This window comes from [Clostridium] symbiosum ATCC 14940, assembly GCF_000466485.1.
In the GTDB taxonomy this organism is placed as follows: domain Bacteria; phylum Bacillota; class Clostridia; order Lachnospirales; family Lachnospiraceae; genus Otoolea; species Otoolea symbiosa.
Genome location: NZ_KE992864.1, coordinates 1 through 43735, shown reverse-complemented (window position 1 = coordinate 43735; position 43735 = coordinate 1). Strand labels below are relative to the sequence as shown.

The window sequence follows — 43735 nt, the reverse complement described above, 5'->3', positions numbered from 1 at the left end:
GGACGCGTCCTCCAACCTCAGTTAAATCTCCAATCAGATCTCAGCAGTCCCCTGTCTGAATTACAAATAAAGTTAAAATTATATTAAATTTTTATAAGTCTCTTGACAAGGTGACAGGCTGTCACTATAATAATGACAGCCTGTCACCTTTTTGCGATATTTTTACACTTGTACACAGTAGAATATCGGAGGGGCCTTGGCAGCCATACTAAAGATAAGAGTAAATAACAGGGGGGGAGGAAGACGTATGCCTACAGAACGGTTTTACAGACTTCCGGAAGAGAAGAAACGGAGCATCTGCAGCGCCGCCGTGAAGGAATTTGCGCGGGTGCCTCTCGATAAGGTATCAATTAACCAGATTATTAAAGAGGCGGATATATCCAGAGGGAGTTTTTATACATATTTTGAGGATAAATGGGATCTGCTGGCGTGCATTTTCGAGGACAGCCAGAACAGACTGAGAGATTTTTGCAGGGAGGCCCTGATCACGTCTGGAGGAAATATCTGGGTTATGCTGGAAGCGCTGCTGGACAGGACGATTGAATTTTGTTCCGGTAAAGGCCAGTTTAAATTCATTAAAAATGTGATGTATCATACGGGTTCAGAGGAGATCTTAAAGGGCTTTTCAAAAAGGATGAATGATACATACGGCCACAAGAATGAAGAGATAGAGAGGTGGATTTTTGAAAACACGGACAAGAAAGTGATGATGGTGGAAGATTATGAGGTGTTCCACTGTTTTTTCCAGCTTGCCATGTTAAGTATTGCGATGGAAATCAAAGACTATTTTGACGAAGTGCCTGTGGATACAATCAAATCCCGTTTTGCCAAAAAGCTGGAAATCCTGAAGAATGGGATATGCAGGAACGGTTCAGAAGGACGGGCCGGAAATTCATGAAAGACGGATAGAATAAAAAGGCTGCAATATATTTAATCATAGAAAAATAATCATAGAATTTTGAAGCGAAGAAAGCAGACGAAACAGGAGGACAACATGAAGAAGAAAAAAGTAATCATTACAGCGGTAGTGATTGTGGCGGCAGCAGCAATTATCTTGCCCAGATTTTTGAAACCGAAGGAGGAAGTTGCAGCGGCTTCTGTTCCGGTGGTCTCTATACAGAAGCCGGAGATTGGAAATATTGAATTGTATACAGGCCTGACCGGCACGGTCGAGCCATCAGATATTGTCTACATCATTCCGAAGGCGGCAGGCGAGGTGACCGACGTCTATGTGAAGGCGGGAGATTATGTGGAGGAAGGGCAGGAGCTGCTCCATATTGATACAAAACAGGTGGACGGAGCTAAAATCAACCTGGATACGGCTGCCGTTTCCCTTCAGGATGCCAATACAAACCTGCAGAGGATGAGCGTTCTGCTTCAGAGCGGCGACATCTCACAGCAGCAGTTTGAGCAGGTGCAGAGCAGCGCAAAGATGGCAAAGCTCCAGTATGATGCGGCAAAGCTGGCTTATGATAACCAGATTGAGTTCAGCACCATTACGGCGCCAATCAGCGGCCTTGTGGAAAGCTTTAACGTAGAAGTACACGATAATGTGGCCCAGTCTAACGTACTCTGTGTTATTTCAGGGGAAGGGACAAAGGCGGTGTCGTTTAATGTGACGGAACGGGTTGTAGACGGACTCAGCACCGGTGATGTGATCCGGATTGAGAAAAACGGCAGTGATTATCACGGTGTGATTACTGAAATCAGTTCCATGGTAGATGCGTCCACAGGCCTTTTCAAAATTAAAGCATCCCTTGAAGATGCGGATTCCCTGGCAACCGGGGCGCAGGTTAAGCTTTATGTTACATCCAGCAAAGCTGAAAACGTTATGATGATTCCGACAGATGCTATTTATTATCAGGGCGGAAAAGCAATGGTTTATACATATAAGGATAACGCAGTACATGAAGTGCCTGTGGAAGTAGGCATTTACGATGCGGAGAAGACAGAGATTACGGGAGGACTCAGCACGGAGGATGATGTAATTGTCACCTGGAGTTCCGAGCTGTTTGAAGGCTCGCAGGTAGAAATCCTCGGCGCATCCGGAACTGCCGGAGAAAGCACAACAGACGGCGCATCATCCGGTACGGCGGAAAACACGACAGAAGCAGAAGCGGAATAAGGAGGCACTCACATGGGATTAACAAGAAGCGTCCTGAAACGTCCGGTTACGACGGTTCTGGCAGTTCTCTGCCTGATCGTATTTGGTATTTCATCCATATTTTCATCGAAACTGGAGCTGACTCCCGAGATGGAAATGCCGATGGTAGTCGTATTTACCGTTTATCCGGGAGCTAACCCGGAGGACGTCGATGAACTGGTTACCAAGCCGATTGAAGATGAGATCGGCACTTTGAACGGAATTAAATCCGTAAACAGCTATTCAAATGAAAACATGTCCATGGTGCTGCTGCAGTATGAATACGGCACGGATATGGATAAGGCATATTCCGATTTAAAGAAAAAGACGGATGCCATGCAGAGCAGCCTGCCGGATGATGTGCAGACTCCGACTATCATGGAGTTCAACATTAATGACCAGGCGACGATGTATCTGGCGGTAAACAATGATAAAGCAGATAATCTTTATAACTATGTAGATGAGAAGATCGTCCCGGAGCTGGAGAAGATATCCTCCGTGGCCAGCGTTGACATCAGCGGCGGACGTGAGGAGTATATCCGGGTTGAAGTGATCCCGGAGAAGCTTAAGCAGTATCATCTCAGCATGAATTCCCTGGTTACGGCAGTCGCCTCCGCCAATCTGGCTTATCCGGCCGGAAGCACCGAGGTGGGGAGCCAGAGTCTTTCCGTTACAACAGGCGTTGAATTTGATGATATGGAGAGCCTGAAACGGATCCCGATTACGGTCGGAAACGGCAATACAATTTATCTTGAGGATGTGGCAAATGTCTACTCCACGTTAAAGGATGCCGCCGGTATCGGCCGGTACAACGGCCAGGATACGGTTGCGCTGGGCATAAAGAAACAGCAGAAAAGCTCGGCCATGGATGTGTCCAAAGCAGTTAACAGAACAATTTCACGATTAACTGAAGTAAATCCGGACCTTCAAATCGTTGTAGTAAATGACAACAGCGATCAGATTAACGGCTCATTAATCAGTGTATTGCAGACGATGATTGCGGCAATTATCGTATCAATGGTGGTTATTTTCCTGTTCTTCGGAGATTTAAAGGCGTCCCTGATTGTCGGAACGTCCATACCGGTGTCTATCCTGGCGGCCCTGGTTATGATGAGGGTCATGGGATTCTCGCTCAATGTTATCACTTTGGGAAGCCTGGTGCTGGGTGTCGGTATGATGGTTGACAACTCGATTGTAGTACTGGAGAGCTGTTTCCGTTCCACAAAAGGAAAAGGCTTTAACGAATTCCATAAAGCGGCCCTGGAAGGCAGCAGCATCGTAATCCAGTCGATTATCGGCTCAACGGCTACCACCTGCGTCGTATTCCTCCCGCTGGCGTTCCTGTCGGGTATGACGGGACAGATGTTTAAACCCCTTGGCTTCACGATTGTGTTCTGTATGGTTGCGTCACTCATTTCGGCTATGACGATCGTTCCGTTATGCTACATGATGTACCGGCCGAAGGAACGAACTACGGCTCCGCTTTCCGGTCTTGTGACAAAGATGCAGAACGGATACAGGGGTATCATGAAGTCACTTCTTCCTAAGAAGAAAACGGTTATGTTTACAACAGTAGCTCTGCTGGTTATTTCCCTTTTCCTGGCGACCCAGCTCAAGACGGAGCTGATGCCGGCAAATGACCAGGGTACCATATCAATCACCGTCGGCTTAAGGCCGGGTCTGGGAATTGAGAAAGCCAACGAGATTTTATCAGAGATTGAAGACTATGTGGCAAATGACGAGGATGTGGAATCCTACATGCTTTCCTACGGAAGCAGCGGACTCAGTATCTCGGGAGGCTCTTCCGCCTCGCTGACAGCATACCTGAAGGACGACAGAAAACGTTCCACAAAGAAAGTGGTTGATGAATGGAGGCCGGTGCTGACCTCGATTCCTGATACGAATATCACATTGTCTTCCCAGAGTGCCATGAGTATGATGGGAGGCGGAAACGAAGGCGTTGAGTATATCCTCCAGAGTACCCAGTACGATGAGCTGAAGGCGGCGTCCGATAAGATTGTCCAGGCGCTTAAGAACCGTCCTGAGGTAACAAGGATTCATTCTTCCCTGGAAAACTCGGCTCCGGTTATAAAGATTGAAGTGGACCCGCTGAAGGCAGCGGCAGAAGGCCTGACTCCCGCGCAGGTGGGAGGTACGGTCAACCTGATGCTCAGCGGCAAGGAAGCTACGACTCTCGATGTAAACGGCGGCGAAATCAGCGTCATGGTCGAGTATCCGGACGGCGAATATGATACGATTGACCAGGTGAAGGGAATCGTACTCGATACCGCGACCGGCGGTTCCGTGGCACTTACCGATATTGCCGACATTTATTTTAAAGACAGTCCTCAGAATATCGTCAGGGCTGACAAAGAATATCAGGTTACGATTACCGGTGATTTCGTGAAGGGCATTGCAAAGGACGATCAGGATGCAATAGAGACAACAATTTACAAAGAAGCAGTGCTTCCCAACATGTCTGAGAGCATTACCAGGGCTCAGAACAGTATGGATGAAGCGATGGCTGAAGAGTTCGGCGCACTTGCGGGAGCAATCGGCCTTGCCGTCTTCCTGATCTTCGTAGTTATGGCTGCCCAGTTTGAATCACCGAAGTTCTCTATCATGGTTATGACGACGATTCCGTTCAGCTTGATTGGTTCCTTCGGACTGATGTTCCTGGCTGACGCTACCATCAGTATGCCGTCCCTTTTGGGATTTTTGATGCTGGTCGGTACGGTTGTAAACAACGGTATTCTTTATGTTGATACGGCAAACCAGTACAGGAGCGATATGGACCGCGACACGGCCCTGATCGAAGCGGGAGCCACAAGGCTCCGTCCTATCCTGATGACAACGCTGACAACGATAGTAGCCATGATTCCGATGGCGCTTGGAATCGGCGACAGCGGCGAGATGATGCAGGGTATGGCGCTTGTAAACGTGGGCGGCCTGCTGGCTTCGACATCATTGTCCCTGCTGATGCTCCCGATTTATTACACACTGATGAACAGAGGGCACAGGGAAGAATTGGATGTGGATTAATGGCAGAAGTGTGGTAAAATGGTTTTGTAACAAAATATAGGAAGTATGCGGCTGTACCCGGCAGGGACAGCCGCATACGGATAGAAACCGTGGTCAGTTAAACGTTATTGTTCACACCCCGCCAAAAAACAGCGTGCTGCGAACAATAACACGCTTCGCGATGCACAGAAACGGCAAAAAGCGCCGTTTCGCGCCGTGCAACTCGGGATTTTTGTGCAAAATGCGCACGAAAACACCTCGCGGAATACAACCTGTGAACAGTAGCAGTTAAACTGCGGAGGTGAGAAAATAGAATGAAAAAAAGACGGAAACAGATAACTGCGGCCGCCCTGGCTGCCCTGGCAGCGATATCTCTGACAGTTCCCGCTTATGCGGCCGCAGGGCCTTCAGGAAAGACGACTTACATAAACGGGGCGGGAGCCGGTGCCGAGGATACGGTTCTGGATTACAACCACATTGACCAGAGGATTGAAAACTACAACACGAATTACAAGCAGCTCAATTCGACTCTGGTGAACAGCACCCAGTCGCTGGACGCGGCAAGAGAATTGAGAGAAGGTGCGTCGGATTTGATGGATGAAGCTTATGAGCTTCGTTCTGACGGCCTTAATGAGACCACGAGGGAGCTTTATGACAGCTACAAGGAGACGGCGAAGGAGCTGCGCAAACAGGCCCAGAAGCTGACAAACGAGGAGCTGGGAAGCTCTTACAAGAAGACACTCAGACAGACGAAAAGCAAACTGGTTGCTTCCACCCAGCAGCTGATGATCCAGTACAGTGAGACGATTGCAAAGCAGGAGCTGATGAACAAGCAGATAGAATTGGCCCAGGCCAATCTGGATGCGGCAAACAGGATGGCGGCCATGGGAATGAAATCGGTCCAGGATATCCAGACGGCCCAGGAAACCTTAAAACAGGCGGAAAGCGGCGCTGCCCAGCTTAAATACGGTATTGACAATATGAGGCAGAATCTGCTCATACTGACGGGATGGAACCATGACTCCGCTCCGGAAATACGGCCGGTACCGGCCTCCGATTTGTCGCGGATCGACCAGATGAATCCGGAGAACGATCTCCGGTCGGCCATAGGAGCCAACTACGATCTCCAGTCGCTTAAAGGAGCTTCCGCCTCCGGTTCCTCTGCGAGAAACGTGAAGAAGAGGAATGTGGCACAGTCGGAACAGGATGTGGCGTCCACGCTTCAGGCCCTTTATAATACTGTCATTTCCAAACGGCAGTCCTACGAGGCGGCTCTCTCCGAATATGCGGCTGCGGAGCAGAAAATGCAGGCGGCCGACCGGAAATATTCTCTGGGAATGATGGGAAAACTTGAGTACCTGAGCGCCCAGGCAGAATTTCTTACATCGAAGTCAAATAAAGAAGTTGCAGACATAGAACTATTTTCAGCCATGGAAAAGTATGACTGGGCGGTAAAAGGCCTGATCATGTCCTAATAGTAATGCAGAAGGAGAGTAAAGATGAAACACGATAAGAAGGTCTTAGTTCTTTCGATTTTGACAGCGGCAGCCATGACTGTCACGTCACCTCTGCAGGTAATGGCAGAGAACCCGGAATTTGCCCATGACGAGGCGACCTGGGCCCGGCTGCGGGACAATGTGATGGAATATGATGAGCTTCAGATGCTGGTGGAGGAATACAATCCCACCTACATGAATAATCAGGTTTCCTATAAAGATTCCAGGACAAAGGACGATGCGGAAACCGTAAGACAGGATTTGAAAGACGCTGCCGACGATATGACCAGTCAGGCGGAAGACATGAGGGACACGGCTGATTCCCTTCTGGATTTAGCCAATTCCCTGCAGAACATGTCCAAAGAACAGGCGGACGCAGTGCTTAAGCAGGCAGGCATTAACAGTGTAAACAGCTTAATGTCCTCCTACAATGCCATGTATCTTGGCGCGGCGATGATGGATAACAGTGCAATGAAGCAGAATATTTCCGCCGACAGCCAGTACGACGACGACGAGTCCAGAAAACTCAAATATCAGAAAACGCAGAACGGTCTGATTATGTCGGTGCAAACCATGTTCGCCTCTTATAACCAGATGAAAAGCAGTCTGGACGTAATTCAGAAAAATATAGAGATTATGGAAGCAGTCCAGCGCTCTACCGAGACGCGTGCCTCTCTTGGGATGGCGACACAGATGGATATACTGACGGCCAAGAAAAACGTGCAGTCCATTCAATCCACCTATACCCAGACCCGTACCTCTTTGGATTCCGTAAAACACAGTCTCTGTCTGGCCACAGGCTGGCAGTTCAACGCAGACCCTGATATCAGGGAAGTGCCCGGGGCAGATATGAACAGGATTGCGGCAATGAATCCGGATGTGGATAAGCAGACTGCTCTTCAGAACAATTACGATTTAAATTATAATAAAAAGATTCTTAAGAATATGACCGAAGGCTCTACCGATAAAAAGAATATGGAGCGCACGATCAAAAATCTGGAGGAGACGGTTGCCGCCTCCATGGTGAATTTATATAATGATATTCTCCAGAAAAAAACGGCGTTTGAGCTGGCAGAAGCCGCACTGGCTACCGAGACAACGGCGATGAATGCCATGGAAAGAAAGTACCAGCTTGGCATGGCAAGCCAGCTGGACTACCTGCAGGAGCAGGCGGCCTTCCTGGGCAAACAGATCGACCGCCAGACAGCGGAGATATCCCTGTTCCAGGCGATGGAGACGTATGACTGGGCTCTGAAGGGCATGCTTTCCACCGGGAACTAGAGCCTGTTTGGTTCGTCCGGTCAGCGCGGTACCTGGACAGACGGGGAGCCGGCACAGATATATATTTTAAATTTAGTCTCGCGATAGTAATTCTGCAAGGCGGAAACGGACGCGGACGGTAACTTTTTCGGAAGTTTCCGTCTGCGTTTTTTGTTTGGTATCATTAAAAACAACCCGTCTGCTCTTCATCAGATCGCGGTAATCATTGTCTGTAAGAAGGTTTTTCAGTTCCTGCTTTGAGGAGTCGGGAACCTCGCAGACAGAAGACTGGGAAAAACACAACGGCGGATAAAGGACGCACCACCAGTTGTTTCCTTGTCCGCTTCCCAAAAGAACCCGGACCGCATCGTAGTCCCCGCAGGGGAACGTGACGTCACCGTAGACTTTGGTCGGAAAATAGCAGCGTTCAATCCGGATATCGGCCGGATAGGCATAGCCTTCGGAACGCATAAATGATTCAGCGGTATGTTCCAGCTCTTCTTTGTGTTCTGTTACGTAGGAAATCAACTCATCCTTAGACAGCTCCCGGCCGTCTAAATTTTCGTACATGGTGTCAATAAGAAGCTGTTTTACTTCCAGCTTCAGGTCCTGGTCTTCCTTACTGTTGCTGTTAGCCAGAACATGGAAGCGCAGAATCTGGGGAGCCAGTCCGCTTGACAGGCTCTCCTCAGCCTTTCTGGCCTGGTTCAGGACCAGCGGTACTGAAACAAGCAGAGTGAGGGAGAGGGTGGCGCTTATAAGTAGAGCCGCCTTTCTTGAAGTCCCTTTTGATAATTTATTCATATAATATGTAATGTGTGGATGTGACATTGGTAAACCTCCATGGCTGATATATTTCAGAGCTGCTTTATTCCAGTTACTGCTTTATTTCTTACAATTTATTTCATATTTTTATCTTACTTACCCCAAGTATTGACAGCTGTGTTATAATCTAAACAGTTTAAAATTATATCCGATAGAAAGGCAGATTAAATCATGATAAAAAAGAGAATTCTCGTTATTTTCGGCGGACAGTCATCAGAGCATATTGTCTCCTGCATGTCGGCAGTAAATGTGATTAATAATATAGACAGAGATACATATGATGTCCTTATCGTGGGAATTACGGAAGAGGGACACTGGCTGCTGGTAGATTCGGTGGAGGCGATTCAGGATGAAAGCTGGAGAGATGGTACGGTTCAGGCCGTTCTCTCGCCGGATGCAACGGAAAAAAGTGTCATTGTCATAGACGGGGCCGGAATAAAGAAAATCAAGGTAGATGGTGCATTTCCCGTGCTGCATGGTCTTTATGGGGAAGATGGTACAATCCAGGGACTTTTTGAGCTGGCGAAGCTCCCATATGTCGGCTGCGGAGTTCTGGCTTCCGCCGTATCGATGGATAAGTTTTTTACAAAGATTATTGCCGACAGGGTAGGAGTGCGGCAGGCAGCCTACGAGCCGGTGATGAAAGAGGAGATTGCAGGTACAGAGGGAATGGCCGAAGCGGTGAAACGGGTGGAAGCACGGTTTGCTTATCCTGTATTTATTAAACCGTCTAACGCAGGCTCCTCCAGGGGCGTATCCAAGGCTGAAAACAGGGAACAGCTCACAGAGGGTCTTACCGAGGCTGCACGCCATGACAGAAAGATTCTGGTAGAGGAGACGATTGTCGGCCATGAGATTGAATGCGCCGTATTCGGGAACGGAAAAGAGCCGGTGATTGCATCCGGCGTCGGTGAGGTCCTGGCCGCCGCACAATTCTATGATTTTGAGGCGAAATATTTTAATGCAGAGTCCAGGACGGTTGTAAATCCGGAGCTTCCGGGTGACAGCGCCGAGAGAGTGCGCCGTGCCGCCGTGGAGATATTTAAAGCGGTAGACGGCTATGGGCTTGCACGGGTCGATTTCTTTGTCACGAAGGACGGCGACGTCGTATTTAATGAAATAAACACAATGCCCGGATTTACGGCGATCAGCATGTACCCGATGTTGTTTGAGGCGGCCGGAATCAGCAAGACAGAGCTGGTTGGGAAGCTGATCGAGCATGGAATGAAGCGGTATTAATCGGCGTGCGAGTTAAGGCATTGAGTTAAGCGCCGTGTGTAAGCATACGGTACAGGTGCAGAATACATGGGTGATACAAGTATAGGAATCAGATGGAGGAATCAGATGGACAGAAATGCGCCGATTGGTGTCTTCGATTCAGGGGTTGGCGGTCTTACCGTAATGCGGGAGATTATGCGTCAGATGCCTGACGAGAGAATTGTATACTTTGGAGATACGGCCAGGGTGCCTTATGGGAATAAATCAAAGGAGACAGTGATTCGTTATTCGCAGCAGATCATCCGTTTCCTGCAGACAAAAGAGGTGAAGGCGATTGTAATCGCCTGCAATACGGCATCAGCCTGCGCCCTTGAGGCGGTGGAGAAGAGCCTGGATATTCCGATTATCGGCGTGATTTCGGCCGGTTCCAGGGCGGCCGTGGAGGCCACCAGGAATGGAAAGATTGGAATCATCGGGACCGAGGCCACGATCCGCAGCGGAGTATATTCGGAGGAGATGAAACAACTTAGAGGGGATATCGAAGTGACAGGTAAACCTTGCCCGCTTTTCGTCCCGCTGGTGGAAGAGGGACTGCTTCACGATTCGGTGACGGATGAGATTGCATCCCGTTACCTTGCGTGCCTGAAAGGGAAATATATTGATACGCTTGTAATGGGATGTACCCATTATCCGCTTCTGCGCTCCACATTTAAGCGCCTGATGGGCGATGATGTAACGCTGGTGAATCCGGCTTATGAGACGGCAGTGGAGCTGAAGGGGCTGCTTAAGGAGAAGGGGATGACCCGCGGCGCAAAGTCAGAAGGCGTGGAAGATACCAGAGAGCAGTACCAGTTCTTTGTAAGCGATTTGGCTGAGAAGTTTACTAATTTTGCAACGTCGATTCTTCCACGAGAAGTCAGGGAGACAAAGAAGATTAATATTGAGGAGTACTGATATGACGAAAGATGTACTTGTGAGTATCAGCGGAGCGCATATGGTTGACGGGGACAGCGATGATGTATCCGTAATAACGGCCGGGAGTTATTTCTGTAAAAACGGTAAACATTACGTAATCTACGATGAACTGATTGACGGCGTGGAAGGTGCAATCCGTAACACGATTAAGATCAGGGAGGATATCGTAGAGATAATCAAGAGCGGAAGCGCCCGTTCCCATATGATATTCGAGAAAGAGAAAACAAATGTCTGCTGTTACGCCATGCCCTTCGGGCAGATTATGGTTGGGGTGAATACAGATAATATTTTATTGGAAGAAAAACCGGATCAGCTCCGCGTGGAAATTGATTATTCTCTGGACGTGAACTATGAGATGGTTTCCCAGTGCCACATTGTGATAGATGTGCGGTCCAAGGCGTTGGCGGATTTCCGGCTAGGGGAATAGCCGGGTCTTGTAGGGAAAGAAGCGGTAAATACTGGGATTTAAGAAAAAATAAGAAAATATTAGGAATAACTTACTGTTAGAATGGGAGGGGGAATATTGACCTCCCATAAAATTGGTGTTATAATTTACGAAACTCAGAAGATTGTATAATATCGTATCGAAAGATGTCGCTTAATATATCTGTTAAGCGACATACGTTTGAACAGCATTTGAAATTGAAATGCAGGATGCAGTTTCAGCATGGATGTTCAGCACGAATGCCGTTATATTAATGAAGATACATCTTTTGAGAATACAGGATTATAGGCAGATGACGTGAAGCATTGGCACACAGATTCCGGGCTATATGGTAATAGGGGATAACAACGGCAGCTGCACGCGCAATTTGTATTTTGCATTGCGTGCAGATGGCGGAGCTTACCCTATTTTACCTGAAATGAAACAACAGCTCTGGACGCTTCCGCTTGTGCGGGAAGGAAAAACGACAGATATGTGGTATGTAATACAAGTCCAGGGGGGACAGGAGGAGAAGACGGCGGAGCTGATCAAAAAGCAGTTGACGCTCTGTGATGACAGCTTGAGGGAATGCTTTATACCGAAGAAAGAACGGATGAAAAAATTTAAGGGGCGCTGGCAACAGGTGGAAGAACTTTTATTTCCAGGGTATGTATTTGCCGATTCAGGGAATGCGGAGGAACTGTACAGGCGGCTGAAGCAGGTTGGCAGATTGACGAAAGTTCTGCAGGACGGGAACTTTCTTTTTTTGTCCCTTTCAGAGGATGAAGAGCAGAGAATTAAAGCAATTGGGGACTGCCGCCATGTGACCAGGGTGTCCAAAGTCCAGGTTGTAGGGGGAGAGTATAGCGGTAAGGTTGATGGAATTGACAGAGGAAAGAATGTAGTTGTCCGGGATGGGCCTCTGAAGGGGCTGGAAGGGCATGTGATAAAAGTGAACCTGCATAAGCGTGAGGTTACGGTTCAAATGCCATTTGCGGGGAGAATGGTGGATGTGAAGCTTGGGATTGAACTGGTGGATATGAAGCCCGCACGAGAAGAAATAACGAATCAAATATATTAAAATAAATGGATACGAAAGGCTGACCGGCATGCAATATGCAGGGGGCCTTTTTTCTATGAATGAAATAATAAAAATAGATTCATAAAACGAATGCGATGGTATTAAGGAAGAGAGGGTGAAGGATGGAAAAGCAAAAAAGAATATTTTTGTCCAGTCCGACAATGAATGGGCATGAAATGGAGTATATCCAGGAGGCCTTTGATACAAACTGGGTGGCGCCCCTTGGAAAAAATGTTGATGAATTTGAAAATGAACTTGCTGCATATGTTGGTTCAAAGCATGCAGCAGCATTAAGCGCCGGGACGGCGGCACTGCATCTTGCAGTCAAGCTGGCAGGAATAGGGCCAGGGGATGTGGTACTTTCATCTTCTCTTACATTTGCCGCAACCTGTAACCCTGTTACCTATGAAGGAGGAAAGCTGGTTTTTATCGACGCGGAAAAGGATACGTGGAATATGTCGCCCGAAGCGCTGGAAGAAGGCTTCCGGAAATATCCTGAAACAAAAGCCGTATTGCTTGCCCATCTTTACGGTACACCTGCTAAGATGGATGAGATTATGGGTATCTGTGAGAAACATGGCGTGCCGTTGATTGAAGATGCAGCGGAAGCACTCGGCAGTACATATAAAGGAAGAGGATGCGGTACTTTCGGAAAGTACGGCATTTTTTCATTTAACGGAAATAAGATAATCACGACCTCCGGCGGCGGAATGCTGGTGTCGGATAGTGAAACGGACATAATAAAGGCCAGATTCTGGGCAACACAGGCCAGAGAAGCAGCAAGGCATTATGAACATAAAGAGATAGGATACAATTACCGGATGAGTAATATCGTCGCCGGAATTGGCCGCGGGCAGCTGCTGACCTTAGATAAATATAAGGAGAAAAAGCGGCATATTTACCAAAGATATCAGGAGGCTTTTGCGGATATACCAGAGATTCGGATGAATCCATTGAATCCCGACGGTGAGGCTAATAACTGGCTGTCATGTATTACCCTGGAGCCCGAATGTATACAGAGAGGAAGCTCTCCGCTTGAAATTATGGAGGCGCTGGAAAAGGAAAATATTGAGAGCAGGCCGATTTGGAAACCGATGGATTTACAGCCGGTTTATCAGGAAAATGATTTTATACAGGTGGAGAGTTTCAATGGGAAGTCAATTGGCCGGGATATTTTTGACAGAGGGGTATGTTTGCCCAGTGATGTGAAAAATACGGATGAGGATATGGAACGGGTCACTCAGATAGTAAAATCGTTGTTTAGATAGGAAGATAGGGAATTTAGCTTACTTAAGCAGAGACTCTGCTTTAGAAAATAGGAGATGCAGGGATGTATCGGAAATATATAAAGAGGCTGTTGGACATTATTATGGCAGCGGCTGGAATTATTGTGCTGTCACCGGTGATGCTGGTGACAGCTTTTCTTGTGCGTGTAAAGCTAGGAAGCCCGGTGATTTTTAAACAAAAAAGGCCGGGTAAAAATGAAAGAATTTTTGAGATGTATAAGTTCCGCAGTATGACGGATGAGCGTGATCAAGATGGAAATTTGCTGCCTGACGAAGTGAGACTGACGGAGTTTGGAAAAAAATTACGGGCAACCAGCTTAGATGAACTGCCGGAATTGTTTAATATTCTTAAAGGGGATATGAGTGTGGTGGGGCCGCGGCCACAGTTGGTGAGAGATATGGTTTTTATGACGTCAAAACAGAGGAAACGCCATGAGGTACTTCCAGGATTGACGGGATTAGCCTAGGTGAATGGGAGAAATAAGATTTCTTGGGAAGAAAAGTTTTATTGGGATCTTCAATATCTTCACCATATAGGACTCCGAACAGACATGGCAATTGTAGTAAAAACCATGGATAAGGTTTTGAGGAAAAGGGATATTACGTCGGAAGGATTGGAGACAGCAGAGGACTTAGGAGATTATTTATTGAGGACAGGCAGAATTTCTGCGGAGGAATACAGGATAAAGAAGGATATGGGTCAACGGCTCATAAAAGGTAGATGAATAATGAGCGAGCAATTAAAATTTTCTGTTGCAATGAGCGTTTACATAAATGATAAAGGCTCCTATTTTAATCAAGCAATTACTAGCATTATAGAGCAGACAGTATCACCGTCTGAAATAGTGGTTGTGTTGGATGGTCCTGTAAATGAGGATATTATCTACATTCTTGAAAGTAAAAAGAAAGAAGTCAAGGGAAGAATCGAGATTAAAATAATAGAACTGAAAAAAAACGTAGGTCTAGGAAAAGCATTGAATATTGCGATTCTAAATTGCTCTTATGAATACATTGCGAGAATGGATAGTGATGATATTAGTGTAAAAGACAGATTCGAAAAACAGTTGCTTTGTTTCGAAAAAATGAAGGGTATAAGCCTTGTGGGAGGCTATATTTATGAATTTTTAGATGTTCCTAAACAGATTGTCGGAATTAGAACTGTCCCGGAAAAGGATGAGCAGATAAAAGAATATTCTAGGAAAAGAGCACCAGTCAATCATGTAACGGTCATGTTTAAGAAAGCAGATGTAATAGCTGCTGGAAACTATAGGGATTGGTATTGTAATGAGGACTATTTTTTATGGCTCAGAATGATTGAAAAAGAACAGAAATTTTATAATATCCCAGAAAATCTAGTCTACGTCCGTGTAGGAAAAGATATGTATAACAGGCGAGGTGGGAAAAGATATTTTATCAGTGAGATAAAACTTCAGAGATATATGCTTAATAAAAAAATGATTACACGAACAAGATACATAAAAAATATTTTTCTTAGGTTGGTTTTGCAGATTTTATTACCATCGAACATAAGAGGAATTGTATTTCAAAAATTTGCGAGAAGAAAATTGGTGTAGAGTATGAATTTGTATTTATTAAGACGGTTAAAAAAGCTAACAGTAACAGATATTATAAGTTATAGTGCTTTTTTTTTAATGTATCCCATTGGTATACTTTATAAACAGTATCTTAAAATAAGAAGAAAATCATTTTGGTTGATTTGTGAGGATGAATACGGAGCAAATGATAACGGATATCATTTTTTTGGGTATATGTGTAGGTATCAGAAGCAAAAACCAGTATTCTATGTCCTGAATCGAAAGTCAAGGTATTATGAAGAGGTAAATAAAATAGGTAATGTTATAAGATGGGGATCGTTAAGGCATTGGTTATATTATTTAAGTGCTCAATCAATAATATCGACACAGCTTGGTTCTTCTCCATCCCTGAAAACTTTTTTCCCGCTTGAAATAATAGGGGTTTTACAAAATAAAAGAGTATTTCTTCAGCATGGTGTACTCTTAAATTACTATGAGTCTCTTAATTACACAAATAATAAACTTTCATGTATTATTTGCGGAGCAAAACCGGAATACGAATATATCAAATCGAGTTTTGGATTTTCAGAAAAGGCAGTGGTATATACTGGATTAGCCAGATTTGATGAATTGCATGATTATAAAAAACAGGAAAATCTTATAATAATCATGCCTACGTGGAGGAGTTGGCTAACTCAAAATGGGGTTGCCTGTGAAGAAAAAATCAAATTTACCGATAGCCAGTATTATAAGGAATTTAACGGGTTATTAAATAATGCACAATTTATTGAATTTGTAGAAAAGAATAATTTACAGGTATTATTTTACCTACATAGGGCTATGCAGCAATACGTTTCATCTTTTAAATCCAGGAGTTCCAATATCACTATTGTCAAGCGATTTGATAAAGATATACAGAACTTATTAAAGGAAGCTTCTTTTATGATCACTGACTATTCAAGCGTTTCAGTTGACTTCGCATATATGAAGAAACCTTTAATATATTTTCAATTTGATCAAGAAAAGTTCAAGAAATATCATGGTAGAAAAGGCTATTTTTCTTATCAGGATAATGGTTTCGGACCGACTGCTGAGAATGTAGAAAGTGTAATTGAGTTTTTAAAAAAGAGTTATAAGAATAACTTTAGATTAGAGAAGTTGTATGAGGAAAGAGCAGAAGAGTTTTTTCCACTTTGGGATTGTAAAAACTGTGAAAGAATTTTTAAGGCGGTTGATAAAATGCTGGAAGGTAGGTATTAAGAGAAAATATATGAGATATAGGATAAAAGTAAAAGATATTGTGGAGGTTTTAAAATGCAATGCAATATGTGCAACGCTTTTTTTTACCACATTAAATACATTTGTCTTTTCCATGCTTTCTTTAATTGGGATAAATGCAGAGTATTCAACGGAAGTTGTGGCACTATTTTCCTATGGCATTTTATTTTTAATGGGATTATATTCAGTTTTTTACTTAAAACCATATATGCTGATAATTCCTCTGTTCATGTTAATCATGTATTTTTCAAGCTTTATTTTTTTCACCCAAAACCGTCCATTTTTACTTGGAAATGAAATCCTTTTAGGTTTTTTAGGTTTAGGATTGCCTGCTTTTTTATCTTCGGTTACATTGGACAATATAGATAAGCTTGAAAAGTATTTGCATAAATACTGTATTACAGTCGTTTTTATACAAACCTTTTTATCCATTGCATCTCATTTGTCAATGCCGTGGTGTGACAGAAGTAATTATATGGAAATATCATATCAGCTTTTAGTGCCAATTATCTATTTTCTTTTGTTGGAAAAAGGGACTGTAATTGACAAATTTTGTTTGATTGCAGGAATAATAATTGTCATTATTGATGGTGCCAGAGGACCTCTTGTGGGGATTATTCTATGTATTGGATATAGAATAATTTCACGTTTTTCTAAAGAGAAAATAGCATTATCTATGTTTTTAGGAATGCTTGGAATAATTATTCTAATTGCAAATTATCAGACAATATTTACATGGATATTGAATACGGCAAATCATTTTGGATTTAAGGGGAATTTAATACGTCATATCGAATGGGGAGATGTCTTTTCTCCATCTGGAAGAGATGAATTATTTAGTTTAGCAGTGACAGTAATTAACAAATTTATGTTTACAGGCAGTGGTATGGCAGGTGACCGCTATTGGTTAAATGCGCTGGGATACGGTAAAACGGGAGCTTACACTCATAATATATTCGGAGAACTACTTATTGATTATGGAATTATTTTGGGGACGATTTTAATATTGTTTTTATGCATAATGATCTATTTGTGTTTTATCAAAAGAGAGAGTATGTATTTAAAGATATTCAAAATCCTCTTTTTTTCATTGGGTTTTTCGAGACTTTTATTATCATCCAGCTATATCATAGAGGTTGGCTTTTACGTGATGATGGCAATGATGATAAGAGGAATAAAATTTAGATATATTGGAGAAAAGAATGAAGAACATATTAATAATTACACATTGGTTTTATCCGATAAATAACCCACGTTCATTTCGTGCGCGAGCTTTGTCAGATGAATTAATTAAATCGGGTTATAATGTTGATGTTTTAAACGGGGAGAGAAGGCGTCTGATAGCGATGAAGGATCTACAATCTTATTATGACGAATGCAATATTGCTCAATCCCAAGAAGTAACAGAAGATATTTGTATATTAAAAAAACAACTTAAGAAATGTATGAATTATCTTATTGGTGAAAAATTTTTTGTCACACAGATAAAACCATTAGCAAAACGAATTAATCATTCATATGATGTCATTATTTCGATTGGTAATCCATTCTATTCGCATTTATTGTCGATATATCTGTCAAAGCGTATGAGAAAATCGCCTGTATTGATAGGAGATTGTGGGGACCCGTTTTATCTGGGACCAGGAAAGCATTCAATTTTAGTAGATCTGATACAAAGATACACATTTGATAAATTAAATTATGTAACAATACCGATTGAGAATGCGAAGTTATATTACCAAAATTATTTATCGGAGAATAAAATAAAAATTATACCTCAAGGTTTTAGTACAGAAAATATAAAGATAGCGGAGTATAAAAAGGATTTAGATTGTATTCATTTTGCATTTGCGGGAACTCTTTATTATGATATTAGAAATCCGGAAAAATTGCTAGAATATTTACGTGGACGAAAGGAAAACTTTGAATTTACTTTATATACTTCTTTAAATAATGATGTATACCATAAAGTACTATTAAAGTATAAAAAAGTGTTGGGAGATAAATTGCAGATATTTCCATATTTAAAACGTGAAGATTGCATCTATCAATTAAGTAAACAGGATTTTTTGATAAATATTGAAAATACTACAAGCATACAAGCACCATCAAAATTAATTGATTACTCATTAGCGGGACGCCCTATTTATTCGTGTCGCCCTGATAGTAGCTCATTTGATGTTCTTGATGAATTTTTAGTGGGAGATTATAGTCACAAGGTTGATTTTAATATATCGAAATATAAAATTGAAACCGTTTGCTTGCAGTTTGAAGAGCTGTTTCAATAATAGTGAGGGGAAATATGTTGCATTTATGTCTTACATTTGATTATGAACTTTTTTTTGCACATACAGATTTTTCTGAGCAAGATGTTTTATTTAAGCCTACAGAAAGAATTTTGGATTTGCTGGATGAATATGATATTAAAGCTACTTTCTACGCTGATACAGCTTCATGTATAAGATATGCAGAATTTGGACTAAATGATTTTCCAAAATCATTTAATGCTCAGATTACTTCAATGAGAAAAAGAAAACATGACATTCAGCTTCATATACATCCGATTTGGTATAATGCAAAGTTAGAAAAGGGCAAGTGGCAATTTGATAACAGATACTATCGTCTACATGCTTTCGATAAAATTCATTCAGAAGTCGATATGAGACAAATATTTTTAGAGACTAAAAATTATTTGGAATCAGTTTTAAAGGAAGTGGACAATAATTATAAATGCGTATCGTTTCGGGCAGGGGGATTTTGTATTCAACCAGAGCAGGAGATTTTTAAATTGATGGAAGAAAATAGAATTATTATAGACTCTTCCGTTTGCAAGGGATTATACAGTAATACTGGAACGCATTATTACAATTTTACAAAAACACCCGAAAAAGAAAATTGGTGGATGTCATCGGAAAGTGGGCTTTGTCGAGAGGACTGCAATGGTAAAATTTTTGAGATACCGATAGGTTCTATTTGCAAAAAGCCTGAAAAATGGCTGATTGTACATAAAAATCCCAGATTAAGGCGAGAGGAGTTAAAGGGAAAAACATCTGATGCTATAGAAATGTCGGCTTTCTCTTGTAAGAAACTTTTACAAAAAATTAATGATTTTTGGAATCATTCTGTCATGATGAGCCTTGATAGCGCCCATTATAAAGCGCTTATCGAAATGGTTTACTATTATTTAAAAACTTATGATTGTGTTAATCAAGAGATATATATATGTCTTATTGGGCATCCTAAATTATTTGGCATTACTAATTTGGAAAATTTGAAAAATTTTATTGAGCAAATTAATAATCAGTTTTCTGATGCAGTAATATTTAATACTATTGAACAAGCTTATCAAGAAAACAGAAAGTAAAAAAATGTTGAAAAAATTGAGAGAGTTTTTAAAAAGTTGTGGTATTAAGGCAATGCTGACATTAACAGCTGGAGTTTTTATAGCGCAAATAATTTCTTATGTAGCTCAGCCACTTTTAACAAGATTATATTCTCCGGAATCCTTTGGAATAAATGCGTTAATTGTCTCGGTTGTTTCAATGTTTACACCTGTCTTAACGCTTCAATATGATCAGTTTATTGTAATCAGTGATTCAGATGATGACGGAAAAAAGTTAACAACGTTATCTTTATACCTTTCATTTATTGTAACATTAGCAGTATGCATAGGATTATTTATATATAACAATATTCTTAAAAGAAACACGTTTTTTGTAGCTGGAAACTGGATATATTTATCTATCCCCCTTATGTTACTGACAGGGGTTATTAATGTCTTAACAGCATATAATAATAGATTAGGTTGCTATAATATTATAGCTCAAGTTAATATTTTTAGAACATTATCTCAGAGTGTATTTAAAGTACTTTTTGGGATGTGGGATAAAAGTTTCATTGGATTAACAATAGGAACTATTATCGGTTGCGTAACAGGACTTGGAAAGCAAACCAAATGTTTAGGGTGGAAATTAAGTGAATTCTTTTCATACAGCATAGGGGAGTTATGGACTGTTGCTAAAACATACAAAGAACAGCCATTGTTTTCAACACCAGGTTTTTTTGTTTCTAATTTATCATATTCTATATTACCAGTCATGCTGTCCAGTTTGTATAATACGGAAGAAGTTGGTTATTTTTCTCTATCAATGACTATGCTGGGAATACCTTTAAGCTTAATCAGTGACAGTGTTGGAAAGGTGTTTTTAAAAAAAGCAAGTCAAGAAAAAGCAGATAATGGTGGATTTTATGTTTCCTATAGAAATACGTCAGTATTGTTATTAGCCATAGCTCTACCTGCCTTTACTTTATTATATTTTATTGCGGAGCCGGCTTTCTTTTTTGTATTCGGAGCTTCTTGGATTCGGAGCGGAACATTTGTGAAAATACTAATTCCACTATATATTGTACGATTTGTAGTAAGTGTTATGGTACAGGGATTGATCATATCGGGAAAACAACTAATGAAATTGATAATTCAAATGTTTTTTATTGTTGAGGCAGTGGTTGCTTTTAGTTTGAGTAAATCTTTTAATCTATCAATTGAGTTATTTTTAAGTATAACGGGAACATTATATGCCTGCAATTATATTGTAATATGGATTGCTGGATATCACGCAAGCAGAAGTGAGAAGGGAATTTATGATTAGAGTGGGGATTTTGACATTTCATAAAAGTATAAATTATGGTGCATTTATGCAATCTTATTCTTTAGCAAAAAGATTGGAAAAGGATTTTGCAAATTGTCAAATTGAGATTATTGATTATATGACAAGAAGAATGCATGATAACTATTCAAAAAATAAATGGATTTATTCATTCAGTTATATGAAGACAATTAAGAAAAATGGATGGCTCAAAGTCATTAAGGTTTCACTTTCGAGAGTGTATAATTCATTTTTTAAGAAAAATTTTTGGATAAAAAGAATTAGTCTTATAAATGCTTTTGAACGAGACTGGGGGGAATTACCCCTAACGCAAAAGACAATTATCAGTGATGATTACAATAAAGTTTTTTGTGAATTAAAAGATAAGTATGATATTCTAATTACCGGAAGTGATTGTGTTTGGGAATTTTTAAATTATCCATTTCCTAATGTATATTTTTTAAATGATGATATAGCTAGTTATCACGTTTCTTATGCTGCAACATCTGATAGAATGAATGTTAATGAGGTATCAGAAAAAGAGGCTAATTATATCAGAGAAGCGTTAGAACGTTATTCATATATAGGGATCAGGGATACGGCTACGCAGAATTTTTTATCAGGACTTAATTGTAGGAAGCAATTATATCATAATTGCGATCCTACAATTTTTTTACAAATGAACTTATTGAGTGATTATAGAACAAAAGCCAAAAAAAAATTGGCATTGCATGGTATTTCATTCAGTAAAAAGATAATTTTTATAATGGGAACAGAAGAGATCGGCCAGATGGTAAGAGACATATTTGGTACTGTCTATCAGTTGGTTAGTGTATATTCTGCAAATAGATATACTGATGTTTTTCTGGATGATTTAACACCTCTTGAATGGAGCCAGGTTTTCTCCTTTGGGGAATTAACCTATTCTAATTATTTTCATGGGACAATCTTATCTTTAAAAAATCTGACCCCATGTCTGTTTTTTGATTATGCAATTAGTTTTGACGAAGGTGACAAGACAAAGGGAAAAGATTTGCTGGATCGGCTAGGGTTGAATTTTTTATATCATAAAAGAACAGATATAAAAAACTGTCGCAAACAGATATCTGAGTTAAGTAATAGCCTGCTAGAAAATCCCATTAAAGATAAAATTTCTGAAGGATTAGTAAGAGAAAGTTTATCTTACAATAGCTTTAAAGAATACATGAGTAGCGCAATTCAAAACTTAACGGGTGAAAGTATAATTGAAAATAATTGAATTATGTGTAAGAAAGGGGGACAAGTTTGGTTTACAAAGAACTAAAGTAAAGGCACCCCATAAACTTATAAAAATAAAGAGAGGTTAAGAGAGATGAATAAAATAAATGTGGTAGGTCTGGGGTATATTGGTTTACCGACAGCTTTAATGTTAGCTGCACACGATATAGAGGTGATAGGTACAGATTATAATGAAAAGCTTGTACAGACGTTAAAAGAGGGGCATACAACTTTTACAGAGGATGGTCTGGAAGAACTATTTCAAAAGGCCTTAATGAAGGGCATAACATTTTCTACGGAATACGCCTGTACAGATATATATATAGTAGCAGTGCCTACACCATACAATAAAAAAAATAAAAAAATCGATGCACATTATATTATTGGGGCAATCGATGCAATATTATCTGTTTGTAAAAAGGGGGCAACAATTGTTATTGAGTCTACAATTTCACCTGGAACGATTGACAAAGCGGTAAGGCCTTTTGTCGAGGCAAAACAGTTTGTAATAGGGAGGGATATTCATCTCGTCCATGCGCCGGAACGCATTATTCCTGGCAACATGATTTGCGAATTAAAATATAATTCAAGAACTATTGGTGCAGATGACATGGATAAGGGAGAGGAGATTAAAGAGATTTACTCTTCCTTTTGTCAAGGAGAAATTGTGGTTACTGATATTAGGACTGCTGAGATGACAAAAGTTGTTGAAAATACATATCGTGATATAAATATTGCTTTTGCAAATGAATTAGCTAAAATTTGTCAATCTGATGGCATGAATGTATATGAAATAATTAAAATTGCAAATAAGCACCCTAGAGTTAATATCCTGGCTCCCGGTCCGGGAGTAGGGGGGCATTGCATTTCCGTAGATCCATGGTTTTTAGTGGGAGATTATCCTGGTCTTGCCAATATTATATTAGCAGCTAGAAAAATTAACGATAGCATGCCGGAATATGTACTTAGCCGTATTGCTGAAATAATGGAAGAAAATAAAATTACGAATTTATCCAGAGTGGGTTTTTATGGTCTTACGTATAAAGAAGATGTGGACGATGTAAGAGAAAGTCCAACTTTGCAAATACTCGCAAGCATGAAATCACATTTATCAAATGGGTTTGTTCAAGTCTATGATCCATACATTGAAGAAAACATTGTTTCTAATCAAAAGCACGAATTCACAGAATTCATAGATAATATTGATTTGATTGTTATTTTAGTAGCCCATTCTGAGATTCGACAGCGTATGAAAGAGTTAAAAGGGAAAGTGATCTTTGATACCAGAAAGATTTGTACACTGCCTGGTACATATTACTTATGACATTACAAAAGTGGAGATGAATATGAATCGTTCTATACAAATTTACACCTATGAGGAAATTCCAGATCTAATAAGAATAAAACCAGAAGCTCTCAATGCTTATTATACTAGAGAATATTTTGATTATGTTAAAATGCAAAAAGAAGAACCATTATATTTTTGCAGTGAAGAATATTGTCTACTGGTGATTCTGAAAACAAAGTTTTTGTTTAATATTGCAAAAATACCAGCAGAATACATAAAGCTTAATGAGGATATAGGGAACGCGGAAGAATTTATGACAAGTGTTATAGAGATTTTAAAGAAAAAATATAACGTTCTGTGGGTAGGACCAAGTGCCCCCTGTGCCTTATTTGAGGAAACACCTTTGAATGCAATGAAAATACCTTTTGGAAGTTATATTATTAACTTGGAAAAGTCAGAGGAGGAAATTTGGGCCGGAATACATAGTAAGCATCGGAATGTTATAAGGAAAGCAGAAAAAGAGAATGTGGTTATAAAAAGGGGCGGTAAAGAATTAATTGAAGAATATATGCCTATAGAGAAGACAACTTGGGATAGAAGTGGTCGGACGGGTAATACGCCAGATTTTTATCAACAGATGTTTGATTGTATGCCTTCTCAAATGAAAATATATCTTGCATATAAAGATGAACAAGTGCAAGGTGGGGCTATTTTTTTATTTCATTCCTCACAGTGCTATTACCTTTATGGCGCCAGTATTGACAAACCTTCTTCAGGAGCAATGAATTTATTGCACTGGATTGCGATGAAGGACATGAAAGAATGGGGGGTTAAACAGTACAATTTTGTAGGATGCAGAATAGGCGTGCAGTCTGGAAGCAAATTGGATGGAATCCAAAGATTTAAAGAGCGCTTTGGTGGAGAACTTGTTCAAGGATATATGTTTAAAGTGATTTGCAAACCTCTGTTGTATTGGGTATATAAGGAAATACTTTATATAAAGAAAAATAGGGGACGAAAATACCCAATTGATATTATTGAAGAAGAATATTCTAAATGGAATTAATATTTTTAAGAGTAAAGCCCATTTTAGTGATAAGGATTTGAATGATCTATTAAAATAATAAAGGAAAGCGAATGTTATGAAAACAATTTTGTTAGTCTTTGGGACCCGTCCTGAAGCCATAAAAATGTGTCCCTTGGTTAATGAACTCCAAGCCAGAGATTGCATACGAACCATCGTCTGTGTCACCGGACAGCACCGCCAAATGCTGGATCAGGTTTTAAACGCTTTCAATGTAGTCCCTGATTACGACTTATCTATCATGAAAGAACGCCAGACGCTTTTTCATGTAACAACAAATATCCTAAATAAAGTAAAAGAAGTATTAGAAAAAGAGAAGCCAGATGTAGTGCTTGTCCATGGAGATACCTCCACGACCTTTGCCACTGCATTGGCTTGTTTTTATTTACAGATACCGGTTGGACATGTGGAGGCTGGTCTTCGCACTTACAATCTTTACTCACCTTATCCGGAGGAGTTTAACCGCCAGGTAGTCAGTATCATAGCAGCTTATAATTTTGCCCCGACAAAATTGTCGAGGCAAAATTTGATCAGGGAGGGAAAAGATCCCCAAACGATTTATGTAACTGGCAATACCGCAATTGACGCTTTAAAGACCACGGTCCACTCAAATTATTATCATGAGCAGCTCGAATGGGCGAAGGGAAGCCGATTGATTATGATTACAGCACATCGCCGCGAAAATCTTGGGGAACCGATGAAGCATATGTTTCGCGCCATCCGTCGTGTCTGTGATGAACATTCCGATGTGAAAGCAATCTATCCTATCCACATGAACCCAATTGTCAGAGAGACTGCTAATGAGATTTTGGGTGGAGATGAGCGCATACGCATTATTGAGCCATTGGATGTGGTGGATTTTCACAATTTCCTTTCGCAGTCATATTTGATTCTCACAGACTCCGGTGGTATCCAGGAAGAGGCTCCGTCTCTTGGAAAGCCGGTTTTAGTTATGCGTGATACAACAGAAAGGCCTGAGGGAATAGATGCGGGGACATTAAAGTTGGTGGGTACAGATGAAGAAACTATTTACAATGCATTTCATTTGCTGTTAGAGGACTCCGCAGAGTATTCTAAAATGAGTCAGGCTAGTAATCCCTATGGGGACGGCTTTGCATCAAAACGAATTGCTGATATTTTAGAATATGGCAGAGAACTATCATAAAATGTTTTTCACTATACTTTTTCTTTATAAATATTGTAATGACATATCTTATATCAGTTTTTGGTCTTTACATAAACTTTGAAACAGTCTCGTGCGGTATTTGATATTACTAACTCCTGGTATTAAATTCTTATACATTTGGTATAGCATGTAATATCTGACTAGTTTAGTGACGCCTCTTTCTATGCAGCAACCTTTTTTTCCGTGATAAAATAAACCTCCAAACTGAGTAAGGTATTCTTACCTCAGTTTGAAGGTTCGCTATCTTTGCGATAATCCACGTCATGTTGACATAATTTTTCCAAACGATACAGAACAGCATCTTTTTACAGTCACTCAATCCAGTCATAATAAATTTTTAAAGTTCCCAGTGCAGCCCACATCCCCTTACAGCACCCTCTCCACCCCCTCAACCCGATACTCCACACCATATTCCTTCGCCTCTGCCCAGTCAGCAGCAGCGCATACTTTTCCTTCATCAGCGAATAAGCAATAGCTGCTATTACGGCAACAGCGAGGATAACGGCCGGTATGATGCCAAATGCCAGCTTAAGGTTAGCTATTGTATCCGCGGCCTGTTCGGCAGCTTCGGCGTTGAAGCCGATTGCACTGAGCACAATGCCGGTAATCCACATTCCGATTGCGTTTCCGGCCTTCATGAAAAAGCCGATCATCGAAGTATAGAGGCCGTCCGGAGAATTGCCGAATTTGTTTGCAAACACACCGGTTAAAACGGTTGTAAGCAGCAGAAATTATACACGAAAACGATTATCACTGCAAACAGTACTCCGGTCGCCGTCCATCCGAGACTTTCGCTGCCAAATATTTTTGCAAAAAATTGTACAATCATGAGTGAGCCGCTGAGTGCGATAAGCATGCCGATATTCATCAGGAAATTGGCGCAGGTGCGCAGCGTAGTTCTTTCCTCAAAGTCATCCGTCAGTTCGGAACCCAATGCTATATGGGGAATTACAGCCGAAGTCAGGAATGTCCAGTAGGCAGCATTGATTAGGATATAATACACTGCCTTTGCACCGGCAGTCCGGGCAACAGGATGAGCTTTATCGACTTTCCAGTAATTGAAATACTGGTTACAGGTCAGCTCATTTCTCGTCCCATATTTGGAACATACCTGTTTGAATATCGCGTGGATTTCGTCAATTGCCTGCTGCATATCCTCAACGCCTTTTATGGAGCCCACATTCAGGCTGGGATTGACCGGAAATCCGAGAAGCGCACCTTTTTCCTTCAGCCTGTCATTCAAGTTTGTACAGTTCAGTTGCAAATTCGGCAGGGAGCTGTACCGGGATCTTCCGTCGGCTACGCTCAGCCTGTTCGAGCGCTCTTATCACTGGCTGGGGTTTCATGAAAAGGGAGATAAACTGCATCTGCTGGCGTATGAAGCGGTGAAGGAAAAGCGAAATTTGAGCATATCGTGAACTATCGGAAAAAGTACGCCAAAGTGATAAAGCTTACAGCTGCCTAATATACCGTAGTTAATGAAAAATACAGTAACAGATACAAAAAAACTGCCGTTAACAGTTCACCTGTCCCGGCAGTTTTTTTCCTATACCTAAATTCAATTATCACTCTAATTACTTTTTCCCACTCTTATCTTTCTTAAACCGTGCAAAGAATCCCTTCTTCTTAGGAAGCGGCGGTATGCCACCGCGGACGCTCTTAACATCCGTTATGTAGAGCCCGCTGATTACAACCTTGGCTTCTGTCTTAACCGGGAGCTGTAAAAACGCCTTGTCATCTGCAATAAGAGTTAAAACCTTCGGGCCGACCTTTGCCTTCACGATAGGAAGCTTGGCCCTTCTCATATACCATGGAGTCTGATCAATAACCATCTTAGGGAGACCCGACTCTTTGACTTTCAGTTTCTTCTTATCAATAACGAGAATTGAAACCGTCTGTTTTGCAGCTTCCATCATGGACTGCTGCTCAGCCTGACGCTTCTCCATCTTCCTTCCGAAATAATAAAGTACTGCCAGTGCAATGAGTGCAATAACCAGGATGATGAGCACTACGTTCAGAAATGTCTGCATATAAATACCTCCGTAAATGATAGCGGCGGATATGGCGTTAACTATAAAAATGACAGGAAAACAGCCCCTTTCCCTTGCAATTTACCACTGTCCATCAGCACCACAAAAAAATAACCGCACTTGTCGCTATTATAGCATCAGATAGATAAAAAGGCAAGGAAAAGCGTAAAAACCGGGGACCGGAAAAGAACAGAATGTAACAGTTCATGCTGTCTGAACTGTTACAACGGAATGTCATGTTCACACGGAATAAAGAGGGCATCCCGCAGGCCGTAAATTCCATCGGGCGCCCTCTCCATCCTTGTCTTGTACGTATGAAGTCAGCAGTATGAGTATGTATCTTAAAGGTTGATAGCTCCTGTTTCTTCTTCGATGAGCTGAATCAGGGTACCATCCTTGACAAGCGTGTAAATATATTCAATATCGGGATAAAAGAAACGGTCCTGGTCGGCAAAAGCTACTTTTTCCCGGATGAAATCATGGAGCTTTGCCGTCGCTTTTCCCTGCCTCAATGGCTTTAACATATCGATTGCCTGAAGGGAGACCATGATGTCGATTGCAATAATATACTGCAGCTTTCTCACTGCTTCCCCGGCGCGCCGCTGCTGCGGTAATGTGACGCAGGCAGCCAAAAAACTTGGGCTGCAGCGCCAGAGCCTCCAGTATAGGATAAGGAAATATGGGATTTATATTTAAAACAGGTTATCGTTATCGGCGGTGATTGGTATTTGGTGAGAGTTGAAATTGAAAATAAATTATCAAAAATAATAGAAAATGAAAAATATTTTACATTTCTATTGACTTTCACAATGGAGATTTCTATAATGAAGCTATGGAGGTTTTACATGGATAATAACGTACTTAGCATCATCAATGAAAATTATTCGGCATTGACAAAGACGCAGAAAAAACTGGCGGATTTTATCAAAGATAATGTGCATATGATCCCATTTCTATCGATTGCGGAGCTTGGGGAAAAGACGCAGGTGAGTCTGGCCAGTATCACCCGCTTTACGAGGGAGCTGGGGTTTAACGGTTACTCACAATTCCAGAAAAGCGCAGCGGATTTGATTCGCAAGGACGTGGTACCGATGCGTGAATTAAAGCATTCGATTACAGAGGAGGGGGAGGAAGATATATTAAGCCGGATGATACGTCTGAATATTAACTCACTGGAGACACTGAACAGTGAAGACCTGAAAAGAAATTTTCAGCAATCCGTTGATTTGATAACGGGCTGCCGTAAACTCTATATAACTGCCGCCCGCTCGTCTTTCAGTGTTGCATATTATCTGTATTTCATGCTGAAGGAATTTATGGAGCATGTTGAACTGCTGACAGAAGGAACCGGAGATATTTCGAATAAACTGCAGTACATTGAGAAAGAAGACTGTCTCATTGCAATCAGCTATGAACGATATACCAGGGCTACATATAATATTGTCTCCTATTTAAATAAAAAAGGATGCCCGGTCATAGCGGTTACGGACAGCCATTCTTCACCAATTGCATTGAAGGCTACAACGGTTCTTCTGGCAAAGCATGCGGTGGATACCTATTCTTTTGTCAACTCAATGACGGTGGCAAACGCCCTGATTACTGCGGTAGGAAGGAGGGATAAAGACAATACATTGAAGAAGCTGGAGCGCCAGGATGAGATTGCGCTTGAATACGGCTTATATTTGTAATGAATCAGATATAACATTTTTCAGAATAGATTCTAAACAAAAAGGAAGGAACTTTTAAAGCGCTGCATGTTGGCCCATTCAGACATTCTTTAAGGAGCTCCCCCCTTCCTTTAGTATACGCTAAAATCCTGCAGATTGCAAGAAGCCGGGCGGTACTGTCTTAGAATTTCTTAGTGATAATCGTTACTGTTCACACCCCGCCAGGAAGCGGAGCGCGAACAGTAATTGGTAATAATCCCTGAAAAAGTTATAAATAAAACTGAATATGAACCAGCTTTACCACGGTAATACTGTGGAAAAAGAGTTACTATTCACGGCCCATTCCGCGAGGTGTTTTCGTACGTATTTTGCACAAAAATCCCGAGTTTCACGGCGCGAAACTGCGTTTTTTGCAGTTTCTGTGCATCGCGGAGTGTGTTACGGTTCACGGAACTGCGTTTTTCAGCAGGGCCGTGAATAGTAACGAAAAAGAGGCGGGGTAGTGAAAGGAGATGTTGTAATGATTTTGGGTTTACCGCCCATCTTGGGCTTTTTGCCTCTTGTTCTCTACATTATCTTAATGATGAAGGGAAAAGACATGAACCTGTCCGTCCTGATTTGCGTGATTTTAGGCGCTGTCATGACGGGAGAGAGTGTAAGCGGTTTTGGTACCGTTCTACAGAATTCTCTCAGTTCTTTCTTGTCGCTGATCGGCTTTATCATCGTTCTTGGCTCCGGTCTGGGAGAAGTCCTGACCAGGACGAAAGTCGCTCATAACATTGTGCATCTGGTAATAGGAAAAGCAAAGCTTAAATCAAAGAAACAGGCAATTTTTATTGCCATGTGCACATCGACCCTGCTGGTCTCCATGCTTGGAACACTGTCGGGTTCGAATGCAATTATTGCGCCGATTCTGATTCCGATTATGGCGAGTCTTGGGATTACGCCCAGCACACTGGGGGTAATCCTGCATGGCGCGGGGGCGGCCGGGCTTCAGATTGGTCCGTTTGTGCCTCCTGTAGCAACCGTCATGGGACTGACCGGGCTGAATTACAGCCAGTATATGAAAACGGCAGGACTGCCGTTAGGTCTTATCATATGGGTATGTACATTTTTTGTTGCCTGCCGGACACAGAAGCTTACGGAAGGAAAGGTGTCTTACAGCGGGGACGAAGCAGTTTCGGAAGATTTCCAGGTGACGCCGGAGATCAAACGGGCTACCTGGGCATTCGGAATCACGATGCTTGTCATGCTGGTTTACGGAGTAGCGGTTAAGGCCGGGGCATCTTATGCAATTGTGGTAATGCTGACGGCTTCCCTGGTCACGGCGTTTGCATCGGGGATGGGAATTGCAGAGGGGCTGACAACCCTCGTGCAGGGAGCTTCTAAAATGTTTTGGATGTTCTTTATGTTTATCCTGTTCGACCCGTTTCTCAACTATGTGGCGGCATCGGGAGCCTTTGATGCGATCGCCGGATATATGCAGCCTCTCATCGATGCGGGTGGCGTGGTGGCATTCCTGATGCTCAGCACCGCAATCGGCGTATTTGGAATATCGGGAGCCGGCGTTGCGCAGGCAAAAATGATCCACGATCTGTTTTTACCCCTGGTAGTACTTCTGTCTGTTAAAATGGATATCTGGGCTTTGGTGATTCTTGTGGGATGCCAGATCACATTCTTTGTCACGCCGACTGTGGATATGGTCGGCAATATGGGGCTGGCCAGGTCAAAGGATATCAAGGCAATGTTGAAAAACGGCTGGGTTATCACTATTGTTACTTTTGTCTATGTGCTGATTCGGGCTGTAATGTACGCGGGGTAAATCCCGTCAAAAGACACACGGAGAACTCTTTGGGGAGCGGAGCGGACTCCGTAATAAACCGGACGGCCATATGCAGAGAAGAATAGATAACAGTTCAGACGTCTGAATCGTTACAAGAATAGAAAGGAAAAGGTAAAATATATGGGAATTCATTTAGCATTGCTTCAAACAGACATTAAATTTTGTGATTTCGAATATAACGCCGCGCATGTCAAAGAAATGATCGCTGATGCGATGGAGAAAGTGCCGAGGCCCGATGTAATCGTGCTGCCGGAAGACTGGTCCTCCGGTTTTTCAGATGAGATGTTCCACCATATGGAAGAGCATATTGAACAGATAGACGGGCCGTCGGTTACCGTTTTGAGAGAATGTGCCAAACAGTATTCGGTGTGGATCGTCGCCGGTTCCGTGGGTATCCGATCAGAAGACGGGATGAGAAATACTACGTTTCTCATTAACCGGGAAGGGGAGATAGTCGGTGATTACAGCAAAATGCATCTGTACAGTGATATGGATGAGGATGTGCCATATCTTCACGGAACAAAAACGGAGGTTTACGATACGGAGCTGGGCCGTGTCGGTTTCATGATTTGCTATGATATCCGTTTCTGCGAATTATCACGCATTTACGCGCTAAGGGGAGCGGAGCTGCTCATCGTCACTTCGAATTTTCCAAATCCCCGCGTAAGTCACTGGAGGACGCTGCTGATTGCCAGGGCGATCGAAAACCAGATGTTTGTTGCAGCCTGCAACCGTGTCGGGGAAAGTCCCATGGGAACTTACTGCGGCCATTCCATCATCATCGATCCATGGGGGAATGTTATCGCTGAGGGAAACGATGAGGAAGGAATCATAACAGGTTCCATTGAGCTCTCGGAAGTAAAGGAGATAAGGAATATGATTCATATGTTCCGGGACCGCAGACCGGAAAGCTACGGTGAGCTTGCCGCCGGAAAGAGGTGATACGGGGGTGGATACGGATAAGCTTAAGTTGAATGTTTTAAATCTCTGTTCAAGGATAGAGGGGAAAAAGGCGATCGTAATCGAGGATTTAAAGACAGGCGAGGCAGTAGAAATCAACCGTGATGAGGTGTTTCCCGCCGCAAGCCTGATCAAGGTTCCGGTTTTGTCAGCGCTTTTTCGAATGGCAAAAGAAAATCAGATTGCCCTGGATGAGAGAATAGAGCTGGAAAAAGACAGCCGCATAGGCGGATTTGGAATCCTCAAAGATTTGGGAGACGGGCTTAATCCTGCTGTGCGCGATTTGGCGGTTCTGATGATCACGCTCAGCGACAACATAGCCGCCAACCTATTAATCGATAGAATCGGGATGTCTCAGATCAATTCTGAACTTCAGGCCATGGGAATGAAGCATACGGTCCTGCAGCGGAAAATGATGGATTCACAGGCAAAGGAGAGAGGGCTTGACAATTATACAAGCGCCGGAGACATGCAGAAGCTTATGAAGGCAATCTTAGAAAGCAGCTTCAGGGGAGATATTCTCGATATCCTTTTCCGGCAGCAGTGCAATAATAAGCTGCCCGCCCTGATGGAGGGAGGCGTGCGATTCGCGCATAAGACGGGGGATTTGCCGGGGGTCGAACACGATGCCGGAATTATATGCACCGATGACAGGGAGATAATAGCAATTGTACTTACCGATGAGCTTGCCGATAACCGGGAAGGAATCTGGCTGAACCAGGAGATTGGAAAATTAATAAACAGTGAATTAATCAGAGAAATGCAGTAAAGGTTTAGAGCCTGTTTGAAAATTCATTCCCATCATCTGCACGCCCCACTTCGCGGCATATTTGGCCCAAATTCGCTTACCGTAGCCCACTACGCCGCGCTCATTCGGGCCAAATCTCCCACAAAGTGTGACGCACAGCTGACAGAAAGCAATTTTCAAACACGCTCTAGAAAAGCAATAAATCCAGAAAACAATTTAAGGAGTAAATAATGAACAGAGGAATTATAAAAAATGTGGAGGTAAAGGTACTGGAACTGCCTTTAAAAAAACAGTGGAAAATATCTCTGTATGAGCAGACAACAAGAGCCCATGCCGTCGTCAGGATTACAACGGAGGATGGAATTGTTGGGTTTGGCGAGGCTGCTCCGTCTCCGGCATTTATGGGAGAAACGGGATATACGATGGAGGTCGCCGTCAACCGGTATCTGAAAGACGCCGTGATTGGAATGGACGTATTTTCCACGGATTTAATACACGAAAAAATGAACTCTGCCATTTACGGCAACTATGCGGCAAAGTCGGCGATAGACATGGCATTATACGACATCATGGGAAAGATAACGGAACTTCCCGCATACCGGCTCTTGGGAGGACTGTACAGGGAAAAAGCCGCCCTGAGCTGGGTAGTCGGGATGCAGGATTTGGATGCCTCGATTGAGGAGGCGAGGGAAAAGCTGAAGGAGGGCTACCGTGTATTAAAGGTGAAGGTTGGAAAATCACCGGAAGTGGATTATCGTCTGGTAAAGCGCATCCGCGATGAGCTGGGAGACGGTTTCCCGCTGCGCCTGGATGCGAATCAGGGATATAATTACAGTACAGCGCTCGGTATCTTCCGAAGACTGGAAGAATTCGGCCTGGAAAGCATAGAGCAGCCGGTCAAACGGTGGGATATCCAGGGCATGAGAATGCTGCGTGAACGCCTGAAAACCCCGATTATGGCAGATGAGTCGGTCTCTGATTTCCATTCGGCAGGCGTGGTAATCCGTGAACAGGCCTGCGACAGCGTAAATATCAAAGTAGGCAAGGTGGGAGGACTGACGATGGCAAAGAAGATTGCGGCGTGTCTGGAAGCAGAAGGTCTTTTGGCGACGGCCGGAAGTAATCTGGAGGTGGGAATCGGCTCCGCCGCCAGTATACATTTTGTGGCAAGTACGGTAAACGCAGATATTCCCAATGATATGCTGCTGGGAGGGCCGCTGCATCAGCATGATATTATTATAGAAGATTTTAAGGTAAAGGACGGTTATGTGGAAGTCCCCCAGAAGCCAGGCCTGGGAATTGAAGTAGATGAGAGCATCTTTAAGTAATCCGAAGATCAGGGAAACCTTGCGGGAACTATTGCCGAAGGTCAGAAAACTGCGGCGTGAGATTCATGCAAATCCGGAACAGGGCTACGGGGAGACGGCTACTACCTCCCGGATTAAACAGTTTCTGGAAGAATATGGGGTTCCATTCTGTAATTTTGGGCATATGACTGGCGGATATGCATGGATCGATTGCGGAAAGGAACATACGGCCGGATTCCGTGCGGATATCGATGCCCTGCCGATTGAAGAAAAAAATGAGATAGACTTTAAATCTGTCAATACGGGCGTCATGCATGCATGCGGCCATGACATGCACGCGTCTGTGGCGGCGGGGCTTGCCGTGATTTTATGGAAGTTCAGGCAGCTGCTCAGGGTAAATATTCTGATTGTCTTCCAGCCGGCGGAGGAATGCAACCCGACGGGGGGAGCAAAAGCCGTTATCGGCCAGGGGCTGTTTGAGCAGTTTGGCGTGGAGGAATTTTATGGATTACATATGTGGCCGGAGCTTAAAGTCGGAGAAATCGCAGTAAAGCCGGGACCGATCATGGCGTCGTCGGATAAGCTGCTGATCCGGGTGACAGGCAAGAAAGCCCATGCGGCAGAACCACAGAAAGGGGTGGATGCCATATCCATTGCGGCGGAGATTATTAATGCGGTGGAACATAAAATAAGGAGGGAAATCAGCCCTTTTGAGACCGTACTGATATCGATCGGCTCCATCCGGACCTCAGGCCGGTACAACATCATATGTGATCAGGTTCTGATAGAAGGAACGATAAGGAGCATGAATCCTGATATCCGTCAATTTGTCCATAAAAGAATAAAGGAACTGGCCGGAAATATCGCGGCCGCATACAGGGGAACAACCGGCGTTACTATCGAAGACGGTTATGCGGTGGTAGATAACAACCGAAGAATTACGGAAAAATTTATAAATGCGGCCGGCCGGATTCTGGGCGCTGAGTCGGTCCATACGGATATATCCCCGAGTCTGATTGGGGAGGACTTCTCATTTTACAGCCAAAAACTGCCGTCGATGTATTTTTTCATGGGCTGTGAAAGTGAATATCCCCTGCATAACGAAAAATTCCTCCCAAAGGAAAGTACATTGGACGAAGCCATTACATTGATGGCGGGCTATTTCACAGAATTTGTGTAAGACTAGAGTGTGTCTTAAAATTCATTCGGAGCGGAATTAAATCCGGTGATGTTCATCCGGCTTTAATTCCGCTCAGTTTCCTATAGACATCAAATCTATAAAATCATGTATCAAATTTCCAACAAATATACTCAAACAGCTTCATCAGATTCCATTGGGACGGAGGAGAAGATATAGTCTGCGGATGCCTTTGGAATCCATCGCTGTTTAGCGGGGTTATTAAAAAACGGCATAAATATAGGAAAACAGGGCAAAAATTTCCTTGACACACAAATTTATTCATGATAAGATGAAAAATGCACTATTGTGGTAACATAGGCCCATAAGGCCGAAGTATGCCCAAAATTAAACCATAGAAAGAAAACAGGGGTGAAACGTCGAATGGAGAAAAGCAGGATGCGTCCGGTGAAAGCCGGTAAAGGTGTAAGAATGACCTTCTCAAGACAAAAAGAAGTTCTGGAAATGCCGAACTTGATTGAGATTCAGAAAAACTCTTATCAGTGGTTCCTCGATGAGGGACTTCGTGAAGTGTTTGCTGACATCTCCCCGATTGCAGATTTTGCAGGGCACTTGAGTTTGGACTTTGTAGATTTTACACTGTGTAAAGATGACATCAAATATACGATCGAAGAGTGTAAGGAACGTGATGCTACTTATGCCGCTCCTTTAAAAGTAAAGGTTAGACTTTGCAATAAGGATAAAGACGAGATTAATGAACATGAGATTTTCATGGGCGATCTGCCGCTTATGACTGACACCGGTTCCTTTGTAATTAATGGCGCTGAGCGTGTAATCGTCAGCCAGTTAGTACGTTCCCCTGGTATCTATTACGGAATAGCACATGACAAGATTGGTACGGAGTTGTACAGCTGTACGGTTATCCCGAACCGCGGAGCCTGGCTGGAGTACGAGACGGATTCCAACGACATCTTCTATGTCCGCGTGGACAGAACAAGAAAAGTTCCCGTAACCGTACTGATCCGTGCATTAGGTTATGGCACCAATGCAGAGATTATCGAACTTTTCGGTGAAGAGCTGAAGCTGGAGAAGAGCTTTGAGAAAGATCCTTCCAGCAATTACCAGGATGGCCTTCTGGAATTATATAAGAAGATTCGTCCGGGTGAGCCTCTTTCCGTTGACAGTGCAGAGAGCTTATTGAACAGCATGTTCTTCGACCCCAGAAGATATGATCTTGCAAAGGTAGGCCGTTATAAATTTAATAAGAAACTTCATTTTAAAAACCGTATCGCGGGACATACGCTGGCTGAGGATGTCGTTGACATGTCAACCGGTGAAATTCTTGCGGAAAAAGGTACGGAGGTTGATAAACAGCTTGCAACCGATATCCAGAACGCAGCCATCCCATACGTATGGATTCAGGGTGAGAGAAAGAACCATAAGGTTCTGTCCAACATGATGGTAGACCTTGCTTCCTATGTGGATTTCGATCCGGAGGAAGTCGGTGTTACAGAGTTAGTATACTACCCGGTGCTTGAAGGTATTCTGGCAGAAGCTGGATCAGATGAAGAATTAAAGGAAGTCATCAAGAGAGATATCCATGATCTGATTCCAAAACATATTACGAAGGAAGATATTATCGCTTCCATCAACTACAATATGCATCTTGAGGGCGGAATCGGAACACAGGATGATATCGACCATCTGGGCAACAGACGTATCCGCGCCGTCGGAGAGCTTTTACAGAACCAGTACCGTATCGGTCTGTCCAGGATGGAGCGTGTGGTTCGTGAGAGAATGACTACTCAGGATATGGAAGGTGTATCTGCCCAGTCCTTAATCAATATCAAGCCTGTGACGGCAGCCGTAAAGGAGTTCTTCGGAAGCTCCCAGCTGTCCCAGTTTATGGATCAGAATAACCCTCTGGCAGAGCTGACGCATAAGAGACGTCTTTCCGCTCTTGGACCTGGCGGTCTTTCCAGAGACCGTGCCGGATTCGAGGTACGAGATGTTCACTATACACATTACGGCCGTATGTGCCCGATCGAGACTCCCGAGGGTCCGAACATCGGTCTTATCAACTCCCTTGCAACCTATGCAAGAGTAAACCAGTACGGCTTTGTGGAAGCGCCGTACCGCGTGGTAGATAAATCCGACCCGCACAACCCGGTCGTTACAGAAGAGGTTGTATATCTGACGGCTGATGAAGAGGATAACTTCGTTGTAGCACAGGCGAATGAGCCGTTGGACGATGAAGGCCACTTCATTCACAATAATGTTTCCGGACGTTTCCGCGAAGAGACATCTGAGTTCCAGAAGAAGAGAATCGATCTGATGGACGTTTCTCCTAAGATGGTGTTCTCTGTAGCTACGTCCATGATTCCTTTCCTGGAGAACGACGATGCCAACCGTGCGCTGATGGGTTCCAACATGCAGCGTCAGGCCGTTCCGCTTCTGAAGACAGAGGCAGCAGTCGTTGGTACGGGTATCGAAGGAAAAGCAGCGGTTGACTCCGGTGTCTGCATGGTTGCAAAGAATGCAGGCGTAGTTGAGCGCTCCGCATCCAACGAGATCATTATCAAAAGAGATTCCGATGGAAACAGAGATGTTTACCATCTTACCAAATTTAAGAGAAGCAACCAGAGCAACTGCTATAACCAGAAACCGATTGTCTACAAAGGCGATCACGTGGAGGCCCGCGAAGTTATCGCAGACGGTCCGTCCACGGATAACGGTGAGATCGCCCTGGGTAAGAACCCGTTAATCGGATTCATGACCTGGGAAGGTTATAACTACGAGGATGCCGTTCTTCTGAGCGAGAGACTGGTGCAGGAAGATGTATATACTTCCGTTCATATTGAAGAATATGAAGCAGAAGCGCGCGATACGAAGCTGGGACCGGAAGAGATTACAAGAGATGTTCCGGGTGTCGGTGAAGATGCGCTGAAGGATCTGGATGAGAGAGGTATTATCCGAATCGGAGCCGAGGTACGTGCCGGAGATATTCTGGTGGGCAAGGTTACTCCTAAGGGAGAGACAGAGCTGACCGCAGAGGAGAGACTGCTGCGCGCCATCTTCGGTGAGAAGGCGAGAGAGGTACGTGATACTTCCTTAAAGGTTCCGCACGGAGCTTACGGTATCATCGTGGATGCAAAAGTATTCACAAGAGAGAACGGCGACGAGCTTTCACCGGGCGTGAATGAGACGGTCCGCATTTACATCGCACAGAAACGTAAGATTTCCGTAGGTGACAAGATGGCCGGCCGTCACGGTAACAAGGGTGTTGTTTCCCGCGTGCTTCCTGTAGAGGATATGCCGTTTTTACCAAACGGACGTCCGTTAGATATTGTACTCAACCCTCTGGGCGTGCCTTCCCGTATGAATATCGGACAGGTTCTGGAAATCCATTTAAGCCTTGCTGCAAGAGCGCTTGGATTCAATGTTTCCACACCGATTTTCGACGGAGCAAACGAGATTGATATTCAGGATACCCTGGAACTGGCAAACGATTATGTCAACACCTCCTGGGAAGAATTTGAAGAAAAATATAAAGATAAAGCAGATCCGAAGCTGATGGAATATCTGGGAAGCCATCTGGAGCACAGAGCGCTCTGGAAAGGCGTACCGCTTGGACGCGACGGTAAAGTCCGCCTGCGCGACGGCCGTACCGGAGAATATTTTGACAGCCCTGTAACCATCGGACACATGCACTACCTGAAGCTCCATCATCTGGTAGATGATAAGATCCATGCGCGTTCCACAGGACCATACTCCCTTGTTACACAGCAGCCTCTGGGTGGTAAAGCTCAGTTCGGCGGCCAGCGTTTCGGCGAGATGGAGGTTTGGGCACTCGAGGCGTACGGCGCATCTTATACACTTCAGGAAATCCTGACAGTGAAATCCGATGATGTTGTAGGACGTGTGAAGACTTACGAGGCCATTATCAAGGGAGAGAATATCCCTGAGCCGGGTATTCCGGAGTCCTTTAAGGTACTTCTTAAAGAGCTTCAGTCTCTTGGTCTTGATGTCAGAGTCCTGAAGGAGGACGGTTCCGAGGTGGAACTGGCTGAAACAATCGACTATGGCGACACAGATATCCGCTCGATCCTTGAAAGCGACAGCAAACATTACTCCCAGAACGAGTCCTTTGGAAGCTTAGGCTACCAGGAACAGGAATTCAAGGACGGAGAATTAGCAACTGTAGAAGAGACAGATGACAGCGACGACTTTGCAGATATTCAGGATGATTTAGAGGAAATTCAGGACGACGATTATTCTGACGATGAAGATTAATGATAGAAGGGAGTACTGTTCATGCCAGAGACAAACGAAACTTATCAGCCATTGACATTTGACGCAATCAAGATTGGTTTGGCCTCCCCTGAGAAGATCCTTGAGTGGTCCCACGGCGAGGTGAAAAAGCCGGAGACCATCAACTACAGAACCTTAAAGCCGGAGAAAGACGGTCTGTTCTGTGAGAAGATCTTCGGGCCGAGCAAGGATTGGGAGTGCCATTGTGGTAAATATAAAAAAATCAGATATAAAGGTGTAATCTGTGACCGATGCGGCGTAGAAGTAACGAAAGCTAGTGTCCGCAGGGAGCGCGTGGGCCATATTGCCCTCGCGGCGCCTGTTTCCCATATCTGGTACTTCAAGGGAATCCCCAGCCGTATGGGACTGATTCTCGATATATCTCCGAGAACACTGGAAAAGGTTCTGTACTTTGCTTCTTATATCGTACTGGATCCGGGCAAAACAAGCCTTCAGTACAAACAGGTATTATCCGAGAAGGAGTACCGCGATGAGCTGGAGAAATACGGCTACGGCAACTTCCGTGTAGGAATGGGAGCCGAGGCCATTCAGGAACTTTTACAGGCCATTAATCTGGAAAAGGATTCTGAGGATTTGAGAAAACAGCTCAAAGATGCCACAGGCCAGAAGCGCGCCCGTATCATCAAGAGGCTGGAAGTGGTCGAGGCCTTCAGAAATTCCGGCAACAAACCGGAGTGGATGATTATGACCGTAGTTCCGGTAATTCCTCCGGATATCCGTCCTATGGTACAGCTGGACGGCGGCCGTTTTGCAACATCTGACTTAAACGACTTATATAGAAGAATTATCAACCGTAACAACCGTCTTGCCCGTCTTCTGGAACTGGGCGCTCCCGACATCATTGTCAGGAACGAGAAACGTATGCTCCAGGAGGCTGTCGACGCACTCATCGACAACGGCAGACGAGGCAGGCCTGTGACAGGACCTGGAAACAGAGCTTTAAAATCCCTCTCCGATATGTTAAAGGGTAAACAGGGCCGTTTCCGCCAGAACCTTCTGGGTAAACGAGTTGACTATTCGGGACGTTCCGTTATCGTAGTTGGACCGGAACTGAAGATTTACCAGTGCGGCCTTCCGAAGGAGATGGCGATTGAGCTGTTCAAGCCTTTTGTTATGAAAGAGCTTGTCTCCAACGGAACCGCACACAATATCAAGAACGCGAAGAAGATGGTAGAGCGTCTCCAGCCGGAAGTTTGGGATGTGCTGGAGGATGTTATTAAAGAGCATCCGGTTATGTTAAACCGCGCGCCTACTCTGCACAGACTTGGTATCCAGGCCTTTGAGCCGATTCTGGTAGAAGGTAAGGCAATCAAGCTTCATCCCCTTGTTTGTACTGCGTTCAACGCCGACTTTGACGGTGACCAGATGGCTGTTCATCTGCCGCTGTCCGTAGAGGCCCAGGCAGAGTGCCGTTTCCTTTTACTGTCTCCGAACAACCTGTTAAAACCGTCCGACGGCGGTCCTGTAGCCGTTCCTTCACAGGATATGGTACTCGGTATCTACTATCTGACACAGGAGAGACCGGGAGCAAAGGGCGAAGGCATGGCCTTCAAGAGTGTTAACGAGGCAATTCTCGCTTATGAGAACGGCGAAGTTACCCTTCACTCAAAAGTAAAGGTGAGAGTGCAGAAGAGAATGCCTGACGGTACGGTTAAGACCGGCATCATCGAGTCCACCGTAGGCCGCTTCATTTTCAATGAGATTATTCCGCAGGATCTCGGTTTTGTGGACAGAAGCATTGAAGAGAATGAATTAAAGCTGGAAGTAGACTTCCACGTAGGCAAGAAGCAGTTAAAACAGATCCTTGAGAAAGTTATCAATATTCACGGCGCAACACAGACTGCCGTGACACTTGACGATATTAAGGCAATTGGTTACAAATACTCCACAAGGGCGGCCATGACCGTATCAATTTCCGATATGACCGTGCCTGAGAGCAAAAAGCAGCTGATTGAAGATGCACAGTCTACCGTTGACCAGATTGCCAAGAACTTCCGCCGTGGTCTCATCACAGAGGAGGAGCGTTACAAAGAGGTTATCGAGACATGGAAGGCTACCGATGATCAGCTGACTCATGACCTGTTAACCGGACTTGACAAGTATAATAACATCTATATGATGGCTGACTCCGGAGCCCGTGGTTCCGATAAACAGATTAAACAGCTGGCAGGTATGCGTGGACTTATGGCAGATACAACAGGCCATACCATCGAACTTCCTATCAAGTCCAACTTCCGTGAAGGCCTTGACGTACTGGAGTACTTCATCTCTGCCCACGGAGCGCGTAAAGGTCTGTCTGATACGGCGCTTCGTACGGCCGACTCAGGTTACCTGACAAGACGTCTTGTTGACGTTTCCCAGGATCTGATCGTACGTGAAGAGGACTGCTGTGAAGGAAGAGAAATCCCATTCATGGAGATTAAAGGCTTCATGGACGGCCAGGAGACAATTGAGGCCCTGGAAGAGCGAATCACAGGCCGTTTTATCGCCGAGACGATCACAGATCCTGATACAGGGGAAGTCATTGTCAAGGCAAACCATATGTGTACGCCGAAGCGTGCGGCTGCCGTTATGGCAGTGCTTAGGAAACAGGGCAGGGACAGCGTGAAAATCCGTACCGTCTTAACCTGTAAATCCCATATCGGTGTGTGTGCGAAGTGCTACGGCGCCAACATGGCGACCGGCCAGCCGGTTCAGGTTGGCGAGGCGGTTGGTATTATCGCTGCCCAGTCCATCGGTGAGCCTGGTACACAGCTTACAATGCGTACGTTCCATACGGGCGGCGTTGCCGGCGGCGATATCACACAGGGTCTTCCCCGTGTCGAGGAGCTTTTCGAGGCGCGTAAGCCGAAGGGACTCACAATTATTGCAGAGTTCGGCGGAATTGCGACGATCAAGGATACAAAGAAGAAACGTGAGATTATTATCACGGACAATGAGACTGGTAATTCCAAGACTTACCTGATTCCTTACGGTTCCAGAATCAAGATTCAGGACGGTTCCTTACTTGAGGCCGGTGACGAGCTGACCGAAGGTAGCGTGAATCCGCATGACATTCTGAAGATTAAGGGGGTCCGCGCCGTTCAGGACTACATGATTCAGGAGGTTCAGCGAGTTTACCGCCTTCAGGGTGTAGAAATCAACGATAAGCATATCGAGATGATTGTGCGCCAGATGCTGAAGAAGATTAAGATAGAGGAGAGCGGAGATTCCGATGTGCTTCCGGGAACCTCCATGGACGTTCTGGATTACAACGATATGAACGAGGCTCTGCTTGCAGAAGGCAAAGAACCGGCAATCGGCCGTCAGGTTATGCTCGGTATCACAAAAGCTTCTCTGGCTACAGATTCCTTCTTATCGGCCGCTTCCTTCCAGGAGACGACAAAAGTTCTTACAGAGGCCGCTATCAACGGTAAAGTGGATCATCTGATTGGACTGAAGGAGAACGTTATTATCGGTAAACTGATTCCGGCCGGTACTGGTATGAAGAGATACCGTTCCATCAAGCTGAATACCGATATGGAAGAAGAGGATGAGATTATGCTGGCTGACGACGATGATATCGATCTGGATATTCTTGATGAGGCAGACAGAATTGTCCTGAATGAAGATGAATTAAGCGAAGAGTAAAATAAGAGGCAGGCTCGGATGGAAAATCCGGGCCTGTTTTAGTGTGGAGATTTAGTTAAGCAGGTGAGGACGCCGCC

Annotated in this window: 37 protein-coding genes; 31 read left to right on the top strand and 6 right to left on the bottom strand. The window is 43.7% G+C overall.

The features are described from left to right. Nucleotides 1-247: 247 nt before the first annotated feature. The 5 genes from CLOSYM_RS07555 to CLOSYM_RS07535 all read left to right on the top strand — a co-directional run bounded on the left by CLOSYM_RS07555 (nucleotide 248) and on the right by CLOSYM_RS07535 (nucleotide 7941). The gene (locus CLOSYM_RS07555) at nucleotides 248-898 is read left to right on the top strand and encodes a TetR/AcrR family transcriptional regulator (protein ID WP_021641651.1); all 651 of its coding nucleotides are present in this window, start codon (nucleotides 248-250) and stop codon (nucleotides 896-898) included. 96 nt (nucleotides 899-994) lie between these two features. After that, nucleotides 995-2125, top strand: a complete 1131-nt coding sequence (locus tag CLOSYM_RS07550) for an efflux RND transporter periplasmic adaptor subunit (protein WP_003497509.1) — start codon at nucleotides 995-997, stop codon at nucleotides 2123-2125. A gap of 12 nt (nucleotides 2126-2137) precedes the next feature. Continuing rightward, on the top strand, nucleotides 2138-5185 hold the full coding sequence (locus tag CLOSYM_RS07545) for an efflux RND transporter permease subunit (protein WP_021641649.1): 3048 nt from the start codon (nucleotides 2138-2140) through the stop codon (nucleotides 5183-5185). A gap of 293 nt (nucleotides 5186-5478) precedes the next feature. Next, a complete protein-coding gene (locus CLOSYM_RS07540) occupies nucleotides 5479-6639 on the top strand; it encodes a TolC family protein (RefSeq protein ID WP_021641648.1) in 1161 nt (386 codons plus the stop codon). 24 nt (nucleotides 6640-6663) lie between these two features. Then, on the top strand, nucleotides 6664-7941 hold the full coding sequence (locus CLOSYM_RS07535) for a TolC family protein (protein WP_009297562.1): 1278 nt from the start codon (nucleotides 6664-6666) through the stop codon (nucleotides 7939-7941). Between the two features lie 72 nt (nucleotides 7942-8013). On the opposite strand, the gene CLOSYM_RS07530 is transcribed toward CLOSYM_RS07535, so the two are convergent. Beyond that, nucleotides 8014-8751: a stage II sporulation protein R gene (locus CLOSYM_RS07530; RefSeq protein ID WP_044902240.1), complete on the bottom strand. Its 738-nt coding sequence runs from the start codon at nucleotides 8749-8751 to the stop codon at nucleotides 8014-8016. Between the two features lie 165 nt (nucleotides 8752-8916). Here CLOSYM_RS07530 and CLOSYM_RS07525 point away from each other — a divergent pair, with 165 nt between their 5' ends. The 17 genes from CLOSYM_RS07525 (at nucleotide 8917) to wecB (ending at nucleotide 25982) form a co-directional block, all read left to right on the top strand. Then, the gene (locus tag CLOSYM_RS07525; RefSeq protein WP_003506361.1) at nucleotides 8917-9984 is read left to right on the top strand and encodes a D-alanine--D-alanine ligase family protein; all 1068 of its coding nucleotides are present in this window, start codon (nucleotides 8917-8919) and stop codon (nucleotides 9982-9984) included. A 105-nt stretch (nucleotides 9985-10089) separates the two neighbouring features. Beyond that, entirely contained in the window at nucleotides 10090-10917 is an 828-nt protein-coding gene (gene murI / locus CLOSYM_RS07520; RefSeq protein ID WP_003497499.1) for a glutamate racemase, read from the top strand. 1 nt (nucleotide 10918) lies between these two features. Beyond that, nucleotides 10919-11365, top strand: a complete 447-nt coding sequence (locus tag CLOSYM_RS07515; protein WP_003506362.1) for a YwiB family protein — start codon at nucleotides 10919-10921, stop codon at nucleotides 11363-11365. Between the two features lie 490 nt (nucleotides 11366-11855). Further along, nucleotides 11856-12443, top strand: coding sequence for an antiterminator LoaP (gene loaP / locus CLOSYM_RS07510; protein ID WP_242828651.1), 588 nt, complete (start codon nucleotides 11856-11858; stop codon nucleotides 12441-12443). A 122-nt stretch (nucleotides 12444-12565) separates the two neighbouring features. Then, entirely contained in the window at nucleotides 12566-13711 is a 1146-nt protein-coding gene (locus CLOSYM_RS07505) for an aminotransferase class I/II-fold pyridoxal phosphate-dependent enzyme (RefSeq protein ID WP_021641644.1), read from the top strand. A gap of 62 nt (nucleotides 13712-13773) precedes the next feature. Next, nucleotides 13774-14196 (top strand): sugar transferase, encoded by a 423-nt coding sequence (locus tag CLOSYM_RS24340; RefSeq protein WP_021641643.1) that lies wholly within the window; start codon nucleotides 13774-13776, stop codon nucleotides 14194-14196. An 84-nt stretch (nucleotides 14197-14280) separates the two neighbouring features. Beyond that, nucleotides 14281-14454: a hypothetical protein gene (locus CLOSYM_RS24335; RefSeq protein WP_330362885.1), complete on the top strand. Its 174-nt coding sequence runs from the start codon at nucleotides 14281-14283 to the stop codon at nucleotides 14452-14454. Between the two features lie 3 nt (nucleotides 14455-14457). Then, nucleotides 14458-15303, top strand: a complete 846-nt coding sequence (locus tag CLOSYM_RS07495) for a glycosyltransferase (protein WP_021641641.1) — start codon at nucleotides 14458-14460, stop codon at nucleotides 15301-15303. 3 nt (nucleotides 15304-15306) lie between these two features. Beyond that, nucleotides 15307-16524: a CDP-glycerol glycerophosphotransferase family protein gene (locus CLOSYM_RS07490; RefSeq protein ID WP_021641640.1), complete on the top strand. Its 1218-nt coding sequence runs from the start codon at nucleotides 15307-15309 to the stop codon at nucleotides 16522-16524. 10 nt (nucleotides 16525-16534) lie between these two features. Then, nucleotides 16535-17791: an O-antigen ligase family protein gene (locus CLOSYM_RS07485; protein ID WP_021641639.1), complete on the top strand. Its 1257-nt coding sequence runs from the start codon at nucleotides 16535-16537 to the stop codon at nucleotides 17789-17791. Further along, the gene (locus CLOSYM_RS07480) at nucleotides 17745-18830 is read left to right on the top strand and encodes a glycosyltransferase family protein (protein WP_049943660.1); all 1086 of its coding nucleotides are present in this window, start codon (nucleotides 17745-17747) and stop codon (nucleotides 18828-18830) included. Before CLOSYM_RS07485 ends, CLOSYM_RS07480 begins: the two co-directional genes overlap by 47 nt. A 14-nt stretch (nucleotides 18831-18844) precedes the next feature. Next, complete coding sequence (locus CLOSYM_RS07475) at nucleotides 18845-19906, top strand: polysaccharide deacetylase family protein (RefSeq protein ID WP_021641637.1); 1062 nt, start codon at nucleotides 18845-18847, stop codon at nucleotides 19904-19906. 4 nt (nucleotides 19907-19910) lie between these two features. Next, nucleotides 19911-21191 (top strand): lipopolysaccharide biosynthesis protein, encoded by a 1281-nt coding sequence (locus CLOSYM_RS07470; RefSeq protein ID WP_044902239.1) that lies wholly within the window; start codon nucleotides 19911-19913, stop codon nucleotides 21189-21191. Beyond that, nucleotides 21184-22446 (top strand): polysaccharide pyruvyl transferase family protein, encoded by a 1263-nt coding sequence (locus CLOSYM_RS07465; RefSeq protein WP_021641635.1) that lies wholly within the window; start codon nucleotides 21184-21186, stop codon nucleotides 22444-22446. The genes CLOSYM_RS07470 and CLOSYM_RS07465 overlap by 8 nt, the downstream gene beginning before the upstream one ends. A gap of 93 nt (nucleotides 22447-22539) precedes the next feature. Further along, nucleotides 22540-23769 (top strand): nucleotide sugar dehydrogenase, encoded by a 1230-nt coding sequence (locus tag CLOSYM_RS07460; RefSeq protein WP_021641634.1) that lies wholly within the window; start codon nucleotides 22540-22542, stop codon nucleotides 23767-23769. Nucleotides 23770-23791: 22 nt separating this feature from the next. Then, nucleotides 23792-24799, top strand: coding sequence for a lipid II:glycine glycyltransferase FemX (locus tag CLOSYM_RS07455; RefSeq protein ID WP_049943658.1), 1008 nt, complete (start codon nucleotides 23792-23794; stop codon nucleotides 24797-24799). 76 nt (nucleotides 24800-24875) lie between these two features. Further along, nucleotides 24876-25982, top strand: a complete 1107-nt coding sequence (wecB, locus tag CLOSYM_RS07450; protein WP_021641632.1) for a non-hydrolyzing UDP-N-acetylglucosamine 2-epimerase — start codon at nucleotides 24876-24878, stop codon at nucleotides 25980-25982. Between the two features lie 332 nt (nucleotides 25983-26314). Here wecB and CLOSYM_RS07445 read toward each other — a convergent pair whose 3' ends face one another. From CLOSYM_RS07445 to CLOSYM_RS07430, 4 genes are all read right to left on the bottom strand, one after another. Beyond that, nucleotides 26315-26704, bottom strand: coding sequence for an MFS transporter (locus tag CLOSYM_RS07445; RefSeq protein ID WP_147296744.1), 390 nt, complete (start codon nucleotides 26702-26704; stop codon nucleotides 26315-26317). Between the two features lie 5 nt (nucleotides 26705-26709). Continuing rightward, nucleotides 26710-27246 (bottom strand): MFS transporter, encoded by a 537-nt coding sequence (locus CLOSYM_RS07440; protein ID WP_021641630.1) that lies wholly within the window; start codon nucleotides 27244-27246, stop codon nucleotides 26710-26712. Nucleotides 27247-27577: 331 nt separating this feature from the next. After that, entirely contained in the window at nucleotides 27578-28033 is a 456-nt protein-coding gene (locus CLOSYM_RS07435; RefSeq protein ID WP_003497470.1) for a hypothetical protein, read from the bottom strand. 341 nt (nucleotides 28034-28374) lie between these two features. Next, a complete protein-coding gene (locus CLOSYM_RS07430; protein ID WP_003506395.1) occupies nucleotides 28375-28617 on the bottom strand; it encodes a hypothetical protein in 243 nt (80 codons plus the stop codon). Here CLOSYM_RS07430 and CLOSYM_RS24225 point away from each other — a divergent pair. From CLOSYM_RS24225 to CLOSYM_RS07410, 5 genes are all read left to right on the top strand, one after another. Continuing rightward, entirely contained in the window at nucleotides 28580-28729 is a 150-nt protein-coding gene (locus CLOSYM_RS24225) for a helix-turn-helix domain-containing protein (protein WP_081460933.1), read from the top strand. The two genes, CLOSYM_RS07430 and CLOSYM_RS24225, sit on opposite strands and share 38 nt — an antisense overlap. A 149-nt stretch (nucleotides 28730-28878) precedes the next feature. Continuing rightward, complete coding sequence (locus tag CLOSYM_RS07425) at nucleotides 28879-29721, top strand: MurR/RpiR family transcriptional regulator (RefSeq protein WP_044902237.1); 843 nt, start codon at nucleotides 28879-28881, stop codon at nucleotides 29719-29721. A gap of 499 nt (nucleotides 29722-30220) precedes the next feature. Continuing rightward, nucleotides 30221-31522 (top strand): Na+/H+ antiporter NhaC family protein, encoded by a 1302-nt coding sequence (locus CLOSYM_RS07420; protein ID WP_009297525.1) that lies wholly within the window; start codon nucleotides 30221-30223, stop codon nucleotides 31520-31522. Nucleotides 31523-31663: 141 nt separating this feature from the next. Next, nucleotides 31664-32485, top strand: coding sequence for a carbon-nitrogen family hydrolase (locus tag CLOSYM_RS07415; protein ID WP_021641623.1), 822 nt, complete (start codon nucleotides 31664-31666; stop codon nucleotides 32483-32485). Nucleotides 32486-32492: 7 nt separating this feature from the next. Continuing rightward, a complete protein-coding gene (locus CLOSYM_RS07410; RefSeq protein ID WP_009297523.1) occupies nucleotides 32493-33272 on the top strand; it encodes a serine hydrolase in 780 nt (259 codons plus the stop codon). Here CLOSYM_RS07410 and CLOSYM_RS24020 read toward each other — a convergent pair. Next, the gene (locus CLOSYM_RS24020) at nucleotides 33252-33431 is read right to left on the bottom strand and encodes a DUF6783 domain-containing protein (RefSeq protein WP_416984810.1); all 180 of its coding nucleotides are present in this window, start codon (nucleotides 33429-33431) and stop codon (nucleotides 33252-33254) included. The two genes, CLOSYM_RS07410 and CLOSYM_RS24020, sit on opposite strands and share 21 nt — an antisense overlap. Before the next feature lie 50 nt (nucleotides 33432-33481). Between CLOSYM_RS24020 and CLOSYM_RS07405 the strand changes: the two genes are divergently transcribed. From CLOSYM_RS07405 to rpoC, 4 genes are all read left to right on the top strand, one after another. Continuing rightward, nucleotides 33482-34579, top strand: a complete 1098-nt coding sequence (locus tag CLOSYM_RS07405) for a mandelate racemase/muconate lactonizing enzyme family protein (protein ID WP_021641622.1) — start codon at nucleotides 33482-33484, stop codon at nucleotides 34577-34579. Continuing rightward, entirely contained in the window at nucleotides 34560-35738 is a 1179-nt protein-coding gene (locus CLOSYM_RS07400) for a M20 metallopeptidase family protein (RefSeq protein WP_003497456.1), read from the top strand. Before CLOSYM_RS07405 ends, CLOSYM_RS07400 begins: the two co-directional genes overlap by 20 nt. Nucleotides 35739-36119: 381 nt before the next feature. After that, entirely contained in the window at nucleotides 36120-39989 is a 3870-nt protein-coding gene (gene rpoB / locus CLOSYM_RS07395) for a DNA-directed RNA polymerase subunit beta (RefSeq protein WP_021641620.1), read from the top strand. Nucleotides 39990-40010: 21 nt separating this feature from the next. After that, nucleotides 40011-43658, top strand: coding sequence for a DNA-directed RNA polymerase subunit beta' (rpoC, locus tag CLOSYM_RS07390; protein ID WP_021641619.1), 3648 nt, complete (start codon nucleotides 40011-40013; stop codon nucleotides 43656-43658). Nucleotides 43659-43735: the final 77 nt, after the last annotated feature.

What these genes read in the sequence shown, in the direction of transcription:
- CLOSYM_RS07555 (WP_021641651.1), top strand. Translation starts at nt 248, where the DNA reads ATGCCTACAGAACGGTTTTACAGACTTCCGGAAGAGAAGAAACGGAGC.
- CLOSYM_RS07550 (WP_003497509.1), top strand. Translation starts at nt 995, where the DNA reads ATGAAGAAGAAAAAAGTAATCATTACAGCGGTAGTGATTGTGGCGGCA.
- CLOSYM_RS07545 (WP_021641649.1), top strand. Translation starts at nt 2,138, where the DNA reads ATGGGATTAACAAGAAGCGTCCTGAAACGTCCGGTTACGACGGTTCTG.
- CLOSYM_RS07540 (WP_021641648.1), top strand. Translation starts at nt 5,479, where the DNA reads ATGAAAAAAAGACGGAAACAGATAACTGCGGCCGCCCTGGCTGCCCTG.
- CLOSYM_RS07535 (WP_009297562.1), top strand. Translation starts at nt 6,664, where the DNA reads ATGAAACACGATAAGAAGGTCTTAGTTCTTTCGATTTTGACAGCGGCA.
- CLOSYM_RS07530 (WP_044902240.1), bottom strand. Translation starts at nt 8,751, where the DNA reads ATGTCACATCCACACATTACATATTATATGAATAAATTATCAAAAGGG.
- CLOSYM_RS07525 (WP_003506361.1), top strand. Translation starts at nt 8,917, where the DNA reads ATGATAAAAAAGAGAATTCTCGTTATTTTCGGCGGACAGTCATCAGAG.
- murI (WP_003497499.1), top strand. Translation starts at nt 10,090, where the DNA reads ATGGACAGAAATGCGCCGATTGGTGTCTTCGATTCAGGGGTTGGCGGT.
- CLOSYM_RS07515 (WP_003506362.1), top strand. Translation starts at nt 10,919, where the DNA reads ATGACGAAAGATGTACTTGTGAGTATCAGCGGAGCGCATATGGTTGAC.
- loaP (WP_242828651.1), top strand. Translation starts at nt 11,856, where the DNA reads ATGTGGTATGTAATACAAGTCCAGGGGGGACAGGAGGAGAAGACGGCG.
- CLOSYM_RS07505 (WP_021641644.1), top strand. Translation starts at nt 12,566, where the DNA reads ATGGAAAAGCAAAAAAGAATATTTTTGTCCAGTCCGACAATGAATGGG.
- CLOSYM_RS24340 (WP_021641643.1), top strand. Translation starts at nt 13,774, where the DNA reads ATGTATCGGAAATATATAAAGAGGCTGTTGGACATTATTATGGCAGCG.
- CLOSYM_RS24335 (WP_330362885.1), top strand. Translation starts at nt 14,281, where the DNA reads ATGGCAATTGTAGTAAAAACCATGGATAAGGTTTTGAGGAAAAGGGAT.
- CLOSYM_RS07495 (WP_021641641.1), top strand. Translation starts at nt 14,458, where the DNA reads ATGAGCGAGCAATTAAAATTTTCTGTTGCAATGAGCGTTTACATAAAT.
- CLOSYM_RS07490 (WP_021641640.1), top strand. Translation starts at nt 15,307, where the DNA reads ATGAATTTGTATTTATTAAGACGGTTAAAAAAGCTAACAGTAACAGAT.
- CLOSYM_RS07485 (WP_021641639.1), top strand. Translation starts at nt 16,535, where the DNA reads ATGAGATATAGGATAAAAGTAAAAGATATTGTGGAGGTTTTAAAATGC.
- CLOSYM_RS07480 (WP_049943660.1), top strand. Translation starts at nt 17,745, where the DNA reads ATGAAGAACATATTAATAATTACACATTGGTTTTATCCGATAAATAAC.
- CLOSYM_RS07475 (WP_021641637.1), top strand. Translation starts at nt 18,845, where the DNA reads ATGTTGCATTTATGTCTTACATTTGATTATGAACTTTTTTTTGCACAT.
- CLOSYM_RS07470 (WP_044902239.1), top strand. Translation starts at nt 19,911, where the DNA reads ATGTTGAAAAAATTGAGAGAGTTTTTAAAAAGTTGTGGTATTAAGGCA.
- CLOSYM_RS07465 (WP_021641635.1), top strand. Translation starts at nt 21,184, where the DNA reads ATGATTAGAGTGGGGATTTTGACATTTCATAAAAGTATAAATTATGGT.
- CLOSYM_RS07460 (WP_021641634.1), top strand. Translation starts at nt 22,540, where the DNA reads ATGAATAAAATAAATGTGGTAGGTCTGGGGTATATTGGTTTACCGACA.
- CLOSYM_RS07455 (WP_049943658.1), top strand. Translation starts at nt 23,792, where the DNA reads ATGAATCGTTCTATACAAATTTACACCTATGAGGAAATTCCAGATCTA.
- wecB (WP_021641632.1), top strand. Translation starts at nt 24,876, where the DNA reads ATGAAAACAATTTTGTTAGTCTTTGGGACCCGTCCTGAAGCCATAAAA.
- CLOSYM_RS07435 (WP_003497470.1), bottom strand. Translation starts at nt 28,033, where the DNA reads ATGCAGACATTTCTGAACGTAGTGCTCATCATCCTGGTTATTGCACTC.
- CLOSYM_RS24225 (WP_081460933.1), top strand. Translation starts at nt 28,580, where the DNA reads ATGATGTCGATTGCAATAATATACTGCAGCTTTCTCACTGCTTCCCCG.
- CLOSYM_RS07425 (WP_044902237.1), top strand. Translation starts at nt 28,879, where the DNA reads ATGGATAATAACGTACTTAGCATCATCAATGAAAATTATTCGGCATTG.
- CLOSYM_RS07420 (WP_009297525.1), top strand. Translation starts at nt 30,221, where the DNA reads ATGATTTTGGGTTTACCGCCCATCTTGGGCTTTTTGCCTCTTGTTCTC.
- CLOSYM_RS07415 (WP_021641623.1), top strand. Translation starts at nt 31,664, where the DNA reads ATGGGAATTCATTTAGCATTGCTTCAAACAGACATTAAATTTTGTGAT.
- CLOSYM_RS07405 (WP_021641622.1), top strand. Translation starts at nt 33,482, where the DNA reads ATGAACAGAGGAATTATAAAAAATGTGGAGGTAAAGGTACTGGAACTG.
- CLOSYM_RS07400 (WP_003497456.1), top strand. Translation starts at nt 34,560, where the DNA reads ATGAGAGCATCTTTAAGTAATCCGAAGATCAGGGAAACCTTGCGGGAA.
- rpoB (WP_021641620.1), top strand. Translation starts at nt 36,120, where the DNA reads ATGGAGAAAAGCAGGATGCGTCCGGTGAAAGCCGGTAAAGGTGTAAGA.
- rpoC (WP_021641619.1), top strand. Translation starts at nt 40,011, where the DNA reads ATGCCAGAGACAAACGAAACTTATCAGCCATTGACATTTGACGCAATC.